General features: G+C 70.3%; 58 protein-coding genes and 1 tRNA gene (2 of these 59 running past the window's edge). 26 read left to right on the forward strand and 33 right to left on the reverse strand.

Annotated features, from left to right (window positions below; translation table 11 throughout):
* Positions 1-50, forward strand: partial view of a sulfite exporter TauE/SafE family protein gene (locus tag HBB12_RS12725; RefSeq protein ID WP_236989676.1) — the final stretch only. It extends 715 nt beyond the left edge of the window; the window shows 50 of its 765 coding nt (coding positions 716-765); the start codon falls outside the window, past its left edge; the stop codon is at positions 48-50.
* Between the two features lie 7 nt (positions 51-57).
* Here HBB12_RS12725 and HBB12_RS12730 read toward each other — a convergent pair whose 3' ends face one another.
* Entirely contained in the window at positions 58-642 is a 585-nt protein-coding gene (locus HBB12_RS12730; protein WP_236989677.1) for a hypothetical protein, read from the reverse strand.
* 338 nt (positions 643-980) lie between these two features.
* Between HBB12_RS12730 and HBB12_RS12735 the strand changes: the two genes are divergently transcribed.
* From HBB12_RS12735 to HBB12_RS12750, 4 genes are all read left to right on the forward strand, one after another.
* Positions 981-1,190, forward strand: a complete 210-nt coding sequence (locus tag HBB12_RS12735; protein WP_236989678.1) for a hypothetical protein — start codon at positions 981-983, stop codon at positions 1,188-1,190.
* Positions 1,191-1,299: 109 nt separating this feature from the next.
* Entirely contained in the window at positions 1,300-2,061 is a 762-nt protein-coding gene (locus HBB12_RS12740; protein WP_236989679.1) for a 5-oxoprolinase subunit PxpA, read from the forward strand.
* A gap of 4 nt (positions 2,062-2,065) precedes the next feature.
* Positions 2,066-2,788, forward strand: coding sequence for a 5-oxoprolinase subunit B family protein (locus HBB12_RS12745; RefSeq protein WP_236989680.1), 723 nt, complete (start codon positions 2,066-2,068; stop codon positions 2,786-2,788).
* Entirely contained in the window at positions 2,785-3,813 is a 1,029-nt protein-coding gene (locus HBB12_RS12750) for a 5-oxoprolinase subunit C family protein (RefSeq protein ID WP_236989681.1), read from the forward strand. Before HBB12_RS12745 ends, HBB12_RS12750 begins: the two co-directional genes overlap by 4 nt.
* Here HBB12_RS12750 and glyA read toward each other — a convergent pair.
* Positions 3,798-5,066, reverse strand: a complete 1,269-nt coding sequence (gene glyA, locus HBB12_RS12755; protein ID WP_236989682.1) for a serine hydroxymethyltransferase — start codon at positions 5,064-5,066, stop codon at positions 3,798-3,800. The two genes, HBB12_RS12750 and glyA, sit on opposite strands and share 16 nt — an antisense overlap.
* A 117-nt stretch (positions 5,067-5,183) precedes the next feature.
* Here glyA and HBB12_RS12760 point away from each other — a divergent pair, with 117 nt between their 5' ends.
* The gene (locus HBB12_RS12760; protein ID WP_236989683.1) at positions 5,184-6,104 is read left to right on the forward strand and encodes a LysR substrate-binding domain-containing protein; all 921 of its coding nucleotides are present in this window, start codon (positions 5,184-5,186) and stop codon (positions 6,102-6,104) included.
* Between the two features lie 215 nt (positions 6,105-6,319).
* On the forward strand, positions 6,320-7,360 hold the full coding sequence (locus HBB12_RS12765; RefSeq protein WP_236989684.1) for a hypothetical protein: 1,041 nt from the start codon (positions 6,320-6,322) through the stop codon (positions 7,358-7,360).
* A 208-nt stretch (positions 7,361-7,568) separates the two neighbouring features.
* On the opposite strand, the gene HBB12_RS12770 is transcribed toward HBB12_RS12765, so the two are convergent.
* The 7 genes from HBB12_RS12770 to HBB12_RS12800 all read right to left on the reverse strand — a co-directional run bounded on the left by HBB12_RS12770 (position 7,569) and on the right by HBB12_RS12800 (position 13,137).
* Positions 7,569-9,059 carry an HWE histidine kinase domain-containing protein gene (locus tag HBB12_RS12770; RefSeq protein WP_236989685.1) on the reverse strand — a complete coding sequence of 497 codons (1,491 nt, stop codon included), beginning with the start codon at positions 9,057-9,059 and terminating at the stop codon, positions 7,569-7,571.
* 195 nt (positions 9,060-9,254) lie between these two features.
* A complete protein-coding gene (locus tag HBB12_RS12775) occupies positions 9,255-9,602 on the reverse strand; it encodes a DUF3088 domain-containing protein (protein ID WP_236992761.1) in 348 nt (115 codons plus the stop codon).
* Between the two features lie 29 nt (positions 9,603-9,631).
* Positions 9,632-10,210, reverse strand: coding sequence for a cytochrome b (locus HBB12_RS12780; protein ID WP_236989686.1), 579 nt, complete (start codon positions 10,208-10,210; stop codon positions 9,632-9,634).
* Positions 10,211-10,329: 119 nt separating this feature from the next.
* On the reverse strand, positions 10,330-11,091 hold the full coding sequence (locus HBB12_RS12785; protein WP_236989687.1) for a TetR/AcrR family transcriptional regulator: 762 nt from the start codon (positions 11,089-11,091) through the stop codon (positions 10,330-10,332).
* Between the two features lie 165 nt (positions 11,092-11,256).
* Positions 11,257-12,078, reverse strand: coding sequence for a pyrroline-5-carboxylate reductase (gene proC / locus HBB12_RS12790; protein WP_272913265.1), 822 nt, complete (start codon positions 12,076-12,078; stop codon positions 11,257-11,259).
* A complete protein-coding gene (locus HBB12_RS12795) occupies positions 12,075-12,578 on the reverse strand; it encodes a type III secretion system chaperone family protein (protein WP_203154757.1) in 504 nt (167 codons plus the stop codon). Before HBB12_RS12795 ends, proC begins: the two co-directional genes overlap by 4 nt.
* A 280-nt stretch (positions 12,579-12,858) precedes the next feature.
* Positions 12,859-13,137 (reverse strand): accessory factor UbiK family protein, encoded by a 279-nt coding sequence (locus HBB12_RS12800; RefSeq protein ID WP_236989688.1) that lies wholly within the window; start codon positions 13,135-13,137, stop codon positions 12,859-12,861.
* Positions 13,138-13,360: 223 nt separating this feature from the next.
* Between HBB12_RS12800 and HBB12_RS12805 the strand changes: the two genes are divergently transcribed.
* The 3 genes from HBB12_RS12805 to HBB12_RS12815 all read left to right on the forward strand — a co-directional run bounded on the left by HBB12_RS12805 (position 13,361) and on the right by HBB12_RS12815 (position 16,316).
* A complete protein-coding gene (locus HBB12_RS12805) occupies positions 13,361-14,077 on the forward strand; it encodes a response regulator (protein WP_236989689.1) in 717 nt (238 codons plus the stop codon).
* A complete protein-coding gene (locus HBB12_RS12810) occupies positions 14,074-15,456 on the forward strand; it encodes a sensor histidine kinase (RefSeq protein WP_236989690.1) in 1,383 nt (460 codons plus the stop codon). Before HBB12_RS12805 ends, HBB12_RS12810 begins: the two co-directional genes overlap by 4 nt.
* A gap of 182 nt (positions 15,457-15,638) precedes the next feature.
* On the forward strand, positions 15,639-16,316 hold the full coding sequence (locus HBB12_RS12815; RefSeq protein WP_236989691.1) for a hypothetical protein: 678 nt from the start codon (positions 15,639-15,641) through the stop codon (positions 16,314-16,316).
* A gap of 151 nt (positions 16,317-16,467) precedes the next feature.
* On the opposite strand, the gene ruvA is transcribed toward HBB12_RS12815, so the two are convergent.
* Both ruvA and HBB12_RS12825 read right to left on the reverse strand, forming a co-directional pair.
* The gene (gene ruvA, locus HBB12_RS12820) at positions 16,468-17,094 is read right to left on the reverse strand and encodes a Holliday junction branch migration protein RuvA (protein ID WP_236989692.1); all 627 of its coding nucleotides are present in this window, start codon (positions 17,092-17,094) and stop codon (positions 16,468-16,470) included.
* A gap of 122 nt (positions 17,095-17,216) precedes the next feature.
* Positions 17,217-17,822 (reverse strand): PAS domain-containing protein, encoded by a 606-nt coding sequence (locus HBB12_RS12825; RefSeq protein WP_236989693.1) that lies wholly within the window; start codon positions 17,820-17,822, stop codon positions 17,217-17,219.
* A 259-nt stretch (positions 17,823-18,081) separates the two neighbouring features.
* Between HBB12_RS12825 and HBB12_RS12830 the strand changes: the two genes are divergently transcribed.
* On the forward strand, positions 18,082-18,933 hold the full coding sequence (locus tag HBB12_RS12830; protein WP_236989694.1) for an MT-A70 family methyltransferase: 852 nt from the start codon (positions 18,082-18,084) through the stop codon (positions 18,931-18,933).
* On the opposite strand, the gene HBB12_RS12835 is transcribed toward HBB12_RS12830, so the two are convergent.
* Positions 18,923-19,726, reverse strand: a complete 804-nt coding sequence (locus tag HBB12_RS12835) for a BglII/BstYI family type II restriction endonuclease (protein WP_236989695.1) — start codon at positions 19,724-19,726, stop codon at positions 18,923-18,925. The two genes, HBB12_RS12830 and HBB12_RS12835, sit on opposite strands and share 11 nt — an antisense overlap.
* A gap of 175 nt (positions 19,727-19,901) precedes the next feature.
* Between HBB12_RS12835 and HBB12_RS34280 the strand changes: the two genes are divergently transcribed.
* Positions 19,902-20,030, forward strand: a complete 129-nt coding sequence (locus HBB12_RS34280) for a hypothetical protein (RefSeq protein ID WP_272913266.1) — start codon at positions 19,902-19,904, stop codon at positions 20,028-20,030.
* A 147-nt stretch (positions 20,031-20,177) separates the two neighbouring features.
* On the opposite strand, the gene HBB12_RS12840 is transcribed toward HBB12_RS34280, so the two are convergent.
* Positions 20,178-20,624, reverse strand: a complete 447-nt coding sequence (locus HBB12_RS12840; RefSeq protein WP_236989696.1) for a transcriptional regulator — start codon at positions 20,622-20,624, stop codon at positions 20,178-20,180.
* 67 nt (positions 20,625-20,691) lie between these two features.
* A complete protein-coding gene (locus HBB12_RS34480) occupies positions 20,692-21,021 on the reverse strand; it encodes a DUF4258 domain-containing protein (RefSeq protein WP_442919257.1) in 330 nt (109 codons plus the stop codon).
* Positions 21,022-21,580: 559 nt separating this feature from the next.
* Between HBB12_RS34480 and HBB12_RS12845 the strand changes: the two genes are divergently transcribed.
* Positions 21,581-21,657, forward strand: a tRNA-Pro gene (locus HBB12_RS12845).
* Positions 21,658-21,682: 25 nt separating this feature from the next.
* A complete protein-coding gene (locus HBB12_RS12850) occupies positions 21,683-21,991 on the forward strand; it encodes an ETC complex I subunit (protein ID WP_236989697.1) in 309 nt (102 codons plus the stop codon).
* Between the two features lie 13 nt (positions 21,992-22,004).
* Here HBB12_RS12850 and HBB12_RS12855 read toward each other — a convergent pair whose 3' ends face one another.
* Positions 22,005-23,075: a spore photoproduct lyase family protein gene (locus tag HBB12_RS12855; protein WP_442919357.1), complete on the reverse strand. Its 1,071-nt coding sequence runs from the start codon at positions 23,073-23,075 to the stop codon at positions 22,005-22,007.
* A gap of 27 nt (positions 23,076-23,102) precedes the next feature.
* Complete coding sequence (locus tag HBB12_RS12860; RefSeq protein ID WP_236989698.1) at positions 23,103-24,299, reverse strand: MFS transporter; 1,197 nt, start codon at positions 24,297-24,299, stop codon at positions 23,103-23,105.
* A 453-nt stretch (positions 24,300-24,752) separates the two neighbouring features.
* Between HBB12_RS12860 and HBB12_RS12865 the strand changes: the two genes are divergently transcribed.
* The 3 genes from HBB12_RS12865 to argE all read left to right on the forward strand — a co-directional run bounded on the left by HBB12_RS12865 (position 24,753) and on the right by argE (position 26,731).
* The gene (locus HBB12_RS12865) at positions 24,753-24,953 is read left to right on the forward strand and encodes a hypothetical protein (RefSeq protein ID WP_236992764.1); all 201 of its coding nucleotides are present in this window, start codon (positions 24,753-24,755) and stop codon (positions 24,951-24,953) included.
* 109 nt (positions 24,954-25,062) lie between these two features.
* Positions 25,063-25,404 carry a DUF1491 family protein gene (locus tag HBB12_RS12870; protein WP_236989699.1) on the forward strand — a complete coding sequence of 114 codons (342 nt, stop codon included), beginning with the start codon at positions 25,063-25,065 and terminating at the stop codon, positions 25,402-25,404.
* Between the two features lie 136 nt (positions 25,405-25,540).
* A complete protein-coding gene (gene argE / locus HBB12_RS12875) occupies positions 25,541-26,731 on the forward strand; it encodes an acetylornithine deacetylase (RefSeq protein ID WP_236989700.1) in 1,191 nt (396 codons plus the stop codon).
* A 7-nt stretch (positions 26,732-26,738) separates the two neighbouring features.
* On the opposite strand, the gene HBB12_RS12880 is transcribed toward argE, so the two are convergent.
* The 7 genes from HBB12_RS12880 to HBB12_RS12910 form a co-directional block, all read right to left on the reverse strand.
* Entirely contained in the window at positions 26,739-26,996 is a 258-nt protein-coding gene (locus tag HBB12_RS12880) for a hypothetical protein (protein ID WP_236989701.1), read from the reverse strand.
* Between the two features lie 344 nt (positions 26,997-27,340).
* On the reverse strand, positions 27,341-28,090 hold the full coding sequence (locus HBB12_RS12885) for a Crp/Fnr family transcriptional regulator (RefSeq protein ID WP_236989702.1): 750 nt from the start codon (positions 28,088-28,090) through the stop codon (positions 27,341-27,343).
* A complete protein-coding gene (locus HBB12_RS12890; protein ID WP_236989703.1) occupies positions 28,080-28,646 on the reverse strand; it encodes an HWE histidine kinase domain-containing protein in 567 nt (188 codons plus the stop codon). The genes HBB12_RS12885 and HBB12_RS12890 overlap by 11 nt, the downstream gene beginning before the upstream one ends.
* Positions 28,646-29,113 (reverse strand): chemotaxis protein CheB, encoded by a 468-nt coding sequence (locus tag HBB12_RS12895; RefSeq protein ID WP_236989704.1) that lies wholly within the window; start codon positions 29,111-29,113, stop codon positions 28,646-28,648. The genes HBB12_RS12890 and HBB12_RS12895 overlap by 1 nt, the downstream gene beginning before the upstream one ends.
* A 321-nt stretch (positions 29,114-29,434) precedes the next feature.
* Complete coding sequence (locus tag HBB12_RS12900) at positions 29,435-29,830, reverse strand: type II toxin-antitoxin system death-on-curing family toxin (protein WP_236989705.1); 396 nt, start codon at positions 29,828-29,830, stop codon at positions 29,435-29,437.
* Positions 29,820-30,503 (reverse strand): hypothetical protein, encoded by a 684-nt coding sequence (locus HBB12_RS12905; RefSeq protein ID WP_236989706.1) that lies wholly within the window; start codon positions 30,501-30,503, stop codon positions 29,820-29,822. The genes HBB12_RS12900 and HBB12_RS12905 overlap by 11 nt, the downstream gene beginning before the upstream one ends.
* 87 nt (positions 30,504-30,590) lie before the next feature.
* Positions 30,591-31,382 (reverse strand): glycosyltransferase family 2 protein, encoded by a 792-nt coding sequence (locus HBB12_RS12910; protein ID WP_236989707.1) that lies wholly within the window; start codon positions 31,380-31,382, stop codon positions 30,591-30,593.
* A gap of 292 nt (positions 31,383-31,674) precedes the next feature.
* On the opposite strand from HBB12_RS12910, the gene HBB12_RS12915 reads away from it, so the two are divergent.
* On the forward strand, positions 31,675-32,955 hold the full coding sequence (locus tag HBB12_RS12915; protein WP_442919258.1) for an alpha/beta hydrolase: 1,281 nt from the start codon (positions 31,675-31,677) through the stop codon (positions 32,953-32,955).
* 12 nt (positions 32,956-32,967) lie between these two features.
* Here the strand turns inward: HBB12_RS12915 and HBB12_RS12920 are convergent, their stop codons facing one another.
* On the reverse strand, positions 32,968-33,909 hold the full coding sequence (locus HBB12_RS12920; protein ID WP_272913267.1) for a LysR family transcriptional regulator: 942 nt from the start codon (positions 33,907-33,909) through the stop codon (positions 32,968-32,970).
* Between the two features lie 122 nt (positions 33,910-34,031).
* On the opposite strand from HBB12_RS12920, the gene HBB12_RS12925 reads away from it, so the two are divergent.
* The 4 genes from HBB12_RS12925 (at position 34,032) to HBB12_RS12940 (ending at position 37,049) form a co-directional block, all read left to right on the forward strand.
* Complete coding sequence (locus HBB12_RS12925; protein WP_236989709.1) at positions 34,032-34,643, forward strand: YceI family protein; 612 nt, start codon at positions 34,032-34,034, stop codon at positions 34,641-34,643.
* Between the two features lie 25 nt (positions 34,644-34,668).
* A complete protein-coding gene (locus HBB12_RS12930) occupies positions 34,669-35,274 on the forward strand; it encodes a cytochrome b (RefSeq protein WP_236989710.1) in 606 nt (201 codons plus the stop codon).
* Positions 35,271-35,843, forward strand: a complete 573-nt coding sequence (locus tag HBB12_RS12935; RefSeq protein WP_236989711.1) for a YceI family protein — start codon at positions 35,271-35,273, stop codon at positions 35,841-35,843. Before HBB12_RS12930 ends, HBB12_RS12935 begins: the two co-directional genes overlap by 4 nt.
* A gap of 279 nt (positions 35,844-36,122) precedes the next feature.
* A complete protein-coding gene (locus HBB12_RS12940) occupies positions 36,123-37,049 on the forward strand; it encodes a bestrophin family protein (protein WP_236989712.1) in 927 nt (308 codons plus the stop codon).
* A 62-nt stretch (positions 37,050-37,111) separates the two neighbouring features.
* On the opposite strand, the gene map is transcribed toward HBB12_RS12940, so the two are convergent.
* The 9 genes from map to HBB12_RS12985 all read right to left on the reverse strand — a co-directional run bounded on the left by map (position 37,112) and on the right by HBB12_RS12985 (position 47,327).
* Complete coding sequence (gene map, locus HBB12_RS12945; protein WP_236989713.1) at positions 37,112-37,867, reverse strand: type I methionyl aminopeptidase; 756 nt, start codon at positions 37,865-37,867, stop codon at positions 37,112-37,114.
* Positions 37,868-38,398: 531 nt separating this feature from the next.
* Positions 38,399-39,961 carry a cytochrome c gene (locus HBB12_RS12950; RefSeq protein WP_236989714.1) on the reverse strand — a complete coding sequence of 521 codons (1,563 nt, stop codon included), beginning with the start codon at positions 39,959-39,961 and terminating at the stop codon, positions 38,399-38,401.
* A 20-nt stretch (positions 39,962-39,981) separates the two neighbouring features.
* The gene (locus tag HBB12_RS12955) at positions 39,982-40,251 is read right to left on the reverse strand and encodes a hypothetical protein (protein WP_236989715.1); all 270 of its coding nucleotides are present in this window, start codon (positions 40,249-40,251) and stop codon (positions 39,982-39,984) included.
* 247 nt (positions 40,252-40,498) lie between these two features.
* Positions 40,499-40,987, reverse strand: a complete 489-nt coding sequence (locus tag HBB12_RS12960; RefSeq protein ID WP_236989716.1) for a TspO/MBR family protein — start codon at positions 40,985-40,987, stop codon at positions 40,499-40,501.
* Complete coding sequence (locus HBB12_RS12965) at positions 40,984-42,162, reverse strand: geranylgeranyl diphosphate reductase (protein WP_236989717.1); 1,179 nt, start codon at positions 42,160-42,162, stop codon at positions 40,984-40,986. Before HBB12_RS12965 ends, HBB12_RS12960 begins: the two co-directional genes overlap by 4 nt.
* 358 nt (positions 42,163-42,520) lie before the next feature.
* Entirely contained in the window at positions 42,521-43,855 is a 1,335-nt protein-coding gene (locus tag HBB12_RS12970) for a BCD family MFS transporter (protein WP_236989718.1), read from the reverse strand.
* Positions 43,852-44,766, reverse strand: coding sequence for a chlorophyll synthase ChlG (gene chlG, locus HBB12_RS12975; protein ID WP_236989719.1), 915 nt, complete (start codon positions 44,764-44,766; stop codon positions 43,852-43,854). Before chlG ends, HBB12_RS12970 begins: the two co-directional genes overlap by 4 nt.
* Before the next feature lie 342 nt (positions 44,767-45,108).
* On the reverse strand, positions 45,109-46,521 hold the full coding sequence (ppsR, locus tag HBB12_RS12980) for a transcriptional regulator PpsR (RefSeq protein ID WP_236989720.1): 1,413 nt from the start codon (positions 46,519-46,521) through the stop codon (positions 45,109-45,111).
* Between the two features lie 80 nt (positions 46,522-46,601).
* The gene (locus HBB12_RS12985) at positions 46,602-47,327 is read right to left on the reverse strand and encodes a cobalamin B12-binding domain-containing protein (protein WP_236989721.1); all 726 of its coding nucleotides are present in this window, start codon (positions 47,325-47,327) and stop codon (positions 46,602-46,604) included.
* Positions 47,328-47,768: 441 nt separating this feature from the next.
* On the opposite strand from HBB12_RS12985, the gene bchF reads away from it, so the two are divergent.
* The 4 genes in view from bchF to HBB12_RS13005 are tightly spaced (at most 4 nt apart) and all read left to right on the forward strand, a layout consistent with a single transcriptional unit that may run on beyond the window.
* Complete coding sequence (bchF, locus tag HBB12_RS12990) at positions 47,769-48,260, forward strand: 2-vinyl bacteriochlorophyllide hydratase (protein WP_236989722.1); 492 nt, start codon at positions 47,769-47,771, stop codon at positions 48,258-48,260.
* Positions 48,257-49,531: a ferredoxin:protochlorophyllide reductase (ATP-dependent) subunit N gene (locus tag HBB12_RS12995; protein WP_236989723.1), complete on the forward strand. Its 1,275-nt coding sequence runs from the start codon at positions 48,257-48,259 to the stop codon at positions 49,529-49,531. The genes bchF and HBB12_RS12995 overlap by 4 nt, the downstream gene beginning before the upstream one ends.
* A 4-nt stretch (positions 49,532-49,535) precedes the next feature.
* Positions 49,536-51,071, forward strand: coding sequence for a ferredoxin:protochlorophyllide reductase (ATP-dependent) subunit B (gene bchB, locus HBB12_RS13000; RefSeq protein WP_236989724.1), 1,536 nt, complete (start codon positions 49,536-49,538; stop codon positions 51,069-51,071).
* A protein-coding gene (locus tag HBB12_RS13005; protein WP_236989725.1) for a magnesium chelatase subunit H crosses the window boundary here: on the forward strand, positions 51,046-54,240 show its 5' portion. The gene runs 507 nt beyond the window's last position; only the first 3,195 of its 3,702 coding nucleotides appear in the window; it begins with the start codon at positions 51,046-51,048; its stop codon lies off the right edge, out of view. Before bchB ends, HBB12_RS13005 begins: the two co-directional genes overlap by 26 nt.

Below are 54,240 nucleotides of genomic sequence, written 5' to 3' on the forward strand. Positions count from 1 at the left end.
TCGGTCTCCTGCTGCTCGGCGCGCACCTGGCCTCGCGACCGTGGCTGTGACCGACGCTTACTCGTCCTCGTCGTCGAGGGGGCGCAGGATCTGCATCCGGCGGCCCATCGGGTCCTCGATGGTGCTGCGGCGCATGACCAGGAAGCCGCCATCCTGCGCCCGGCGAATCCGGTCGGCCCGGGAATCGACCCAGAGGTCGACATCGCGATAGCCGGACAGGTCCGGTGGCAGCGGGCGGGCGCGCCGCGCAGCCTGCATATCCGACGGTGGCCGGGCGGCAACGACCCGGCGGGCAGGGGCCGGCCGGAGTGCCGCGTCTGCGACAATCCGGCGGCTCGGGCGCACCGCGACTTGGTCCCGCCGCTCGGCCTTGCGCCGTGCGAGCGCCGCGCGCTCCGCGTTCCGCGGCCGGGATGCGGTCCTGATGGGGTGTCCGGCAGGTTTCTTCGAAGCCGTGCGGGTCGGCGTCGCGGCGGTGGGTTCCGGGGAGGAAACGGGCTTCGCCGCCTCCGTCGCGGCGGGCTTGGCCGGCGGGTCGCTCCACGGGCGGGGAGCGGCCGGGTCCTGCGCCCACGCCGGCGGCGCGCACAGGATGCCGAGCAACAGGGCGAGGCCGACCGAGCGGCGCATCCCGTCACGCATGATCGCACCTCCGGATCGGCAGGCGCGGCCTGCCCGGCTCCTCGGTTCGCGCGGCTCGACGCTTGAGCCGCGCGACGGTCGTCGCAACCTGACCGTGTCGGTGAAGGTAGCGGGGCCCAGGGGTGGCGTCCATGCGCGAAGGTTAGGAATCCACCACACCGTCGCGAAGGCGGCATCCCGCTTCGGCACGCATCGCATCGCCGGTTGCGTCGTCACATCCTGCGAGCGCGAGGGAACTCTGTTAACCATTCCGCGTTCCCGCGCCGGCATGCCGATCCGCATTCGCCGGGCCCGCCGCTTGCCACCACGGCGGCATGATCTCTCCGGGACCCGCACCCATGATCCAGTTCGACACGAAGGCGCCCGCGATGGGACGGGCCGCGACCGTCGCTGCGTCGTATGAGGCCAAGTTGCGCCAGGTCGCGATGGTGCTGACCCTGGCGGTCGGCGTGCCGCTGGTGCTCGCGTGGTTCGGCCTCATCGGCTGGGGGGTCTTGTGGCTCGCCCGCAGCGCGCTCGACCTGTCGGTGAGCGCCCTGTCGCTCTGACCGCAGGGGCGGCGCGCGGGACAACCCGGTCCGGCGCGGCCCGCGGGTTGCAGGGGCGCCGGGGCGATGCCAGGACATGGCATCCGCCCGCCTGCCCGGAGTGCCCGCCATGCCGTCCATCGACCTCAATTCGGACCTCGGCGAGGGTTTCGGCGATTACCGCTGCGGCGACGACGCGGCGATGCTGGAGGTCGTGACCTCGGCCAACGTCGCCTGCGGCCTGCATGCGGGCGATCCCGAGATCATGGCCCGCACCTTCGCCATCGCGCGCGCGCGCGGCGTCGCGGTCGGCGCCCATCCGGGCTACCCGGATCGGTGGGGCTTCGGCCGCCGGATCCTGCCCTTCACCCCCGGCGAGGTCGAGCGCCTCGTCGCCTACCAGGTCGGCGCCGCGGGCGGGCTCGCGGCCTATGCCGGCCACCGCCTCACCTACGTCAAGGCGCATGGGGCGCTCGCCAATCTCGCGGCGGTGGAGCGGGAGGTGGCGGATGCGATCGCCAGGGCGGTCAAGGCCGTCGACCCGTCCCTGTCGCTGCTCGCCATCGCCCTCACCGAGCAGGTCGCGGCCGGCGAGGCGCAGGGCCTCGACGTGCACCAGGAGATCTTCGCCGATCGCGGCTACACCGAGGCCGGGTTCCTGATTCCCCGCGGCCAGCCAGGCGCCCTGATCACCGACGAGGCACAAGCCGCCGAGCGGGTGCTCGCCATGGTGCAGGAGGGGGCGATCATCGCGGCGAGCGGCCGGCGCCTGCCGACGCCGATCCGCTCGGTCTGCGTCCACGGCGATTCCGCCCATGCGGTGGCCACCGCCCGGGCGGTGCGTGCCCGCCTCGAAGGCGCCGGCGTGCGCCTCGCCCCGTTCCGGGCCTGATCCGATGGAGAGCCCCCGCCTCCTCGATGCCGGCGAGGCCGCCCTGGTGGCGGAGTTCGGCACCACCGTCGATCCCGCCGTCCACGATCGCGTGCTCGCCCTCGACGACGCCTTGCGCGCCGCGCCGCCCGAGGGACTGCGCGAGACGGTGCCGACCTACCGCTCGCTGATGATCCACTACGATCCCCTGGTCCTCGACCGTGACGACCTCGCCGCGCGGGTACGGGCGCTGGCGGAAAAGCCCGCCTCGGCCCGGGCGGGCGCCGCGCTCTGGACGCTGCCCTGCTGCTACGATCCGGCCTGCGCCGAGGATATCGGCGCCGTGGCGCAGGCGACGGGCCTGAGCGTCGAGCGCGTCGCCGCCCTCCATGCAGGGGCCGAGTACCGGGTCTACATGTACGGCTTCGCTCCGGGCTTTGCCTATCTCGGCGGCCTGCCGGCGGAGCTGGCCGTCTCGCGCCGCGCCACGCCGCGCCCACCGCACCCGGCCAATGCCCTGCTGATCGGCGGCGGGCTCGCCGCCGTCGGCACCTTCCCGATGCCGACCGGCTGGTACGTGATCGGCCGCACGCCGGAACGGCTCTACGCGCCGCACCGCCCCGATCCGTTCCCGGTCGCGGTCGGCGATACCCTGCGCTTCGAGCCCATCGACGCCGCCACCTTCGCGGATCTCGAACGCCGCGCCGCGTCCGGCGAGATCGTCGCCCAGCGCCGGGAGGCCGCATGACCTTACGTCTCAGTATCCTCTCGGCCGGTCCCGGCGTGACGCTCCAGGATGGCGGCCGCCACGGCTACCTGCGCTACGGCATCACCGCCGCCGGGCCGATGGACCCGCTCGCCCACGCCACCGCCAACCGGGCGCTCGGCAACCCGCTCGCGACCACCGCCCTCGAAGTGTCGCTGGGCGGCGTCGAGGTGACGGCGGAGGGTGGACCGCTCGGGATCGCGCTCGCCGGGGGCGAGTTCCGGATCAGCCTCGACGGCGCCCCCCTGCCGCCGGCCTGCGCGCTGACGCTCCATCCCGGCAGCCATCTCGTCGTGCGGGCGGGCCGGGCCGGGGCCTGGGTGTATCTCGCCGCCGCGGGCCGGTTCGATCTGGCGCCGACCCTCGGCTCGACCGCGACCCATACCCGCTCGGGCTTCGGCGGCCTCGACGGGCGGGCGCTCCGGGCCGGCGACCGGCTGACGATCGCGGAAGGCCGCCCCGGGCCTGCCGATCCCCACGCCCTGGTGGCGCCCTGGCTCGTCCGCCCGCCCGAGGAGATCCGGGTGGTGCTCGGGCCCCAGGACGATTTCTTCTCGGAGGACCAGATCGCCGCCTTCCTGGCCGGGCCCTGGACGGTGACCACCAAGGGCGACCGGATGGCCTGCTTCCTCGACGGCACGCCGCTCACCCACGCCAAGGGCTACAACATCGTCTCGGACGGCATCGCCATGGGGGCGATCCAGGTTCCGGGGGAGGGCTGGCCGATCGTCCTGATGGCCGACCGCCAATCCACCGGCGGCTACCCGAAGATCGCGACCGTGATCGGCCCGGATCTCGGACGCCTCGCTCAAGGTCAGGGCGGCACGCGGATCCGCTTCCGGGCGGTCGACCGCGCCGAGGCCCTGGCGGCGCGGCGGTCCGAGGCGCAGGCGCTCGCCGGGCCGGTGGCGATGGAGCCCCTGATCCGCACCGATTTCAGCGCCGAGTTCCTGCTCGGCCGCAACCTGATCGGTGGGGTGGTGGATGGGGCTCACGCCCCGCCGTAGATCGGGAAGCGCCGGCAGAGCGCCAGCACCTCCTCCCGGATCGCCGCCAGCTCGGCCGCGTCGTGAGGCGCCGCCACCACCCGGGCGATCCAGCGGCCGACCTGTCGGAACTCCTCGGTGCCGAAACCCCTTGCCGTGCCGGCATTCGAGGACAGGCGCAGGCCCGAAGGCGCCTCGGGCGGGCGGGTGTCGAAGGGGATCTGGTTCTTGTTGACCGCGAGCCCCGCCGCTTCCAGCGCCTTTGCGGCCACGTCGCCTGTCACGCCCTGGGGCGAGAGGTCGACCAGCATCAGCCCGCAATCGGTGCCGCCGGCGACGAGGCGTATCCCGGCCTCGGCGACGCTTGCCGCCAGGGCCCGGGCATTGTCGAGGACCGCCTGGTTGTAGGCTTGGAACTCGGGCCGCAAGGCCTCGCCGAAGCAGGCCGCCTTGGCGGCGACGCTGTGCATCATCACCGAGCCCTGCACGCCCGGGAAGATCCCGTAATTGATCCTGTCCGACAGAGCGGGGTCGTTCCACAGCACCAGGCCGCCCCGGGCGCCGCGCAGGGACTTGTAGGTGGTCGAGGTCACCACGTGGGCGTGCGGGAAGGGGTGGGGATGGAGCCCGGTGGCGACGAGGCCGGCGAAATGCGCCATGTCGACCATCAGCAGCGCCCCGACCTCGTCGGCGACGGCGCGCAAGCCCTCGAAATCGAGGGCGCGGGCATAGGCCGAGCCGCCGGCGACGATCATCGTCGGCCGGTGCTCGCGGGCGAGGCGGGCGACGGAGCCGAGCTCCACCCGCTCGCTGTCGCGCTCCACACCGTAGCGCACGATCCTGTAGTCGCGCCCGGTCAGGGTCGCCGGATGTCCGTGGCTGATATGGCCGCCGGCCTCGACGCCCATCGACAGGATCGTGTCGCCGAGCTTCAGGAGCCCGAGGAACACGCCCGCATTGGCGTTCGAGCCCGAATGGGGCTGCACGTTGGCGAAGCGGCAGCCGAACAGCCGCGTCGCCCGGGTGACCGCCAGGGCCTCGATCGCGTCGGCATGCTCGGCGCCGCCGTAATAGCGGGCGTAAGCCGGGCCCTCGACGGTCTTGTTGGTGAGGACCGAGCCTTGCGCCTCCAGCACCAGCCGCGAGACGATGTTCTCCGAGGCGATCAGCTCGATCCCGTCCCGCTGCCGGGCGAGCTCGCCGCGGATCGAGGCGGCGAGTTCCGGGTCGGCGTCGAGGCCCTGGTCGAAATAGCCGTCGTGGAGGAGGCGCATGAGAGGGGTTCCGTCGCTGGCAGGGCCCGACTGTCGGGCTTGCCGGGGCCGTCCGCAAACGGGATAAGCTGAGGCTCAGGCCAAGCTTTTCTTGGCCTTGCGGATGAGGGCCTCGCGATGGATCCGGCCGGCCGGGCGGCCCCGCCCTCCCTCAACGCCCTGCGGGCCTTCGAGGCGGCGGCGCGCCATGGCGGCTACGTGGCGGCGGCCCAGGAACTCCACGTCACCCCGGCGGCGATCGGCGCCCAGGTGAAGGGGCTCGAGGCCTGGCTCGGCCGGCCGCTCTTCCACCGCCGGCCGAACGGCCTGTGCCTGACCGCGGAGGGGAGGGCGGTGCTGCCCACCCTCACCACGGCCTTCGATGCGGTGAACCAGGCCGTGCGGGTGATGCGGGCGGTCGGCCGGCCGCGCAGCCTGACGCTCGCGGCCCTGCCCTGCATCGCCCAGCTCTGGCTCGCACCCCGGTTGCCTGCCCTGCAAGCCGCCTTCGACCTCGACGTCGCGATCCTGACCCGGGACGACCCGCCGGACTATCTTCGCGAGATGGTCGATCTCGGCCTGTATTTCGGCGCAGCCGCGCCGGCCGGCTGCACCTCCCGGGTGCTGGCCCGGGACGACCTGTTTCCGGTCTGCGCCCCGGCCCTCGCGGCGGCTTTGCGCCACCCGCGGGACCTCGCCTGGGCGACACTCCTGCACGATTCGGTCTGGTGCGAGGACTGGCCGCGCTGGCTGAGCGCCCACGGTGCCGGGGCCGTGCGCCCGGCCCGGGAGGCGGCCTTCTCGCTCTACGGCATCGCGCTGGATGCCGCACTCGCCGGCCACGGCGTGCTCGTCGGGCACAGCGCGCTGGTTGGCGAGGCGCTGGCCGCCGGGCGCCTCGTCGCGCCGTTCGGGGATCGGGTCGTGGCGGGGGCGCCGTTGCGGCTGATCGTGCCGGAGGGTGGGGAGGGCGGACGGCTAGCGTCCATGATCGACTGGTTGAGCGGGGCGCCACGAAACAAGAAATTTTGCAATAAATGCGATGGTCGAGATCGGTAATTGCTATCAATGTCTCTCAGGCGCTGGCGTTCCGTACATGCGTCAGTTCTACGAGTTTATTGGAAATGGTAATCTTGCTCGAAAATCTTGCATTCAGGTGTAAAAACCTCCATTCTTTGATCAGAGATCACGAGCACGGTCGACGCCGTCAGCCGAGAGGCGCTGATTTGAAAATAATAAATCCGATCAGGCCAGATTAGGGGATAACGTATCGAATGACTCTCGTCGCTGGAATAAGTCTAGGCGGGCTACCTGCTTTTATTGGAGATTTGCTGACTTCTTGGCGGGTTCCTGTCGCTGTCGATCTTCCTACCCAGCCTGAGCAGGCCATCCATCCAAGTGAAGATGGTTATTACGCGGCTTCCCTGGCTCAGAAACTCATTATTGTTCGTCACTACTTTTTATTGGCCTGGGCAGGGTCTCAATCGAATGCGCAACGCATCGTGCTCGGGCTTGAAGCTCTGCTTCCTGAAGAGTTTGACCAGATTTCCGATTTTTCGCTGATTTTTGAATTGCTACAGACTTGTGCGGAAGACAGTGAGATGATCGCGCTTGTAATCGGCAATGGTATAGTCCAGCCATTTGGTATCCGCACGCGCGGTTTCGAGATGGACGGTAGGCGCATCTACTTGATGGGTTCCGGCGGCTCAGAATTCTTCGAATATCTGATCTCACATCCAGAGACATTGCCGCATGAAGACGAAGATAGTATATTGTCTCGCGCATTGGCGCTTAGATTTGCTGCGAGATCGCTTGCAATTCAGTGGATAACTGGCGAAGGTCTAGACGCTTCGTGGGGTGGAGGCTTCGAGGTTGTTTATCCTGGACCTAGTGGTTTTCAGAAGATCGATCGTATTCTATTCCGGGCGTGGAAGATTGACGATGCTGGCGATTATGTCAATTCCGGCAGGTCGTTTTTTGTTCGATACTACGGTAAGGATCTTTATTTAAGTGTATTTAATCCTGACGAGCGGACTTATTTGGTGTCATCGCCAATTGGAGCGCATGTGGCGCCGCCGCCTTTCGAAGTCGTGCCGGCGGCATATATTGTTGATATGTTCTTGCACGAACCAACAGGGTATTTAGTCGAATTTGTGCGCTTCCAGCCCGACGAGCAGCCAGCAAATGAATTTGTAGAATTGTCTAATGGAATCCTAACTGGTTGGTCAATGGATAAATCCTACGTCGAACGCTGCGTCTGCTCTGCTATAAAGGAGGCGGGAAACGGAAATATTTTTCGAGAATTTAAATACTAAAAAAGTCGATTTACGACGATTATGCATGGAAAAATTTTATTAAAACATATTATATAACCATCTTGTTGATAGTTGTATAATTAATTTAATTATTTTTATTTGCTATCAATGACATAAAATTACGAAATAACCCACCGTATCGGATAATAAACTAGGCATACACATGCCAAAGGTTCTCCTCCGTCTTGATTTTATTAGGAGGCGTTGCTTACATAGGCGAAGCCGTTGGTCCAATCGTGAACCTTTCCACCACCTCCGGCAACGGCGCCTCCACGCTCGCCACCACACCTCCCGGCCGATAATCGACCGCCGCCGTACCGCCGATCTCGGCGGCCAGCACCCGCTCGATCATCCGCGAGCCGAAGCCGCGCCGGGCCGGGGCCGAGACCGGCGGGCCGCCCGTCTCCTCCCAGCGCAGCCGCAGGACGCCATCGCCGGTCACGCTCCAATCGAGCAGAACCCGGCCCAGCTCGTTCGACAGCGCGCCGTATTTGACCGCGTTGGTCGCCAGTTCGTGCAGGGCCATCACGAAGGCCAAGGCCAGCCGGGGCGGCAGGCGGACGGGCGGTCCGGCGATCCGGAAGCGCAGGCCCGCGCCGGTGCGGAACGGGTGCAAGGCCTCTTCGACAATCTCCGCCAAGGTGGCGCCCTCCCAACTCTCGCGGGTCAGGACGTCGTGGGCGGCGGAGAGCGATTGCAGGCGGGCATTGAAGGCGGTGCGGGCCTCGGAGAGCGAGGTCGCGTGGGTCAGGGTCTGGTTGGCGATCGACTGGATCGTCGCCATCGAGTTCTTCACCCGGTGGTTCAGCTCCTCGGCGAGCAGAGCCCGGTGCTCCTCGCCGCGCTTGCGCTCGGTCACGTCGAGGGTCACGCCGGCCATGCTCGAGGGAGCCCCGTCCGCGTCGTAGAAGGGCTGGCCGCGGGCCTGGAGCCAGCGCACCTCGCCGGCCGGCGTGCGGACCCGGTACTCGATGTCGTAGTCGCTCCGGGTCTCGATCGACTCGCGGACCGCGACCTGCATCCGCTCGCGGTCTTCCGGCAGGATCGCGGCGATCAGGTCGTCGTAGGTGAACGGCGCGTCCGGCTCGAGGCCGACATTGCACTTGCAGTTCGCCGACGCCCTCAGCCGCATCTCGGCGAGGTCGAGGGTCCAGGAGCCGAGGCGGGAGGCCTTGAGGATGAAGTGCAGGCGCTCCTCGCTCTGCCGCAGGGCCTGCGTGCGCTGCGCGATCTCCCGCTCCAGGGCGTCGCGGTCGCGCTGCAGGCGCACCAGCCGGTCGCGCTCCAGCGTCACGTCGAATTGCGAGGCGAAGAAATAGGTGAGTTGCCCGGCCTCGTCGAAGACCGGCGAGACGAGCAGGCGGTTCCAGAACGCCTCGCCGGTCTTCTTGTGGTTGAGAAGGTCGATCTCGATCGGCTCACGGCGCGCGATCGCGTCGCGGATCCGCGCGACATCGGCCGCGTCGGTCTCGGGCCCCTGGAGGAAGCGGCAATTGCGGCCGACGATCTCCTCGCGAGCATAGCCGGTCAGCCGGGTGAAGGCGTCGTTGACGAAGACGATCGGGTTGTCGGGCCGGTGCGGATCGGTGATCACCATCGGCATGCGCGTCGCCCGCACGGCGGCGGCGAACGGGTCGGGACTGGCGCCTGTCCGAGTCAGCTCGGCCGCGATGCGGCTGTCGTCGCGGGGATCGGTCACGCTCGGGTCGCCTCCTCCGCGATACCGGACGAGTGGTCGCGATGTACCACATCCCGCGTCATCGCCAACGGCCCGGCTTCGCGCAACGCCCGTGGTTGCTGCAAAAGCGCGCATCCTGTGACCGCAGTCTTCTTGTGGACGATCCATTCGCCCGATCGGCTATGTCGTGAGCCGAGGTGGTGGAAACAACCCCCCTTACGGATGCGGTTCCGGAAAACCGTGGCGCTGGTGCAGCGCGCGCAGGATCGCGTCCTTGTCGTCGACGAAGCGCAGGGCGCCATGGCGGCCGGTGGCGAGGGTATCCGGCGCGTCGGGGGCCAGCACCAGGAGCGGCAGCGACTGATGCGCCTCGCCGAGGCGGTCGATCAGGGCCTGCCGCGGCCGCGGCCAGGGCAGGCGCGTCACGTCGAGGCGCCCGGCCGGGGCGGGAAAGCCCGCGAGCACGCCCTCGATCAGGGCGCAGTGCCAGCAATAGAAGCGCCGGCCCGGAAAGGCCGGGTCGGCGAAATCCGGGACCAGCAGATAGAGGTGATCGCGCAAGATCCTCGATCCCCGATCCTCACACGTCATTGTCACACGTCCTGGCGCGGCAGCATCCGGTCGAGCAGGGCGTCGCGGCGGGCGATCAGATGCCAGGCGGTGGCGAGCACATGGAGGGCCACCAGGGCGTAGACCGCGTATTGCCCCACCACATGGATCTGGTCGGCGAGATCGGACACCGCCTTGTTCTTCTCCATGAAGGGCGGGATCGGGAACAGGAAGAAGTATTGCGTGGTGTTGCCGGCGGCGGCCGACATCACGAAGCCGCTTGCCGGCATCAGCAGGAAGACGGCGTAGAGCAGCCAGTGGTTGATGCGGCCGAGCAAAGCCAGGCCGCGGGGCACGTAGACCTCCGGCGGGGCCGGATGCCAGGCCCGCCACAGGATGCGCAGCGCCACGATGGCGAAGATCGTGAGGCCGACCGACTTGTGGAGCTGGAAGTAGACGCCCTTGGCCGGGCTCGCCGGCAGGCTCGTGGCGATCCAGGCCAGCGGCAGCACCGCCAGCACCAGGGCGGCGGTGAGCCAGTGCAGGCCTTGCGCCAGGGCGTTGTAGCGCGGCTGCTCGACGCGGGCGATCGTCACCGGCGCACGGGTGGACAGGTCGAGCATCCGGAAGGGTCCTCTGGAGTGCCGCCGTCGTGGCGAGGGCGGATCACCCCGGGAGGCTAGACAATGCGCGACGTACGGTCACCCTGGAATCGCTCGAATCGTCGGGGATGGAAGCGGCGTCAGATCGCCGCCGCCGGATCGCCCCCGAGCGGATTGCCCTCGTCCTCGTTGCGGTCGTCGTGACGGTCGTCCCGCCGGCGCCAGCGGCGTCCGCCCTCGGCCAGCGACTGGGCCAGCGCCCGGAACGGCGCGGTCAGCCGGCGCACGTCCTCGGCGCGTTCCATGAAGCGCTCGCCGTTGCGAATCTCGCGGTCGAGGGCCGCCATGGTGCGGGCGAGCGCCGGGTCGTCGTCGTCGAGCCACACCTCCATCACGCGGGCGAAGGCGATCGCCACGCCCTGGAGCTTGACCCGGCCGAGCGGCCCCTCGGTGCCGATGCCGGCCGAAGCCAGCATGAAGCGCTGCGAGTTGAGCGCCACCTGGTTGAGGGCGGCCAGCGACAGCAGGTCGCCGCGCAGCGCGAAGGCGATGCGGCGCAGCGCCGGCTTGTAGGGATCCATCGCGTCGAGGCGGCGCATCAGCACGTCGAACAGCCGCTCGCGGGTCGGCTCGTCGTCGAGGTCGTCGCTGGCGCCTTCCAGCACCTGCTTGTCGATCATGCGGGCGAAGCCCCCGAGCACCGCCCCCTTCGAGGGATAGGCGTCGCGGAACTCGGCCAGGGTCACCCCGGCCTCGCGGGCGATGTCGGCGATCTCGATGTCGTTCCAGGGCTGCTCGGCGGCAAGCCGCATCAGCGCTTCGACGATCGCCTCCCGCGGCGGCAGGCGGGCGGTCTCCTCGCCGGACGTCGTGACGTCGGACGCCTTGGGAGTGCGGGCCATGGATGGACGCTCCGATACCGTTGGGGCGAAGGGGAGGGTGCGTGCGCCTCTCCCCGAGGCGGGTCGCCGCCTCGACCGCCTATCTAGGGATCGCCCCGCCCGCCGGGCAGGGGGCCGCGGCGACGCGCCCGCGTGAGGGGCGGGTGATACGGTATGGCGGACCCGTCAGCCCGCCAGCTCGCCGGCCCGGCGTTTGGCCGCCGCCACCGCCTCGCGCATCAACGGGCTCAAGCCCGCCTCGGCCATCAGCACGTCGAGCGCCGCCGCGGTGGTACCGCCGGGCGAGGTCACGTTCCGGCGCAGGGTTCCCGGTTCCTCGGGGCTCCGCCCCAGGAGCTCGCCCGCCCCCGCCACGGTCTGGCGGGCGAGGCGCGCCGCCACATCGTCCGGCAGCCCGGCGGCGATGCCGGCCGCCGCGAGCGCCTCGGCCATCAGGAAGACGTAGGCCGGGCCGGAGCCCGAGACGGCCGTCACGGCATCGATCAGGTCCTCGCTGTCGAGCCACTCGACGAGGCCGATGCCGGAGAGGAGCGCGTGCGCCGTGCGGCGCTGGTCTTCGCCGGTCTCGGGCGAGGCCGCCGCCCCGGTGGCGCCCCGGCGGATGCTCGCCGGCAGGTTCGGCATCGCCCGCACCACCGCGCGGGCGCGGGGCAGGCGGTCCTTCAGGTTGGCGATGGTCTTGCCGGCCAGCACCGAGACCACCAGCGTGCCGGGCCCGGCGAGCGGCGCCAGGGCAGGGCCTGCGGCCTCGAGGCCCTGCGGCTTGATCGCCAGGACCAGGGCCTCGGGCTCGGCCGGGTCCGCCGGGTTGAGGGCGATGCCGTGCGCGGCACACAGCTCGACCATGGCGGGGGCGGGATGGGGATCGACGACGGTGACGCTGCCGCCCGGCAGCCCGTCGGCGAGCCACCCCTCCAGCATCGCGCCGCCCATCTTGCCGGCGCCGACCAGGATCAGCGAGGCCGGCAGGTGGCCGCCCCCGCTCACGCCTCGCCCTCGGTCTCGAACAGGACCGCGTCCAGGGCCTCACGGGCGGTCTTGCCGGCCCAGATCACGAACTGGAACGCCTGGAAGTAGCGCTCGCAGGCCTCGACCGCGGTCTTCAGCATGGTCTCGCACTGGCCGTGGGTCGGCTCGGCGCCGCCGGTGAGCAGCAGCGCGTGGCGGAACATCACCACGTGCTCGCTGTTCCAGAGGTCGAAATGCCCGACCCAGAGCTGCTCGTTGACCAGCGAGACGAGCCGCAGCACCTCGTTGCGGCGCCGGTCCGGCACCTTCAGGTCGAAGGCGGAGGCGACGTGCAGGGCCTCCACGTCCTCGATCCACGTGAAGGCGACGTGGTACTCGGCCCAGCGTCCGGCCACCGCCACCGACATCTCGTCGGTCTCGGCACGATCGAAGATCCAGTCCCGGAGGGAGGCGAGGCGTTCGACGACATCGAGCGGGTGCTCGGCGCGGTTCAGGTCGTCGATGTTGAGCTGGGTCATGGCGATCCAAGTTTGGCTCGTCCGAGCGGGAAACAGCTGCGTCAGCGGACGCGGCGAGTGTCGTCTTCAAGGCAGATCGCGACCCGGGCACGGTCAGGCCGTGCAGGCGAAAAGCTTAAGTTCCGACTTGTCTCCCCTGAGCGGCTGCGAATCAGTGCGTGACCCACTATAGCCCGGGCGAGTCGAGGGACTCAAAGCGGAAAGCCGCGGCGGCGGCGGCGCACCGCCGGCTATCCACCGAAGCTTCCTGTGCACAAGCGAGACGGATCGGGACGCGGCGTCAGGCCGTCGCCGTGCCGCCCGGAGCCGCGCCGGACACCGTCGCCTTGGCCTCGAGCGCTGCGACCCGGGCCGTCAGGGCGTCGTTCTGGGCGCGTAAGGAAGCGACGAGGTCGCGCAGTACCTCCACCTCCTCGCGGGTGGCGACGTCCATGTCGCGCAGCAGGCGCTCGGCCTGCGTCTTGACCATCGTCTCGGCCTCGCGGCGCACGCCTTGCGCCGCGCCGGCGGCGTCGGTCATCAGGCGGGCGAAGTCGTCGAACAGGCGGTTCTGCTGCATGGAAAACTCTCCGGGGCTGGTCCGTGATGCACAGCCCTAATGCATTTTGTGGCGGAATGGGCCCCGGTCCGGGCTCCCCATCGCGCGAAAATGCGGCACCATCGCGAAAAGCCCGTCCGGGACGGCATCGGTTGCGCGACGGTGTCGCGCGGTGGTGCCAGCAACAGACGGATGCACAATGATGGCTTCAAGCAAAACCCGGTCTCGGGCATAAGGCGAACCCGTGAGCACGACACCGCACATCCTGATCGTCGAGGACGATCGCGAGATCAGCACGCTGGTCGCCCGCTATCTTCGCGGCAACGATTGCCGGGTCTCGATCGCCGGCGACGGCCGCGAGATGGACCGGCTGATGGCCGATTCCCGCGTCGACCTGGTCGTCCTCGACCTGATGCTGCCGGGCGAGGACGGGCTGTCGATCTGCCGGCGCCTGCGCGCCGGCTCCGGCATCCCGATCCTGATGCTGACGGCCAAGAGCGAGGAGATCGACCGGATCGTCGGGCTCGAGATCGGGGCCGACGACTACCTCGCCAAGCCCTTCAACCCGCGCGAATTGCTCGCCCGCATCCGGGCGATCCTGCGCCGCGGCTCGGCCACGCAGGGACGCGAGGACGAGGGCGTACGGCGCCACGCCTTCGCGGGCTTCGTGCTCGATGCGGGTCTGCGCCAGCTCCTCAACCCGGAGGGCGCCCAGGTGGCGCTCACGGGCGCCGAGTTCGACCTCCTGCACGCGATGTGCCTGCGTCCGGGCCGGGTGCTCTCCCGCGACCAGCTCCTCGATCTCACGCAGGGCCGCGCGCCCGGGCCGTTCGAGCGCAGCATCGACGTGCTGGTGAGCCGCATCCGCCAGAAGATCGAGCGCGATCCGCGCAACCCGGAGATGATCAAGACCATCCGCTCCGGCGGCTACCTGTTCACGCCGGAGGTGGTCTCGACATGACCGGGCGCGGGCCGCTCACCGGCCGCATCGCCGGGCAGCTCGCCCTGCTGGTGGTCGCCGCGATCGTCGTGACCCACGTGGTCGTGACGGTGGCCTTCCTCCTCCTGCGCCCGGAGCTGCGCCGCTCCGAGGAGCGGCCGAGCGCGCTCGCCAACCGCCTCGTCACCGTCGTCCACATGGTGGCGGCGGCCCCGCCCGAGGACCGGGGCGACGTGGTGGCGGCGGCCCGCCACAGTGCCTCGGCACTTCATCTCACCCTGCTGCCCGCGAACGAGCCGAATGCCCCGGCTCCGTCGAACGCCGACGTGCCGGAGATTACCGGCCTGCGGGCGGCCCTGGGACCCGGCTACGGCATCGCGGCGGATCACCTGCCCGCCGGCGCCCTGCACCTGCGGATCGCCGGGCCCGGCGGCCTCCAGCTCAGCGCCGACCTGCCGCCCCTGCCGCTGCCGCACCCGCCGCTGACCAGCGCGGTGCTGATCACCCTGGTCTTCCTCGCGCTCTCGCTCACCCTCCTGTCGATCTGGGCGACGCGCGCCCTCACCGCGCCGCTGGCGCGGCTCGCGGAAGCCGCGGAGGCCTTCGGCACCGCCACCGAGGCGCGGCCGCTGCCGGAGCGCGGCCCCGAGGAGGTGCTAGCGGTGTCCCGGGCCCTGGGCCGGATGCGCGACCGGGTCCTGCGCCTGATCGACGACCGCACCCACATGCTGGCGGCGATCAGCCACGACCTGCGCACCCCGATCACCCGCCTGCGCCTCAGGGCGGAATTCCTGGAGGACGAGGCCCTGCGCCGGCAGTTCCTGCGCGACCTCGACCAGATGAATTCCCTCGTCGAGGCGGCCCTGTCCTTCGTGCGCGACGGCCAGTCGCGCGAGGGCCAGTCCCGCGAAGGCCTGAGCCTCGTCGACCTCGCCTCGGTGGTGCAGACGGTCTGCGACGGCTTTGCCGATATCGGCGAGGCGGTGCGGGCCGAGGAGGTGCGGGACGAGGCCCTGCGGCCGGCCCTGGTGCGCGGCTCGTCCGCCGAATTGCAGCGCGCGCTCACCAACCTGATCGACAACGCGGTGAAATATGCCGGCGGCGCCACGGTGCGCCTCGTCGAGGCGGAGCCGGGCCGCGTCGCGGTCGAGATCCTGGACGAGGGCCCGGGCATCCCGGAGGAGGAGCGCACCCTGATGCTCCAGCCCTTCGTGCGCGGCGACCGCGCCCGCACCCTCAACGAGGCCGGCGGCTTCGGCCTCGGCCTGTCGATCGCGACCGCCATCGCGCAGTCGCATGGCGGCGCCTTCACCCTGGAGAACCGGGAGCCGCGCGGCCTGTGCGTGCGCCTCGAACTGCCGCGGGCCGTCGGTACGGTGCCGCGCCAGCAGGCGGCGTGAACCGCCTGTCCGGATACGGTCGGCGACGATGTAACCCCCCGTTGCGGCGCACCGCCGTGCAACGGGCGGAAACCATTCTCCCGAGACGACGAAGGATCTCTTAAACGGCGGCGGCTGCAGCCTGATCCGCGTCGGGGATGACCGATCGTCCCCGCTCGCCACACGCGAGGTCCCGGCCCACCATGACGACCGTCTCATCCTCCAGCGCGGCCGCCCCGCCGATCAGTCAGCCCAGGTCCGAGAAGGCGGGCGCGCACAAGCAGCGGCTCCTCGACCGGATCTCGGCGCAACAGCAAGCCGGCAGCCTCAGCGCCACCGACGCGAGCGCGCTGACGAGCGCGGTCCAGGACATCGACCAGGCGATGTCCTGCGCCTCGGGCACGTCCGGTACCGGTGCCGGCGGCACCCGCCTCGATCCGGCCCTGGCCAGGAGCCGGATGGACGACCTCATCGGCGCCGAGGTCACGAAGGGCACCCTGACGAGCGACCAGGCGACGACGCTGAAGAACCTGCTGTCGTCGCACAAGGGGAGCGACCGCGACGGGGATCGTGGTGGGGATCTTGGCGGGGATCTTGGCGGGGAACTTGGCGGGGATCTTGGCGGCGTCGGCGGCGCGGGCGGTGCTCCCCCCGGCCTGCCGTCCCCCGGAGCGGCCGATGCCACCGGCTCGACGCCGGTCACCTCTGCGGCCGCGACCGATCCGGCCTCGACGGCCACGAGCGCCAGCGACCTGCTCGCGGGCTTCCTCAAGCAGCTCCAGGACGCCCAGGCACAGACCCAGGCGAGCGGCTACGGCGCGAGCGGCACCGGCAGCACGCCGACGAGCAGTCAGGCGGCGGTGTTCGACTTCAAGGTCTGATCATCCGGTCCGCGCTCGCTCCGGCCGGTCCTGCCGGATCGCTGTCCGCGATGCGGAAGCCGGCGCCGCTCGGGCGCGCGGGGCCAGCGGCTCCACCGCGTGGCCTTGCCGCGACAGCGTGTCGGTCGGAGACCGTGCCGCCCGGGCCCGGTCACCGTGCCAGCTCGCGCAACCCGAGGCGGATCAGGGTCTTGGCCTCCATTGCCGCCGCGCCCTCGCCGGCGCCCTTCAGCGCCGCGGCCACCGCCGCCGAGGCCTGGACCTGCGCGTAGCCGAGATTGACCAGCGCCGAGATCGCATCGGCGACCGGCTGGGGCGCGGTGTTGTCCTCCACCGCTCCGCTCAGCTGGATCAGGGCCGGATCGACGGGGGAGAAGGCGGGCGCCTTGTCCTTCAGTTCGGCCACGAGGCGGGCGGCGAGGCGCGGGCCGACGCCGGGGGCGCGGGCGATGGCGCCCTTGTCGCCGGTGGCGATGGCGGTGGCGAGGTCGCCCGGCTCCATCACCGAGAGCACGCCGAGCGCCACCCGGGTGCCGACGCCCTGCACGGTCTGGAGCAGGCGGAACCACTCGCGCTCCGCATCGGCCCGGAAGCCGTAGAGGCGGATCATGTCCTCGCGCACATGGGTCTCGATCGCCAGCTCCGCCGCCTCGCCGGTGGAGGGCAGGCGCTGGAGCGTGCGGGCCGAGCAATGCACCACGTAGCCGACGCCGTGCACGTCGAGGATCACGAAATCCTCGCCGTAGGAATCCACCACGCCCTTCAGCTTGCCGATCATCGCCTGCCGGATCTCTGGCGGGCGAGAAGCGCCCGGGTCCCGGCCTTATCCAGCACGGGCCCGGCCCACAAGGCGCATCGATGCGGCGCGTCGCCCCGCCGGCGTGACCCGGACTACGGCCGTCAGCTCAGGCGGCGCAGATAGGCCCGGCGCAGGCCCTTGCCGATCTCGCGGCCGAGTTCCAGGAGCAGCATGTCGACGATCCGCAGCAGGAACGGCCGGTCCGCCGTCACGAGGGCCTCGCGGGCGGCGATGCAGGCCTCGGCGGCCTGCTCGAGCGGGCAGTCCGGCCGCGCGTCGACGCAATGGTCGTAGGCGGTCTCGCTCAGCGCGCTGCCGGTCATGTCGACCAGGATGCCGTGCGCCCGCACCGGGCGGCCGCCGCGGTCGCGCTCGTAGCGGGCGCGGGAGAGGACCCACAGGGTCCCGCCGGCGGTGTTCCGCACCCGGAACTCGGCCACGAAGGAGCCGCCCTGCGCCGCACCCTGGTGCATCCGGGCGAGGACGGCGTCGCGGTCGTCGGGATGGATGCGGGCCGCGAAGACCCGCAGGGGCACGCCATTCGCCAGGCGGTCGAGATCGGCCCCGAACAGGTCGCCGGCGACATCGTCGGCATGCATCCGGTCGTCGGCGATATCCCACGACCAGGTCCCGACCATGTCCACCGTCGCCGGCAGTATCGGCCGCCCCGCACCGGCGACGCGCATTCCCTCGGCGTCCCTGATCATGGATCTCCGCGGCCTCCGCCTCGCCCGACGCCCCCGGAGTATCGGACGCGTTTCCGGCCTTGTGCGCTCTCCCGGCGAGGCCGGTCAATGCAGGTATTTTGCGGTGGTCCTGACGGTCGCGCCGCGATGAACGCAAGGTCCGGCCGCCGGTCGCGGACCGCCGGACGGGCGCGGAGACGCGGCTGAACGGCGTCGATACCCGGGCTATGCGACCGGCGATCGGTGCCGTTGTGGCGGGGCGGTCGATCCCGGGCCCGAGGTGGATGCCTTCCACGCCGAGGTGCCGTCCTTCGTCGTCCCGATCACCGGCGATGCGAGCGGGGTGGATGGCGTCATTCTGCCCGCGACGACGGGCGCCGCATGGGCTACGGTCGGCGCAGATCTCACTGTGAACCCAGTCATCATCTCAGGTCGGGTTTTTATGAAGCAATCGCCGCCTCCGATCGATGTCGGCTCGTCCGCCGAAGATCTTCGCGCGTTTCTGGCGGCGAAGAAGACCAAGTACGGGACGGTGATGGCGGATCCGCCGTGGCAGTTCGTGAACCGCACCGGTAAGATGGCGCCGGAGCACAAGCGCCTCTCCCGCTACGCGACGATGACGCTGCCCGAAATCTGCATGTTGCCCGTCCAGGAGGCCGCCGCCCCGGTCAGTCACCTGTACCTTTGGGTCCCCAACGCCTTGCTGCCCGAGGGGCTGGAGGTCATGCGGGCCTGGGGTTTCGCCTACAAGTCCAACATCGTCTGGCACAAGATCAGGAAGGACGGTGGTTCCGACGGGCGCGGCGTCGGTTTCTACTTCCGGAACGTCACCGAGCTCCTGCTGTTCGGCATCCGGGGCAAGAACGCTCGCACGCTCGCCCCGGGACGGACGCAGGTCAACATGCTGCAGACCCGCAAGCGGGAGCATTCCCGCAAGCCGGACGAGCAGTACGACCTGATCGAGGCCTGCTCGCCCGGGCCGCGCCTCGAGCTCTTCGGGCGCGGTGTCAGGACCGGCTGGCACACCTGGGGAAACCAGGCCGACGACAGCTACGCGCCGACATGGGACACCTACGCCCATCATTCCCGGGCGCCGGGCCATCGCGACGAGGACCGAATCCTCATCGATTAGAGGTGTCGTCGATCGACTCGGCCTCGCCCTCATCAAGGAGAGCTTCCACGACCGCCTCCGGCTCGCCGAACGTCACGATGGATGCCGGCAGGCCGATCAGCAGCAGGGGGCAGGGATTGCCGACGCCGCGATGGACCCTGTCCTCGAGCTTGCGCCAATGCGTCGTCGCGGCGCCGAACTTGTCGGCGACGAACGACGCCGACCACGCCTCGGGGAACGTCATGCCCCCGCGCTGACGGCTGGCGTAGTTGTTGCGCTGCCGCTTCGTCGGACTCAGTCCTAGACCCGTCAGGTCGTCGACGGAGGCGAGGCCCCGCTCCTCCGCGAACCGACGTACCAGCGCCCGGAGCTCGTCCTGGAGGGACGCGCCGCGCGTCACGATCACCCCGATGCTGATCGCGCCGTCCGCGTGCAGGCGCTTGAAGTTCTCCAGGTCCCGATCGAAGAACGGGTCCTTGTTGTTCCACTCGATCTCCAGGGCGACGGTGCCCGCGGCGAAGTCGCGGATATGGTCGACCTCGTGCGACTGGCTCTCCCGCGCCCGGCCGTCGATCACGCGCTGGACGACGAAGTTGTGCTTGCGCCAGCCCCGATCCTTGAGGGCGCGCCGAAGCCGCTGGGTGCCTTTCGTCTCGCCGCCACCCGATCCGACGATTTCCTCGATGGGGACGGACGACGCGAGCAGGATCTGCTCGATCTCCGTGGCGACCTCGGGGAAATCGACGCCCAGGATCGCCCGCGCGTGCGAGCGGAATTCGATCTGGAAGCCGGCTTGGGCGAGAGAGTCGAGCATGCCGGCTGGCTACCAGACCGAGTGATCGGGATCCACCAGGTTGCAGCCTGTGACACGGCCCTGGTCGCGCGGTTGGGGCCGGGGTCCTTGTCTGGGTCAGGTTCCGGACGTTTCGCGAGGCGAACTCTACAAGCACAAGGTGCCACTCCATGCTCCTGGCACGGTGAGCGACGCCATGGTGCACCTGCAGGGGCCGGCCGAGGTGCTGACTCTCCTGCGGGAGATCCGGGATCTGATGCGGCAGATGGTCGAACTGCTGCGCTCCATCGACCGGGAGCAGATTCGCAACCATGGGCACGACTGATCCGGGGCGGCCCGGCATCGGCCACACTTTGGGCCCCGCGCGGTGTGTTCCGGCGGGGCATTTTTCGTTCACAATGATCGAAGGAACAAACAGGCTGGCACGACGCATCGAAGCCGCGTCACGCGAGGCATGACGCGGCCTGCTCACCTATGCGGCGAGCTTATAGTTCGTGGGATCCGATCCATCGATCCGCAGCGGCGCTGTCTCAGCGCTGGGCACGCACCAGCCCGCGATGTCTCGCACATCAGCATCCTTCGGCAGTTGCAGCGTGTCTCTTGCCACGAGTCGGATGATCGCCTCCGCGTTGCTGTCGATCTCGATCTCGTTCCTCTCCCACCGGCTCACGGCCAGCGGTTCGCGATGAACGATCGTAGCGAGTTCCGCCTGGGTGCACCCCATTTCGGTGCGGAGGAAGCGCAGCTCAGCGCCAGTGATGGCGGAGCGCTTCGTCACGATACCGTGGGCGATAGCCTGATGCAGGCCATTGATGTTCGGGATCGTCACGCACTCCTCCCCAGCGTCATCATGCAGGAGCGACACGCCCTCGATGATAACGTTGTTGAGCCCGCTCTCCGTGTAGCGATAGGCGTTCATAGTTTCCCTCATACCGATTTTAGTGGGGTATTGCCCCAAAGCCAGGGCAAGAATGCCCCATGTTTGTTTACGTCTCGTCTACGAACATCACGGTCACCAGTTTCATCCAGAGGCTTGTAACATCGGGGATAACAACCACGCATAGGGTCCGACTACCGGAATTTGGCGATCTGCTTTCCACCCGGTACTTGTATAGGCCCGCTTGAGTCGACTCCTGCGGGTGTTCGTACACGAAGCCGTGCTTGAGGACGTATCGGGCGTCACCGGTGGTGAGACCTCTTTCCTCAAGCCGATCACGAACGTGGCTCGTGTACGTGATCCGCAGACGGTCGCTCTTAGCCAGCGTCCTGACTGCATCCGTCGCATCGGATGGCTTCCATGGCTGGCTCGGCGCCATCGGTTGCCCTCCTCACGGCAACAGGACTTATCATCGTGATAAGTGCCCCGCCATACCTAATGTGTGGTTTTCGGATTACAAGTTCGTCAGATTGCACGCCCCGAGAGGGTTGCGATCGTAGCGCGCAAACCGCCATCAGCAGTGCTACCGATGTCGGTAGCGGTCCTATGCGCCCTCCTTAAAAGCGGTGTCGACAGCGTCGCTATCTAACTCGGCACATAGCTTCATGATCCCTCGCATCGCAGTTTTCCGCGTTGCGGCAACGCACGCCGCGGCCGCAGCCGCGCTCGCGCGTCGTGCATGGAACCGCGTCCGCAGTCACCTTGGGTCGATCATGGCCGAGTCCAACTCTCATGCACTACAACTGGCTCGTTGCCCACCAGCACCGCCGAGCGGGGCATTTTTCATGCCCGCTCCCGCCCGGAACAGGACAAGAACGACTAGTGGGACTTTAGCGGGACCATGCGCACCGAAGCGGCATTTTCGAGCACCTTCGCGCCCCTTCCGCCCCGCCCCGCAGCTTGCACCCTGACGGGAATTTCACTAGGACACGAGGCATCGGGGCGTAGCGCAGTCTGGTAGCGCATCTGGTTTGGGACCAGAGGGTCGCTGGTTCGAATCCGGCCGCCCCGACCATTCAGCCCACGGATCAGAGCCCGCGATGTCGACCGCCCGCATCTTCCGCCCTGCCAAGGACCCGACCCAGTCCGGCCTCGCCCGGACCAAGCAGTGGACGCTGGAGTTCGAGCAGACGAGCCCGCGGGAGACCGAGCCGCTGATGGGCTGGACCTCGTCCTCGGACATGCTGCAGCAGGTGCGGCTCGAATTCGACACCAAGGACGAGGCGATCGCCTACGCGACCCGCGAGGGGCTGGCCTACCGGGTCGAGGAGCCGCAGGAGGCCCTGCGCCGCGGCCTCTCCTATTCCGACAACTTCAAGTACAACCGCACCGCCCCCTGGACCCACTGATCCCGGCCGCGACTCAGAACGCGTAGCGCACGGCGCAATAGGGCAGCTCCTCGGCGAGGAGCGCCTTGAACCGGGCAAGCCACCGGCCCTTCCAGCGCGCACGGTAGCGCAGATTCTCCATCCCACCCTCGGAGCGCTTGGTCTCCTGGATGTCGGGGCGCCACAGCAGCGCCTCGGCCTTCGGGTGCCAGCGCAGGTTCACGTCGTGCAGAGCGGCGTTGTGGGTAAGGAAGATGATCTCGGCCTTGAGCTGCGCCCTGGCAGCCGGGCCGATTCCGGCATCGAGCGCGCGAAACAGCATCCGCCAATCCTCCTCCCAGCCCTCGTACAGGATCACCGGCGAGAAATTGACGTGGACCTCGTAGCCGGCGGCGACGAAATCGTCGATCGCGGCGATCCGCTCCGGCATCGGTGAGGTGCGCACGTCGACCACCCGGGCGATGCGCTCGGGCATCAGCGAGAACCGGATCCGGGTCTTGCCCTCCGGCGCGTAGGCCAGCAGGTCGCGGTTGACGAACTTGGTGGCGAACGAGGCCCTGGCGTTCGGGATCGCCCGGAACAGCCCGACGAGGTCGCGCACGCTGTCGCAGGCGAGGGCATCGACCGAGAGGTCGCCGTTCTCGCCGATGTCGTAGACCCAGAATCTCTCGTCGATCTGGTCGGGGGCGGGGAGGGGGCCTTGGGCGGCGGCGTGGCGCTGGATCGCCCGGCCGACGGCCTCCGTGTTGACGAACAGGGTGATCGGGTTGGCGTAGCCCTTGCGGCGCGGCACGTAGCAATAGGCGCAGGCCATGGCGCAGCCGTTGGAGCTCGACGGCGCGATGAAATGGGCGCTGCGCCCGTTCGGCCGCGAGGCCAAGCCCTTCTTGACCCCGAGCACCAGGGTCGAGCGCTTGATCCGCACCCAATCCTCGACCGAGCCGGCATTGCCGTGCAGCTCCGGGATGTTCCAGTGCGACGGCACTTCGATCCGCCGTGCGTCGGGGAAGCGGGCCAGGACCTCCCGGCCGCGGGCGAAGTCCTTGACCGCGGGCTCGTGGTAGATCGTGTCGATGGCGAGCAGGCGGGCGGGGGGACTGGACAGGGGGCGGGCTCTGCCGAAAGGAGACCGTCAGGATCTAGGGTGGTCGCGCGGCTCCAGCAGGGGCACCAGCAGGGACGCCGCCGCGAAGGCGCCGCCGACGGCGCAGAGCGCCGGCCAGCCACCGGCTGCGAAGGCCCGGGTGCCGGCCGAGGCGCCGAGCGCCCCCCCGGCGAAGATCGCGGTGAAGAACACCGTGTTGATCCGCCCCCGCGCCCCGGGGGCGAGGGCGTAGACCCGGGTCTGGTTGGCGATCAGCGCGGTGTTGATGCCGATGTCGATGAGCAAGACCCCGACCGCGAGCGCGACCAGCGAGTGGCCGCCGAAGAGGCCGAACACCAGGAAGGCGGCGAGCGTCAGCACGGCGCCGCCGACCAGCACCGGGCGCGGGCTGCGGGTATCGGCGAAGCGCCCGGCGACCGGAGCGCAGAGCGCGCCCGCCGCGCCGATCAGCCCGAACAGGCCGGCCCCGGCCGGATCGAGCCCGAAGGGCGGCCCCTCGACGAGGAGCGCGAGCGTGGTCCAGAACGCGTTGAAGGCGGCAAACAGCAGCGCCTGCGCCAGGGCGGCCCGGCGCAACACCGGCTGCTCGCGCACGAGATCGAGGATCGAGCCCATCAGCGCGCCGTAGCCGAGGCGCGCGGCGGGCGGCGTCCTCGGCAGGCCGAACCAGGCGAGGGCGGCGAAGGCCACGGAGAGCCCGGCCGCGCCGAGGAACACCGCCCGCCAGCCGAGCCACGCCCCGACGAAGCCGCTCAAGGTCCGGGCGAGCAGGATGCCCAGCAGCAGGCCCGTCATCACCTGGCCGACCATCCGGCCCCGCGTCGCGTCCGGCGCCAGTTCGGCGGCGAAGGGCACCGCCTGCTGCGCCGCCGTCGACAGTACCCCGATCAGGAAGCTCGCCAGAACCAGGACGCTCAAGGAGCCGCTGAAGCCCGCCAGGACCAGCACGGCGGCCAGCAGCAGGAGCTGACCGACGATCAGGCTGCGCCGCGCCACGGCGTCGCCGAGCGGCACGAGGCCGAGGATGCCGATTCCATAGCCGGCAAGCGTCGCGGTCGGCACCAGCACCGAGGCGTCGTGGCCGAAGACCTGGACCAAGAGTCCGAGCAGCGGCTGGTTGTAGTAGATGTTGGCGACAGCCCCGCCGGCGATCAGGCTGAGGCTCAGGCGGGTCGCGGCGGAGAGGGGCGGCATGGTCGCGTCCTGCATGAGTGCGTCCTGCATGCGTGTGTCTTGCGCGGGGAGCGTCTTGAAAGGGGATGCGCGCCCGACATAGCGGGTTTTCGCGCTGCGGCACCGGGGCCGCCCGCGCGGGGGGGCCGCCCTGCGGGCATGCCGCATCGCCGGCCGAGGTCGGCCGAGAAGATCGGCCAAGCTCGATCCGGCCGTGCCATCGATCACACGCCCGTGAGGCACCTTCCGTGAGCGGAGATCGTCGCCACATGATGGATCGAGCGAGCCCGAAATACCGACTTGCTCTGGTGCAGGATGCGCCGATACCTTTTTTCCGATCGTGGTCGATCGGTTCCCCGACGGGTGAGACGCGACAGACTGGGCGGAGCGCGGACGCGTGCTTCATTCCTGGTCCCGGCCGATGGCCGCGGCGCGGTCGCCTCGGGAGCCGGGAGCGGTAACCCACCCGTCATCGACGCGATCCATCGCTGGAGGAGACGGATGATGTCGCCGTACCGCGTACAGTTCGCCAAGCAGATCCTCGGGGTCCCGTTCACCGTCGGGACCGTGGAAATCGCCCGCGCGCGCGATCCGGAGCGGGCGGTCCGCGCCGCGACCTTACGCTTCGCCCGCCAGCACGGCGTCGAGGATTGGCGCGAGCGGGCCGACGTGGCGGAGGTCAATGGCGCGGCTCCGGCCTCCTGATCCCGGACCCGTCTCACATCCACGGTTCGAAGCAGCGCCCGATTGCCCCGCGATCGGGCGCTGTCCTATGAGGAGCCGGCGACACCCCCCTCCGAGGATGCCCCGCCCGATGGCTCGCCTGCGCTCCGATTTCTGGGTCGCCGCCCATCTGCGCCGCTGCGCGGTCGAGGGGGTGAGCGCGGTGCAGCGCCGCCGCGGCGCGCCGGAGGCCGGCGCGATCTTCGTCAAGGTCGACCGCCTCGACGGCCGCGCCGATCTCTACGGCCCGGCGCCCCAGGCCCTGTTCGAGGGCGACGAGACCGCCGGCCGCCGCTTCGAGACCCTGATGCGCGAGGCCCTGCCGCCCGACGTCGAGGCCCGGCTCGCCCGTGAGATCCGGTTCGATTCCGACCTCTGGATCGTCGAGATCGACGACCGGGAGGGGCGGCATTTCCTGGATCTCGCCGAGTAGGGCCGGACGGCCCGCTGTCCGTCGGCGCCGGAACGCGGCATAAGGGGGCGGCTGCCCGCCACGCGGTGGCATCGGCCCTGCAAGCCTCGCGGGGTCGCGTTTTTTCGTCATCCCCCGTCAGGCCTGCACTCTTCTCATGACGCCCTCCGACCCAGCGGTCCCCGATTCCACGCTCTCCGCCATCACGGACCTCCTCGCCACCCTGGTGGGTTTCGAGACGGTCAGCTCGGCGAGCAACCTGCCCCTCGTCGATCACGTCGAGGCCTATTGCCGCCGCCACGGCGCCGCGGTCGAGCGGGTGATGGACGAGACCGGGCGCAAGGCGGCCCTGTGGGTCACGGTCGGACCCACCGACCGGGCGGGCTACGTGCTGTCGGGCCACAGCGACGTGGTGCCGGTCGAGGGCCAGGACTGGACGCACGACCCGTTCCGGCTGACCGAGATCGACGGGCGCCTCTACGGCCGCGGCACCTCGGACATGAAGGGCTTCCTCGCCGTCTGCCTGGCGCTCCTGCCCGAGATGGCGGCGGCCCCGCTCGCCCGGCCGCTGCACCTCGCGATCTCCTACGACGAGGAGGTCGGCTGCCTCGGCGTCCGGCCGCTCATCGCCCGTATCCGCGAGCAGGGCATCGCGCCGCTGGGCTGCTTCGTCGGCGAGCCGACCGGCATGGCGGTGGTGACCGGCCACAAGGGCAAGTACGGTGCGAAGGCGACGTTCCGCGGCCGCGCCTGCCACTCGGCGCTGGCGCCGACGGGGGTCAACGCCATCGAATACGCCGCGCGCTTCATCGACAGGGTGCGGCTCACCGCCGAGGGCCTGGCCCGGGACGGCGCCCGCGACGACCTCTACGACGTGCCCCACACGACCGGACTCACCGCCCTCGTCCAGGGCGGCACGGCGTCCAACATCGTGCCGGACCGCTGCACCGTCGCGTTCGAGTTCCGGGCCATCGCCGCCGACGATCCCCGTGCCCTCGCCGAGACGGCGCTGGCCTACGCCCGCGACGTGCTGGTGCCGGAGATGCAGGCCCGGGATCCGGCCAGCGGCCTCACCGTCGAGCCGACGATCGATTATCCGGGCCTCGACATCGCCCCCGACGCGCCCCTCGTCACCCTGGCCAAGCGCCTTGCCGGCCGCAATGCCCACGCCAAGGTGTCGTACGGCACCGAGGCCGGCCTGTTCCAGAGCCTCGGCGACATCCCCTCGGTGGTGATCGGCCCCGGCGACATCGCCCGCGCCCACAAGGCCGACGAATACGTCGAGACCGCGGAGCTCGCCGAGTGCGCGGGGTTCGTGCGCCGGCTGATCGTGGAGAGCCGCGCCTGAGACAGGCTCAGCGCCGCGGCTCCAGCTCGCCCATCCGGGCGGCGCGGCCCTGCTCGACGTGCCAGCGCGCATCGGCCACCTGCCGGCGCAGGCTGTTGCGGCGCCAGAGATGATAGAGGCGGAGCGGGTAGCGGGCGGTGCCGGCCCGGGCCTCGTGGTGGGTGAGGCGCCGCAGCAGGCCCGGCAGGCAGGCGCCCGCCGCCTCGCCGGTGGCGATGTCGCCGAGGCGGACCTGGCGCCGCAATTCGGCCCGGTAATCCTCCACGCCCGTTTCCCCCCTCGCCCATCCGCCTGAAGGAGATGCCGTGCTCGGTGCGGCCCCGACAGGATGGGAAGGTTCGCCGACGGTGGCAACGCGGCATCGTCGCCCGTCTGCAAAAGGCGTAAGCGGCCGCCCAAAAAGAAGCCCTGCCGGCGGGAGCGAGCAGGGCGGTGAAGTCGACTTGGGGGCCTCAGCAACATCCCTGATGGTCGTCCACCCGGTCGAGACCGGGCCAGCAGGGACGGTCGGGCAAGAATTGCCGCAACACTCGCGATGTTGCTGGTCTTTTTCAGGCCATTCCATCACCTATGTGAAGATTCGGCGGGCCTGTGCAGTATCCTCGGCGTTCAGGGGCCGTGTGCACCTGCATAATCCGCGATCGAGACGAGGGCCGGCACGTCGCGCAGGGTGATGGCGGTGGCGCGCTGCTCGATCAGGCCGTCCCGGCGCAGCTGCTGCATCGTGCGGTTCATGTGCACCACGCTCAAGCCGAGCGCATCGGCCAGCACTTCCTGGGTGATCGGGAACGAGAACCGGTTCTCCTGCACCCTGTCCACCGCGGCCAGCCGCTCGCACAGCTCCAGGAGGAAATGGGCGACGCGCTCGTAGGCGGTCTGGCGACCGAGGCGCACCACCTGGTTGACGAGCCAGAACTCCTCCATCTCCCGCGCCTGCCGCAGGGCCGCCGCCAGGCCGGTCCCGCGGTCCGGCGGGGCGTCCTGCGATGCGGCGCGCTCGCGCAGGGCGCCCGCCTCGCAGACGAGGGCCGGCGTCAGGGTCGTGACCGAGCCGAAGGGCAGCGGGCGCCGGCGCAGGTCGAAGCCGATCAGGTCGCCGGGCAAGAGGACGACGACGATCTGGCGCCGCCCGTCGGCGAGGAGCCGCTGGCGGCAGGCCCAGCCCTCCATCAGCACCTGCGCCCGCGGCGCGGCCTCGCCGTCGCGCACCAGCTCGGCGCGGGCCGGCACCGGCACCGGACGGGCGGTGACCTGGCGCAGCAGCCCCTCCTCGTCGGACGTCAGCGGGGCGTAGCCGGATAGCTGGCGCAGGACCGCGTCCGGGGCGGCGAGGCCGCGGGCGAGGGGCTCAGCCGGCACCGTCGGTCTCCCCCGACGACGCACCGGGCGCCTGCGGCACGCCGGCTCCTGCCTGCGGCGCTCGGTTCACGGCCCGCGGCGTTTGGACCGGCAGCTCGACGATGCAGCGCACGCCGCCGGGACGGTATGCCGGGGCCGTCGTGGCACAGCACTCGTAGACCGGCCCCTGCGCGATCAGCTCGCGCCCGAAGCCGCGCCGGGTCGGCGCCGTCGCCAGCAGGGCGGCGCCGCTCTCCTGCCATTCGAGGCGCAGGCGCTTGTCCGCCCCCCCGCCGGAGACGCGCCAGGCGATGACGATCCGCCCCTCCGGCGGGGCGAGCGCCCCGTACTCGATCGCGTCGGTGGCGAACTCGTGCAGCACCAGGCCCAGGGTCTCGGCGGTCTTCTGCGGCAGGCGCACCTCCGGGCCGGTGAGGGTCGCCTGGCCGCCGTCCCGCACCGCGTGCGACAGTACCTCCTCGCCGACCGGCTCGGCGAGATCGGTGGCGGCGTCGGCGCTGCGGGTCAGGATGGTCTGGGTGCGGGCGAGCGCCCCGAGCCGGCCGTCGAGATGCATCACGAAGTCGTCGAGTGCGGCTCGGCCAGGGTCAGGCCGCCCGCCGCCTCGATGGCGGTGATGCCCAGCGTCCCGTCGCCGACGGCGAGCACCGCCGCTCCGGCGCTGGCGGCCTGGTCCTCGCCGAGGGAGACCAGGACGGTGTCGAGGCTGCCCCGCCCGCCCGGGTTGTCCGTCGCCGCGAGGCGGAACCGCCCCTGGACCAGGGCGACGGTGCCGTCCTCGGGCAGGAGGTCGAGGTGCCCGGTCTCGACCGGGGCCGGCGCCAGTCCCGTGCGCCGGCGCACCGCGTCGATCGCATCGCGTTGCTGGAGCGCCACCATGACGGCGACGCCCGGCATCTCCGACGCGTCGGCGAGGAAGCGTCCCAGGGACTCGATCGCGGCTCCCGAGGTGCCGACGCCGACCACCCCCGGCCGCTCGTCCGCGCCATCGGTGCCCGGTTCCGCGCGGGTCTTCCTCGCCAAGGGTCGTCGCCTCCGGTGCACGTCGTATCTGAGGTTGCTGCTGACAGTCCCCGACCATACGCGCCCGGCGCCGCGCTGTCAGGCCAAGCGGCGGCAAACCCGCGGCTTATCGGCCGGATGATCACCTGCCCGCCGAACCTGCCTCCGGTCGCCGCGCAGGCCGTGCCGGCGATCGGGTGTTCTAGGCAGACTTGCGTTGGCAAGCCAACGCTTCGTCCGCTTAGGTTGTTGTTTTATCGCAGATTTTTTTCGCAAAGCCGGCCACCACTTTTGCGAAATCTGCTTAGGATGAGCGGGGCATCGCTGTTCGTCCCGTATGGATCAGAACCGCACTCGCCGTCGCAGCATGGCGACCAACTCCATCGGGGCGGCCTGCCGGAGAATCACGGCTTCGCAGAGGCGGCCGAGATCGTCGCTGTCATTCACCGCGTACTCGCCGCCGTTGCGTTCGATGAATTCCAAGGCGGCGAAGAACGCCGTGCGTTTGTTGCCTTGCTGGAAGCAGTGGTTCTGGCCGATGCCTTCCAGAAGGCGGACAGCCAGCACGATGCGGTCGTCCTCACCTTCGTACGCCCAGGCGTTGAGCGGCCGAGCGGCTGCGCTCTCCAGGCCGCCCCGGTTCAGGACGTGGAAGGGCTCTGAGGTCTCGCTCAGGATTTCCTGGTTGATCGCTTCGATTTCATCCGCCGTGATCCAAATCGGAGGATCAGCGGGCAAGGTAGGCAGCCGTTTTCGGGAACTGCTTCAACCGGCGGGCGGTCCGCTCCCTGACGCCCTCGATATCGGCTGGCCGGCGAAGGGCATTCTCCATGTATCCGGCCTTCTCATTCTCCTCTCGCGAAGAGGCGGCCTCCAAGGCCTGAGATGCGATGAAGCCGTCCAGCCGCTCCTTGGCCACTCTAATCCGCATCAGAATTTTATCGTATGTCGCCGCTCGCGCCTTCGCCATCTGCTCGACGCGTTTGATCTCTTTGCGCATGAAGCGCCCGGTCTCGGCTGAGATCTGGCTGGATTGTTCTAAGAACGGCAAGACATTGCGTATGGTCTCATCGTCCATATCGGCATGGGCCTTGCGGTCGTCTCCCACTTTATCCAGTAGTTCGGCAAGATTGGCTGAAATAAATCGGATTTGATCAAGAGATTGCGAGCGACATGCGCTTTCGATCAACGTCGGAAGCTCGGCGATGCCTTGCAGGGCACCAGCACGCCAAGATGCGTAGACCCCGATCAGGGCGTTCGTTAAGGTGCGAACGTGTTCTTTCGCCTCATCAATTGAGGTATTGGAATTGAGCCTCGGCGCAAGGAAAACGGTCGTTGTGGCTCCCGGCTTGCTCCGCACTGCGCGCTGCGCAGCCTCAAAGGCCGACATGTCAAAGGCGGGCATGCCCATCGGAATCTCCTGATGGACGGAATGTAGTGCGCCGGTCGCTCATGGCGCAATCCGGCGCCTCGCCTCACCGAAGCTGGCCGCTATGAGTTAGCGCCCCCGCATCCCGCTCCGCCCGCCGATCCGGCGCTCGTAATGCTTGGCGACCCGCAGGTGGCGCGAGATCGCGTAGTTCATCGCCGTGAGGAAGCCGTAGGCGCCGCGCACGCAGTGGCGCCGGCCGATATAGGCCTTGAGGAAGTTGCCCGGCAGCTCGACGAACAGGCGCCAGGTCGGGATGACGACGCCGCGGGCTTCGAGGTCGTCGGCCTGCTGGTCGGAATAGCGGTTGAGCTTGTCGAGCTGGTCGCCGAGGGAGCGGACCGAGAAGTGGTGGATCACGCCCTTGAGCCGCCCGATTGTGGCGCTCGCGTCGAGGTCGACCCGGTCGTGGACCGGCGAGGGCGAGTAGCGGCCGCGGTCGCGCCGGTAGAGCCGCACCGGCCACAAGGTGTAGGCGAGGCGGTGCGGCCGCGTCTCGCCGGGAAACACCTCGGCGATGCCCAGCTCGTAGGCCGGATGCGGCGGCTCGCCGGCCGAGAACAGCCGCCGGATCTCGGCGGACAGCTCCGGCGGCACCACCTCGTCGGCATCGAGGTTCAGCATCCAGACGTGCCGGCACTGCTCCTCGGCGAAGCGCTTCTGCGGCCCGTAGCCGGGCCAGCCCCGTTCGATCACCCGCGCGCCCAAGGAGGCGGCGAGGGCCTGCGTGCCGTCGGTGGAGCCGGAATCGACCACGATCAGGTCGTCGGTCAGGTCGCGGACCGCCGCCAGCGTGGCGCCGATCCGGTCGGCCTCGTTGTGGGCGATGAGGAAGATCGAGAGGGGGAGGGGGGCGACCATGGACGACAGGCGAAAAGGAGGTCCGGCTCGACCGGGCGCCGGACCGTCATCCTTGAGCCTCTAGAGCATTGTTCGGGGTCCTGGAAACCGGCCCCGTCCGGGACGCAAGCGGGCGGGCGGGAGCGTGCCCTCGCGGCAACGGCCGCCGGAAGAAACGTGGTCCGGCCCCGCCGCCCCATTGGCGCCGCACCGATTTGGCTGATCCTTAAGGAGTGCCCGGGAGAATCGGGCACGACGAATCGCCGGCTGCCGCAAGGTTTGCCGGTCGGGCGCGGGTGGGGAGCGGGTCTTGGTGCAGGGGGCTCTCGTGCGGAAAAGGTGCCTGGGGCTCCTCCTCGCCGCGACCATGCTCGGCGCCTGCGCGGGCGCGCCGAAGGGCGTGCTGGCGCCGGTGGCCGCCACGGTGCCGGGGGCCTCGCGCGTCGACATGCTGGTGGCGACCACCCGCAAGACCGCCGCCAATCCGGGCGAGATGTATTCGGGCGATCGCGGGCCGGCCCTGTCCTACGCCGACATCACGGTGTCGATCCCGCCGGATTCCGTGCGCCAGCCCGGCACGGTGCAGTGGCCCAAGGAGCTGCCCGGCAACCCCGCGACCGACTTCGTGACCCTGAAAGCCGAGACCCTGGACCGGCCGGAGGCGGCGGCCCGCCTGCGCCATACCGCGCGTGCCGGCAAGCGCCACGTGCTGGTCTTCGTCCACGGCTTCAACAACCGCTTCGAGGACGCGGTCTACCGCTTCGCCCAGATCGTCCACGACACGAGGGCCGAGGTGGTGCCGGTGCTGTTCACCTGGCCGTCGCGCGGCAGCGTGCTCGCCTACGGCTACGACCGCGAGAGCACCAACTACTCGCGCAACGCGCTGGAAGGCGTGCTGCGCCGCCTCGCGCAGAATCCGGAGGTGGCCGAGATCACGGTGCTCGCCCATTCGATGGGCAACTGGCTGGTGCTCGAATCCTTGCGCCAGATGGCGATCCGCGACGGGCGCGTGGCGCCGAAGATCCGCGACGTGGTGCTGGCCGCTCCCGACGTCGACGTCGATCTGGCCCGCGAGGCGTTTCGCGACATGGGCCCGGGCCGGCCTCGATTGAGCCTGTTCGTGTCGCAGGACGACAACGCGCTCGCGGTCTCGCGCCTGGTCTGGGGCAGTTCCGGCGCGCGGCTCGGGGCCATCGACCCCTCGACCGAGCCCTACCGGACCGAACTCGCCCGCGAGAACATCGCGGTCCTCAACCTGACCGCCATGAAGGGGAGCGACGCCCTCAACCACGGCAAGTTCGCCGGCAGCCCGCAGCTCGTGGCGCTGCTCGGCAACCGCCTGGCACAGGGCCAGACCATCACCGATTCCCGCGTGGGCTTGAGCGACCGCATCGTCCAGATGACCGCGGGCGCCGCCGCCACGGTCGGCACCGCCGCCGGCCTCGCGGTCTCGGCCCCGGTCGCGGTCCTCGATCCTCAGAGCCGCGAGACCTATGGCGAGCACCTGCGCAACCTCGGCCAGGGCATCGGCGACACCGCCGAGGGCGCGGTCGATCTCGCCACCGCGCCGGCCCGGGCGCTCGGCGGGCGCTGACGGCCCGGGGCCTCACCCCGGCGCCGTCTCCTCCCGCCTCGCCGCGAGGCCGAGGCGGACATGGTCGCGAAACAGCCGCACCCGGGCCGGCAATTCGCGGCCGGCGAGGCTGACGGCGCGCAGCACGCCGCCACGGCTCGCCCAGTCCGGCAGTACCGGCACCAGCGCCCCGTCCTGGAGGGCCCGGGCCGCCACCAGGCTCGGGATGTGGCCGATGCCGGCGCCGGTCCGGGTCAGGCGCAGCACCGTGGCGTAGTCGGTGGCGCGGATCGCCGGCCGGGCGGTGATGTGGCCCTCGCGGCCCTGGGCGTCGGAGAGCCGCACCGGGGCCGAGCCTAAGCGCTCGCGCGACAGGATCAGGTCGTGATGGGCGAGGTCGTCGAGGTTGTCCGGGGCGCCGCGGGCGGCGAGGTAGGACGGCGCGGCGTAGAGGCCGATCATCAGGCTCGCCAGGACCGGTGCGCGGTAGCCGCCGTCCTGGCCCTCGCCGCTGCCCAGCCGCAACGCCAGGTCGATGCGGTTGGCGGCCAGGTCGAGCCGCGTATCGGTGATGAGCAGGTCGATCGTGACCTGCGGGTAGAGCACCCGGAAGCTCGCCACGAGGTCGGGCATCACCTCGATGCCGAAATCGATCGAGGTGGTGACCCGCAGGTGGCCGCGGGGCAGGGTGCGGGCGTCCCGCGCCGTCTCCCGCGCCTCGTCGAGGAGGGCGAGGCTCTCCTGCGCCTTGGCGTGGAAGGCCAGGCCCTCCACCGTCGGCGAGACCGCCCGCGGCGTGCGGGCGAGCAGGGTGACGCCGAGTTCCTGCTCCAGCCGCGAGATGCGGCGGCTGATGCTGCCCTTGGTCTCGCCGAGAATTTCCGCCGCCTGGGTCACGGTTCCGTGATCGACGACGGCACAAAAGGCCCTCACGTCGGAGAGGGAGCCCCGGAAGGTTTCCGAACCAGCAACCATGCGTCCCGGTTTAGCTGTCTTACGCCCGCGACGGAACCGGCTTAAGCCGGGCGCCGCAAAGACGGGTGCAGTGCGGGAGACCTGATCGCAGGCCCGCCGCCCCCGACACACGGAGTGTTCTCGTGAAGCTGTCCGTCCTCGCCCTCGGCCTCGCCGCCGGTCTCGCCCTCGCCGTGCCGGCCAGCGCCCAGGCGACCCGCGACCCCGCCCAGATCCAGGCGGGCTCCTACGTGGTCGACCCGAACCACACCCAGGCGCTGTTCACGGTCAACCATTTCGGCTTCTCGCCCTATACCGGCATCTTCTCGGACGTGTCGGGCACCCTCGACCTGCAGCCGGCCAAGCCCGCCGAGAGCAAGCTGAAGGTCTCCATCCCGGTGAAGTCGCTCTACGCGCCGAGCCAGCACCTCGTCGATTCGCTGAAGAGCGACAAGTGGCTCGATGCCGCCCAGTTCCCGGAGATGACCTTCACCTCGACCAAGGTGACCCCGGAGGGCAAGGACAAGGCCAAGGTCGTCGGCGACCTGACCCTGCACGGCGTGACCAAGCCCGTGACCCTCGAGGTGACGCTGGTCGGCGCCGGCGCCAACCCGATGAACAAGAAGCAGACCGTCGGCTTCGAGGCCAAGGGCACGCTCAAGCGCTCGGATTTCGGCGTGAAGACCTTCGTGCCGGCGGTCAGCGACGAGGTCCAGCTCACCCTCCACGGCGCCTTCGAGCGCAAGGACCAGTAAATCGAGAGCCGGAGGTCATCGGGTCATGCACATGGTCGCGACGCCCCGTCGCTACACCCTCGTGGCGATCGTGCTGCACTGGCTGATCGCCCTCGGCATCCTGGCCCTTCTGGGCCTGGGCCTCGCGATGACGCGGGGCTCGCTGCCGCCGATGGACCGCTTCGCGTTCTACCAGTGGCACAAATCCATCGGCCTCACCGTGCTGGTGCTGATGGCGTTGCGCGTCGTCTGGCGCCTGTTCCACGCGCCGCCGCCGCTGCCCGCGGCGATGCCGAAGGCCGAGCGGCGGGCGGCGGGTGCGGCGCATCTCGCGCTCTACGGCCTGCTGCTGGCCATGCCGCTCGTCGGCTGGGCGATGGTCTCGGCCTCGCCCTACAACATCCCGACGGTGCTCTACGGGGTGATCCCGTGGCCGCACCTGCCTGTCCTGCCCGAATTGCCGAACAAGGCGGCGGTCGAGGGCGTGCTGAAGCTCGTCCACAGCTACGGCGCCTGGCTGCTGATCGCCCTCCTCCTCCTGCATGTCGGCGCGGCCCTGCGCCATCACCTCGCGCTGCGCGACGACACCCTGTGGCGGATGCTGCCCCTGGTGCCGCGTCGGAGCGCGAAACCCGAGGTTTCCTCGCGATGAAACCCTTCCGCCTCGCCCTCGGCCTGACCGCCGCTCTCTTCGCCGCGCCTCTCGCCGCGCAAGCCGCCGACTGGACCGTCGACCAATCCAAGAGCCGCATCGGCTTCTCGGGCACCCAGGTCGGTGCGCCGTTCAAGGGCCGCTTCACCCGCTACGACGCCCAGATCAGCTTCGATCCGCAGAAGCCCGAGGCCGGCAAGGCGGTGGTGCTCATCGATCTCACCAGCGCCGAGACCGGCGACAAGCAGCGCGACGAGGCCCTGCCGCAGGCCGACTGGTTCAACGCCAGCAAGGACAAGCAGGCCCGCTTCGAGGCGACCCGCTTCGTCGCCAAGGGGGGCGACGCCTACGACGCGATCGGCACGCTGACGATCCGCGGCCTGCGCAAGGACGTGACCCTCCCGTTCACCCTCACGGTCTCGGGCGGCAGCGCCCACGCGGTCGGCCATCTCGACCTCGTGCGCACCGATTACGGCGTCGGCCAGGGCCCCTGGGCCAACGACTCGATGGTCGCCCTGCAGGTGGGGGTGGACATCGACGTGACGGCGAGCGCGAAGTCGGGCGGGTGAGCGACGGTTCGAGCCTCCGAACGTCTATCCCATTCGCGACCTCATCCTGAGGTGTGAGCGAAGCGAGCCTCGAAGGAGGGCTCCAGACATCTCAGGTCTATCTGGAGCCCTCCTTCGAGGCTCGCTTCGTGGGCACCTCAGGATGAGGTCACGGATTGGGATAGCGTCCAAAGTCTTCAGTGGCCGCAGGGATCGGATTGATCACTCGTCGATCCGCTTGACCCTGGCCGCCCGCGAGCGGATGACCGCGCACCCGTTCCCGCCCGGATTGCGCCCCCGATGATCGTCCGTCCCCGCCCCGGCGCCCTCGCGATCCTGTTCGCGCTGCGCGGGTCGATCCTGCCGCAGATCGCCCCGCGGGTGGTCGCCATCACGGCGGTCGCCTGCCTGGTGGTGGCGACCGAGCAGGGCTGGGCGCGGACGCTCCCGCTCCATGCCGGGATCGGGCCGTTCACCCTGATCGGGCTTGCCCTGTCGATCTTCCTCAGCTTCCGCAACAACGCCTGCTACGACCGCTGGTGGGAGGCCCGGAAGGTCTGGGGCAGCCTGATCGTCGAGGCGCGCGGCCTCGCCCGCCTCCTCGGGGCCCTGCTGCCGGACGACGAGGCCGAGAACGCGGCCATGCGCCGGCGCTGTCTCATGCGGCTGGCCGGCTTCACCCACGCGCTCCACGCCCGCCTGCGCGGGCAGGACGCCGCGGCGGCGGCCGCTCCCCACCTGCCGGAGGCCGAGCGCGCACGCCTCCCGGCCTGCGCCAGCCCGGCCGACGCGGCCTTGGCCAACCTCGCCGCCGATCTCGGCGCGGCCCTCCGTCAGGGTCGTTTGAGCGACGTGTCATTCGGGCTGATCGAGCAGAAGCTCGCCGGCCTGTCAGGGGTGCAGGCGGCCTGCGAGCGCATCCAGGGCACGCCCCTGCCGTTCGCCTACACGCTGCTCCTCTACCGCACCGCCTGGCTCTATTGCCTGCTCCTGCCCTTCGGGCTGGCCGAGTCCCTCGGCTGGGGCACGCCGGTGGCCACGGCGCTCGTCGCCTACACGTTCTTCGGCCTCGACACGCTCGGCGACGAGCTGGAGGAGCCGTTCGGCACGGCGGCCAACGACCTGCCCCTCGACGCGCTGCTGCGGGTCGTCGACGGGGTGGTGCAGGATGCGCTGGGCGAGCCGGTGCCGCCGCCGCTGAAGCCCGATCGCTACTGGCTCCGCTGAGTGCTGGCGCTTTTTTTCGCAGATTTTTTCGCAAAACCGGCGACCACTTTCGCGAAATCTGCTTACTGGCTCGGCATGGTGAGGACGAGCGGCCCGTTGCGGGTCGCCACCACGGTGTGCTCGTACTGGACCGTGAGCGCCTTCGGGCGGCTATAGAGGGTCCAGGGATCGTCGTCCCGGTTCTCGGCGAAATCGGCGCCGAGCGACAGGAACGGCTCGACGGTGAAGACCAGCCCGTCCGTCATGATCCGCCGCTCGGAGGCGTCGGGCCAGGTCGCGATCTCGGTCGGCTCCTCGTGCAGCGAGGCGCCGACGCCGTGGCTCGCGAGGTTGCGCACCAGGGTGTAGCCGTTCTTCTTGGCGAAGGCGCCGACCGCCCGGCCGATGCCGGCGAGCGGCTTGCCGGCCCCGACCTGGCGCAGGCCGGTCCACATCGCCCGGCGCCCGTCCCGGCACAGGCGCTCGACCGCCCGGGTCACCGGCGGCACCGCGAAGGAGGCGCCGGTATCGGAGAACCAGCCGTCCTTCTCGGCCGAGACGTCGATATTGACGAGGTCGCCCGCCGCGATGCGGCGCTCGCCCGGGATGCCGTGGGCGATCTCCTCGTTGACGCTGATGCAGGTCGCGCCGGGAAAGCCGTAGACGGTCTCCGGCGCCGAGCGGGCGCCTTCCCGCTCCAGGAAATCCCGCCCGATTCCATCGAGTTCGCGGGTGGTGATGCCGGGCTCGATCGCCCGGCCCATGATCTCCAGCGCGTCGGCGACGATGCGGCCGATTCGCCGCAAGCTCTCCAGTTCGTCGTCGCTCGACACCGTCATGCGTCATTCCCCGCGCGGCCGGACAACGGACCCGGACGGGCCCGCTTGTAGCCGTCGCGGCGGGAGGCGGCAAAGCCCTGCTCCTGTAGGGCGGACGGGGTCCGCCCGATTGACGCAGGCGGGGCGCTTTCCTGTCACGCCGACGGAGCGGGGGTCCGTTCTACGTGTGATACCAACGGCCCGAGATGCTGACGCATCGATTCGATCTCGGGCAGGCCCGAGATCGACGGGGCCGTTGACCCATCTCGAATTTTCGACACCAAGCCAGAGGTTTGGCGAAAACTCGAGAACGGAACCAGAGGTCGTTTTCAACGACCGTCGGTATGAGATATGTACCGCAGTGAACTCTTTCGTCCCACGCGCGACCTCATCCTGAGGTGCGACCAAAGGGAGCCTCGAAGGAGGGCTCCAGAAATCACTGAGCTTCCTGGAGCCCTCCTTCGAGGTCGGTCGATCGAAGATCGACCAACACCTCAGGATGAGATTGCGGGTGGGATTGCGTATCTGGACCGATCGACCGGAGTCTCCGATCTACTTCTCCGCCCGGTTCGGTGTCTTCAACTGCCCGTAGACCACGCCCGCGAAGGCGCCCAGCGTCGTCGGCCAGTCGAGCCCGGTGGCGTTGCGGTCGGCCACCTGGCAATAGGTGGCGGTCAGCCCGTTGACGAGATCGGCCGTGCTCATCTGCGGGGCGGCCTGGCGAACGGCCGGCAGCAGGGTGGCGATCCGGGGCAGCATCTGCTCGGCCTTCACGTCCTTGAGCTGGCCCGCCGCATCCGCGGTCTTCAGCGCCTCGGCCAGGGTCGGGTTCGAGACGGTCTCGCAGGGGGCGTTGCCGGCGAGCATCGTCTTGGTGTCGGCGCGCAACGTCGCCACCTGGCCGGGCTCGGCGGTCGGAGGGGCCTGGTTGCCGAAGGTCTGGCGGACGTAGTTCGTGACGTTGGCGATCTCCGCATCGGTCATCCCGACGCCCACCGCCGGCATTGCCGCGTATTCGCCCTTGGCGTCGAGGCCGCCGAGGATCACCCGGATCATCGTCTCGGGCCCCTTGGCCAGCACGGCGCCGTTGCCGGCCAGCGCCGGAATCGCCCCCGGCATGCCCTGGCCGTCCGGCCGGTGGCAGGCGACGCAGCGGTTGAGGTAGGTGTCGGCGCCCGGGGCCGCGGAGGCCTGCTTGAAGTCGGACTTCACGTCGGGCGTGTAGGTGGGCTTCGGCGCCAGCGTCTTGAGATAGGCGGCGATGGCGCGCACGTCGCCGTCGCTCATCTTGCTCAGGCTCTCCTCGATCACCTGCCGCATCGGCCCGGCGACCACGCCGGCGCGGCCCGGCGCGGCGCCGGTCTTGAGGTAGGTGAAGAGCTGGTCCTGGCTCCAGAGCCCTAAGCCCTCCTTGTCGTCGCCCGACAGGTTCGGGGCGTACCAGCCGTCGATCGTGCCGCCCTCGAGGTAGCCGCTCCATTGCGAGGCGCCGACGAGCTTGCTGCCGTTGTGGCAGGCGCCGCAATGGCCCGGTCCCTCGACCAGGTAGGCGCCGCGATTGACCTCGTCGCTCGCCTTCGGGTCGGGCTTGAAGCGCCCCTCGGTGAAGAAGGCCAGGCGCCAGGCGAGGAGCCCGTCGCGGATGCTGAACGGGAAGGCGATGTCGGCGGGTTTGCGCGGGGCGTGCACCGGCTCGAGGGAGAACAGGTAGGCCTTGATCGCCGCCACGTCCTCGTCGGTGATGCGGGTGTACCAGGGGAAGGGGAAGGCGGGGTAAAGGTAGCTGCCGTTCTTGGTGATGCCCTGGTGCATGGCGCGCTTGAAGTCGTCGTCGCTCCAGCTGCCGATGCCGGTTTCCTTGTCGGGGGTGATGTTCGGCGTCGCGAGCTTGCCGATGCCGCCCGGGAAGGTGATGTAGAGCCCGCCCGCATAGGGCTTGCCGCCCGGCGCGGTGTGGCAGGCGACGCAATCGCCGGCTGTCGCGAGGTAGCGGCCCTTCTCGACGAGGTCGGAGGAGGCTGCTTGCGCTTGCGCTGCGCTCGCCCCGAGGGCGAGCGCGCTGGCGCCGAGAACCAAGGTCGAAAGCGTGCGGCGGGTGACGGACGGGCGTCGCATAAGAGGCTTCCTCCGGAGGGTTATGGGGCGGCGGAGCGCAGCCGCAGCCAGAGATCGGCGACATGGGCCGCGCCCGCCCCGGCGAGGGACGCGGCGAGCCAGTATCCGGGCGCCCCGGCGAGCACGGCGCGCAGGGCCAGCATCAGGCAGGCGCCCGAGGCGAGGTTGATGAGAAGCGCTCCCCGCCCGGGCCCGCCCCGGCGGCGCCACAGGACGAGCAAGAGAGCCTCTGCCGCGACGATCAGCAGCGCGGCATCGACGATGTGGCTGCCGGCGAGGAGGTCAAGCACGCATCAATCCTCCTGACTGCCTCCGGGAGGTACAGTCGATCGGGGGAATCACCTTGGGAAACGTCGCGGTCGAAGACTTCAAATCTGGGACATAGGGCGGGGTTCGCCGAAATCGCCCCGCGGTTCACGATGTCGCATCCGCGTCGAACCGGTCTCGGGCAATCCGATTTTTCGCGATGCGAGAACTCGGTGCGATGACTGGCGCGGACGGACCTTCACCCGTGCGGCCGATGCTTTGCCGGATCGTTCAGAACGGCCCGTTGAGCCGCACGATCGACCAGTTGAGCGTCGCGGCGGTGCCGACCCAGACCAGATACGGCGCCAGAAGCAAGGCCCCGAGGCCGGAATGCCGCCCGACCACCACGATCAGCAACGCCACCGAGAGCCAGAGCGCCGCCACCTCGATCAGCGCCCAGTCCGGTCGCTGCAGGCGGAAGAACACGCCGCTCCAGGCGATGTTGAGGATCCCGTTCACCGCGAAGGCGGCAAGGAGCCAGGTCCGCTCGGGCCCCTCCGGCGCCGCGTTCCAGGCCAGCACGCCGGCAATGGCGGTCAGCGTGAAGATCGTGGTCCAGACCGGGCCGAACGCCCAGTCGGGCGGCTTCCAGGACGGGACCTGCAGGCTCCGGTACCAGGGCCCGAGCGTGGTCAGCCACGCGCCCGCTCCCGCCACCACGATGGCCGAGACGGCCGCCACCAGGATCGGGCCCCAGCGTCCCCCGAGCGCGTCGATCACGGCGAGACCCAGCGGAAGAGGTGGGCGAGATCCTTGAAGAAGATCCGTGCGTGCGCCGCGGGTTTGGCCCGCACCAGTTCCTTGTTCATGTAGGCGTCCCAGGTGAGCGACTGCACGTCGGGGTCGCGGCAGATGCTGACGAAGCGCTCGCGCAGTGAATCGTTGCGGTACCAGACGCCCTGCATCAGCCGCAGGATCCAGAACACCCGTCCATGCGCCTTGAGGAAGCGGCGGCGCGCCGCGCCCAAGGCGCGGGGGTTGCCGGTCGCCAGGAAGTCGTGGGCCGCCTCGGCCGCGAGCCGCCCGCCGAACATGGCGTAGTAGATGCCCTCGCCCGAGGCCGGGGCGACGAGGCCGGCGGCGTCGCCGGTGAGCAGCACGTCGCGGCCGTTGTCGAAGCGCGAGAGGGGTTTCAGCGGCAGCGGCGCGCCCTCGCGCCGGATCGTCTCGCCGCGGTCGAGCCCGGTCGCGGCGCGAAGCCGCCCCACCGCGCCGCGCAGCGAGAACCCTTTTCGGGCGCTGCCGGTGCCGATGCTCAGCGTGTCGCCGTGCGGGAAGATCCAGGCGTAGAAGTCCGGCGAGAGCACGCCCTGGTAATAGACGTCGCAGCGCGTCGCCTCGACTGCATCGGAGGGCGGCGTGCGCACGATCTCGTGGTAGGCGAAGACCTGCCGCATCCGGGCATGCGCCGGGATCTCCTGGCGCCCGACCGCCGAATTGGCGCCGTCGGCCCCGATGACGAGGCGGGTGCGGATCGTCGCCTCGTCGCCTTTCGCATCCCGGTAATGCAGCGTCACCGGGCCGTCCCCGGCGCGGCTGAGGCGCAGGTACGTGCCTGTCATCCGCTCGGCACCGGCGAGCGCGGCGCGCACGCGCAGCCACTCGTCGAAGGGCCCGCGATCGACCATGCCGACGAAGCCCTCGCCGACCGGCATGTCCACCGCCCGGTCCCGCGGCGAGACCATCCGGGCGGAACGGATCTTGGCCACTAGCAGCTCGTCGGGGATGGCGAAGTCGCGGATCAGGCGGGGCGGGATCGCGCCGCCGCAGGGCTTGATGCGCCCGGCCCGGTCGAGCAGCACGACCCGGCGCCCGAGTCGCGCCAGATCGGTCGCCGCCGTCGCCCCGGCCGGTCCCCCTCCCACCACCACCGCGTCGACGATTGGCTCGTCCATGGCCGTGCCTCCGGGTCGTCCGGGCCGGGTTCGGCGACCGGATTCCTCTAAGCAGACTTCGCCGAAGCGGTGACCGGTTCGGCGCGAAAAATCTGCGACGAAACAAGAACCTGAGCGGGCGAAGCGTTGGTCGGCCAACGCAAGTCTGCTTAGGATGCGTTCGCGTCCGTCGTGAGTTCATCCCACCCACGACCTCATCCTGAGGTGTGAGCGAAGCGAGCCTCGAAGGAGGGCTCCAGAAGTCTCCGAGCCAACTGGAGCCCTCCTTCGAAGCTCCTTTCAGTCGCACCTCAGGATGAGGTCGTGGGTGGGAGATTCGAGCCCATCATGACATCGTGCTTCCAAGTCATGCCGACCCTCACATCGCGTGCCGCACCGACAGGCTCTCGATCGCCCGCCGGCTGACGCTCGGCCGCCCGATCCGCACGGCCAGCCCGGCCGCGACGAGAAACAGCGCGGCTTCCGTGACGAACACCGCCGCATAGGCCGGCACCACGGTGCCGAAGGCGAGCCGGGCGAGATCGACCCCCGCCGCGCCGAGGAATCCCCCGAGCCCGAAGGCGATCCCTTGCGCCGCCCCCCACACACCCATCCGGGTACCGTGCCGGCTCTCGCCGTCGGGGGCGTTGCCGGTGCCGGCGAGCGCCATCATCTGGCCGATCGCCGCGACGGCGAAGATGCCGTTGAACAGGCCGAGCCCGACGACGCACGCCCGCAACGGCGCTCCGGGCCCGGCGAACCCGCAGGCCGCGATCGCCGCGAGCGCGGCGGCCGAGCCGAGGCAGCCGGTGACGGTCCAGAGGCGTAAGGAGGCGAAGGCCCCGCGCCCGTTGGCGGTGATGAGGGCAACGAATACCATGCCGGCGAGCACCCCGCCGTTCTGGAGGCCGGAGAGCTTGGTGGTGGCGCCCGGCGACAGGGCGAAGACGAGGCCGGCGAAGGGCTCGAGGATCAGTTCCTGCGCGCTGTAGGCCAGCATCGCCAGGAACACGAAGACCGTGAAGCGCCGCGCCTCCGGCTCGGCCCAGACCTCGACGAGAACCTTCGCGAAGGGCCGCGCCTGCCGGGCCTGAACGGGCGCGGGGGCCCGCGCCGGCTCGACGCCCCAGAGCGCGAGCACCGCGACCAGGAAGGCGATCACCGACACCCCGCTCGACACCGCGACGAGGCGGGAAGGCGAGAACGGATCGATAAGGTGCCCGGCGGTCGGCGCGGTGACGACGAAGCCGGCGATCATCATGATCCAGACGATCGTCGCGGCCGCGCCCCGGCGGTGGGGTGCCACGCCGGTCGAGAGCAGCACGAGGAGCGAGGTGCCGGCCGCCCCGACCCCGATGCCGACTCCGAGGAAGGACAGGACGAGGAGCCCGTACCCCGCCGCCGGATGGTTCGCGACGATCGCCGTGCCAAGCGCGGCGCCGGCCCCGCCGAGCGCCAGCAGCGCCATGCCGCCGACGATCCAGGGCGTGCGGCGTTTGCCCACGTCGGAGCCGTAGCCCCAGCGCGGCCGCAGCACCTGCACGGCGTAGTGCAGTCCCACCAGCGCGCCGGGGAGTGCGGCCGGCAGCGCCAGTTCCACCACCATCACGCGGTTGAGCGTCGAGGTGATCAGCACCACGATGGCGCCGAGCGCGGTCTGAACGAGGCCGAGGCGCAGGATCGTGCCCCAGCCGAAGGAGGCCGGCCCGGTCATGCGAGGCCCCCGTGCAGGGCGAGCGCCGCGGTCAGCATGCCGAGCACGTAGAGAAGCGTGCCGGTGCCGTTGTACCAGGCCGCTCGACCGTGCGGATCGGCGAGGAAGCGGCGCATCAGCACGCCCTGGCCGGCGAGAAGCGCGGCGACGAGGGCGGCGTGCCAGGGCGTATTCCAGGCGATGAGCAGGGCAACCACCACCGCTTGCGGCACCGCCATGACCCAGCAGGCGAGACGGGCGGCGGGGGCTGCGCCGAGCCGGACCGGCAGCGAGCGGATGCCGGTGCGCCGGTCGCCCTCCATCGACTTGAAGTCGTTGAGGGTCATGATGCCGTGGGCGCCCAGGCTGTAGAGGGCGGCGACCAGGAGGATCCGCCCGTCCGGCAGGGCGCTTCCCATCACGGCGGCGCCCGTGAACCAGGGCAGGCCCTCGTAAGCGAGGCCGCAGGCAGCGTTGCCCCACCAGCCGTCGCGCTTCAGCCGGACCGGCGGCGCGCTGTAGAGCCAGGCCAGCGCCAGCCCGAAGAAGGCCGCTCCCAGAACCCACGGCCCGAGCAGGGAGGCGACCGCGAGCGACAGGAGCGTCCAGGCGATCGCCACGTAGAGGCCCCAGCGGCCCGGGATGCGGCCGGACGGGATCGGCCGCCGCGGCTCGTTGATGGCGTCGACGTGCCGGTCGAACCAGTCGTTCGCCGCCTGGCTCGTGGCACAGACGAGGGGCCCGGCGAGCAGGATGCCGGCGATCGCCACGGGCCAGCGCCCTTGGAGCGCGACGCCGGAGGAGATCACCCCGCAGGCGAAGGCCCACATCGGCGCGAACCACGTGATCGGCTTCAGCAGTTCCAGGAGCGCCCGGGGCGCCGGAACCGCAGGCGGCGTGATCAGGGGCTTGATCAGAGGCTCGGTCGTCATGCCGCGAGGGTGGGACGGCCCCCGAGAAGTGTCAAGTAAACTTTACATTCGGGCGGCGGCATCGTGAGCGCAGGGGGAGTGTGCGTCGCCACGCGCGCGGGAGCGGGTGGATCGATGTCGTATAGTCTATCTCACCAACGGCCTCGCGCCGAGGTGCCGCGTCATCGAAGATCGCGCAGTCTCGCAGGAGAGTTCCGGCTGAATCGGAGATCTCCGGAGTTCTCTGCCGGGCGAGCAGGGGCCGTGTCTGGGGACAGGGTCGCGAGCGGAAGGGGTCGACTTTAGAGAATTGATTCCTCAAGTCGGAGTGGATCCGGAGAGCGGGATCGAAGACTTGCGCCTTCAGTCCGTGCTCTCGTCCGCCTCCTCGGCCCCGTCGAGGTCGCCGAGGCCGTAGCGGCGCATCTTGGCGTAGAAGCCCTGCCGGCTGAGGCCCAGCATCTCGGCTGCCGAGGCGCGGTTGTCGTTCGTGATGCGCAGGGCCGCCTCGATGCACAGGCGCTCGATCAGGTCGGTGGTCTCGCGCACCAGCGCCTTCATCGAGACGCGGCCGACGAGCTCGGTCATGTGCTCGACCGAGCGCGGCAGCTCGCGCCCGCCCGGCGCCACCGCGGCGACGCGGCGGGGCAGGGTGCGCAGGGTGAAGCCGAAGCAGGGCCGGTCGCCCCCCGGCACCGAGACCGCCGCGACCTCGACCTCGTCGACCGCCCCGAACTCGCCCCGCACCACGGTGGCGAAGTGGCGCACCGAGCCGTGATCGGACAGCGTGGTGAACAGGGCCGCGACCTCGGTCCCCTCGCGGCCGAGCCAGCGCTCGAGCGATTCGCCCTTGGCCTGGTGCTCGGTGGCGAGCTGCGCGAGGTCGAGGAAGGCGGCATTGGCGCCGATGATGCGCCGGTCGCGGTCGGTGACGACGAAGCCCTCGGGCATCGCCTCGATCACCTCGATCGCGCCCGAGCGCGACGCCGTCGGGGTGGGAGCGGGGTTGAGGGCGGAGAGGCGCACCAGGATGTTCATCCCGGCCTCCTCGCGAAACAGGGTGGCGGAGACCCGCGCCTCGCCGCGCCGTTGCGCGAGGCGGGCGGTGAGGTCCTCCGCCTGGCCGGTGAGGCGCAGGCCCACGAGGAGCGCCTGGACGGCGCGGGCGCCCTCGGGCTCGAACAGGTCGACGAGGTCGCGCCCGACGATGCGCTTGACCGCCCGGCCGAGCAGCCTCGCGGCGGCCGGGTTGATCTCGGTGACGCGGCGCGTGGCGGCGTCGACGATCAGGATCGGCTCGCCGGCGAGCTGGAACAGCACCCGGTAGCGCGTCTCGGCGCTGCGCAGGCGGGCGTAATCACGCTCCAGCGCCTGCTGCGACTCGGCCAGGCGCTGCTGCAGGGCCGAGAGCGCCCGGAGGTCCCGGCCAATCACGATGATGCGGTCGTCGTCGGGGACGCGAAGCGCCGCGTAGCGGATCGGCACGTCGACGCCGCCTTGCGCGGAGGGGTGGTTGACCTGGCGCCAGCGGGTGACGGTGCCGGGCGCCGCATCCTCGATCAGGCTCAGGATCTTCGGCCGGCTCTCGACCGTGACGGTGTCGACCCAGCGCCGCCCCAGCCACCGGTCGCCGGCCTCCTCCGACAGCCCGTCGGCCGCGAAGGCGGCGTCGCGGATGATCCCCTCACCGTCGACGACGAGCGACACGTCGCTGGCGGCAGCAACGAGGCTGCCCGTCATCCGGGGATCGAGGCGGGAGACGGCGTCTCGCAGCACCGCGAACGATTCCTTCGCAGCAGGGCTCACGGGTCTGTTCAAGGGCCACCAACACACGCCGACCGCATCGAACAGGTCTTTCAGCAGGCTCTAATCCGCAGATCAAGCAAGCTTTGCACGATTTCCGGCGCATCGCGCGCATCGTCGACAGCCGCATCGGCGCCGACGAGCCGGATCCGGTCGGGCCGGCCCTGGAAAGCGGGACCGCCGACCATCACCCGCAAGTCGCGGTTGCGCGAGGCGCGTCGCAGCACCGGGACCACCGCGACCAGCCGGTCGACGCAGACGTCGCAGGAGAGCGACAGGCCGACCACGTCGAACCACTCGGCCCGCAGGCGCTCCAGCGCCTCGGCGGGGTGGGGGTCGAAGCTCGTCGTCACCTCCCAGCCGGCCTGGGCGAGGAAATGCGCCGTCAGCGTCAGCCCGAAGGTGTGGGTCTCGGCCGGAGCGGGCATCAGCAGGACGCGCCGGCTCGCCGGATCGACCGGCTGCGGGTCGAGGCAGAGGGTTTCGAGGTCGTGGACGAGGCGGCGCAGCCGCGCCATCGCGGTCGTCACCTGGACGAAGTCGCAGACGTCCTCCTCCCACAGCCGGCCGATATGCCGGGCCGTGGGCGCCAGCAGGCCGGTCAGCACCTCCTCGAGGCTCATGCCGTCGCCGATCAGGCCGCGGATCTCGGCGAGCACGTCGCGGTCCTCGGGCAGCAGCAGCAGGGCGCCGAGGCGCTCGATATCGCCGGTCCCGCTCGTGCGGGTGGCGCGAGGGGGAAGAGCGCGCGGCTGCCGGTCGCTGCGATGGGCGAGCATCAGCCGCGGGATGATCTCGGATTCGACGACCTGTGCGAGGTCGTCCCGCCAGCGCAGGCGCCTTTGTACTCCCCCTGAGTTTGTATCGAGGGAAGACCGGTCGTGAAAAGCCCGGTCACGGGCGCTTGATCTGTCGCCGGGCAAGGTACCGGCCTGTGCTTGATCTCCCACCGGCACCTCCCCGATGCTCCGGAAAATCGAGTTGTCTCGACCTTGTTTCGGGTTTTCTACCTTGGGAGCGCCGTTGTGGAGCGGCGTCATCCGGATTCATTCCAGGATACAGCCTCGGCGTTTCCCCGCAAGGCGCTTTCGCGAGAGCCTCGCCGGAAAGTCATCACGATCGAGTGTCAACTTAGGTTGACACTTCGCCGCCGCCGGCCCTAGGCTTCGTCCATCGGCATCCGCGGCCAACGCGGGTCGGATCAGGTGAGGGCAGGCGCGATGGCGACGTCCATGGACCGGCCGTTTCTCTACAGCGAGGCCGAGCGTCGCCGCCGCGATGCGTCGCCCTGGACCCTGGTCCAGGGGGTGCTGGCCCCGCTCCAGTTCGCGGTCTTCCTGGTGAGCCTCGCCCTGGTCTCGCGCACCCTGGCGACCGGGGAGGGCGCGGCCCTCGCCAACGCCTCGGTGGTCGCCAAGACCCTGGCCCTCTACGCGATCATGGTCACCGGCTCCCTGTGGGAGAAGGCGGTGTTCGGGCGCTACCTGTTCGCCCCGGCCTTCTTCTGGGAGGACGCGGTCAGCATGCTGGTGCTGGCGCTCCACACCGCCTACCTGGTGGCGCTCGCCACCGGCGCGCTCGGCACCGCCGGGCTGATGTGGCTCGCGCTTGGCGCTTACGCCACCTACCTCGTCAATGCCGGCCAGTTCCTGCTCAAGCTGCGCGCCGCCCGGATGCAGGCGCCCACTTACGCGATGGGGGCGGCGCGATGACGGCTTTGGCCTCGCCCCTCCCGTCGGCGGTTCCTTGCGGCCCCGAGATCCGCCACGAGCGCGGCCAGCGGGCGGTGTTCTGCGGGCTCACCGGCATCGTCTGGCTGCACCGCAAGATCCAGGACGCGTTCTTCCTGGTGGTCGGCTCGCGCACCTGCGCCCACCTGATCCAGTCGGCCGCCGGCGTGATGATCTTCGCCGAGCCGCGTTTTGCCACCGCGATCATCGAGGAGCGCGACCTCGCCGGCCTCGCCGACGCGCACGAGGAACTCGACCGGGTGGTGCGCCGCCTGCTGGAGCGCCGGCCCGACATCAAGCTCCTGTTCCTCGTCGGCTCCTGCCCGTCGGAGGTGATCAAGCTCGATCTCGGCCGCGCCGCGTCGCGCCTCTCAGGCACCTTCGCGCCCGATGTGCGGGTCTTGAGCTATTCCGGCAGCGGCATCGAGACGACGTTCACGCAGGGCGAGGATGCCTGCCTTGCCGCCCTGGTGCCTGACCTGCCCCGGAGCAACGAGGAATCCCTCGTCGTCGTCGGCGCGCTCGCCGACGTGGTCGAGGACCAGTTCGCGCGGCTGTTTGCCGATCTCGGCATCGGCAACGTCCGCTTCCTGCCCGGGCGCCGGGCGGCGGACCGGGCGCCCATCGGGTCGAACACCCGCTACCTCCTCGCGCAACCCTTTCTCACCGACACCGCCCGGGCGCTGGAGGATCGCGGCGCGACCCGCATCCCGGCCCCGTTCCCGCTCGGCGCCGAGGGCACGACCCTGTGGCTGGCCGCCGCCGCCCGCGCCTTCGGGATCTCGCCCGCCCGTGTCGTCGCGGTGACGGAGGCCGGAAGAGCCCGGGCCGCGCGGGCGCTCCAGGCCCATCGCGCCGCCTTGTCCGGCCGGCGGGTGTTCTTCTTTCCCGATTCGCAGCTCGAAGTGCCGCTCGCCCGCTTCCTGTCGCGGGAGATGGGCGCCGCGCTGATCGAGGTCGGCACGCCCTACCTGCACCGCGGCCACCTCGCCGAGGACCTGGCGCTGCTCCCCGACGGGACGGCGGTGACGGAAGGGCAGAGCCTGGACGACCAGCTCGACCGCTGCCGGGCGGCCCGGCCCGACCTGACGGTCTGCGGCCTTGGCCTCGCCAATCCGCTGGAGGCCGAGGATCTCGCCACCAAGTGGTCGATCGAGCTGCTGTTCACCCCGATCCAGGGTTACGAGCAGGCCGGCGACCTCGCCGGGCTGTTCACCCGACCGCTCGCGCGCCGCGCGCGGCTGGAGGGCTAGCGCCATGCAGCTCACGCTCTGGACCTACGAGGGCCCTCCCCATATCGGCGCGATGCGGGTCGCCACCGCGATGCGCGGCCTGCATTACGTGCTGCACGCGCCGCAGGGCGACACCTACGCCGATCTGCTCTTTACCATGATCGAGCGGCACGGCGCCCGCCCGCCGGTGACCTACACGACGTTCCAGGCCCGCGACCTCGGCGCCGACACCGCCGAGATCTTCAAGCAGGCGGTCGCCGCCGCCTATGGCCGCTTCCGGCCCCAGGCGATGATCGTCGGCGCCTCCTGCACCGCCGAGTTGTTGCAGGACGATCCGGGCGGGCTGTCGAAGGCGCTCGGCCTGCCGATCCCGGTGATCCCGCTCGAACTCCCCGCCTACCAGAAGAAGGAGAACTGGGGCGCGTCGGAGACCTTCTATCGGTTGGTCCGCACGCTCGCCCCCGCCGCGCCCGCCCCGGAGCGGCTGAGAGGCAGCTGCAACATCCTCGGGCCGACCTCGCTGGGATTCCGCCACCGCGACGACCTGCGCGAGGTGCGCGGGCTCCTCGGCGACCTCGGCATCGCCGTCAACGTGGTGGCGCCGCTCGGCGCGACGCCGGCCGATCTCGGGCGGCTGGGCCAGGCGGCCTTCAACGTCGTGCTCTATCCGGAAGTGGCCCGCAGTGCCGCGCAATGGCTCGAAAAGGCCCACGGCCAGCCCTTCGTCGAGATCGCGCCGATCGGCGTGAAGGGCACCACCGCCTTCATCGAGGCGGTGGCTGCGCTCGCCGGCATCGATCCCGCGCCGGTCCTCGGGGCGCAAGGCTCGCGCCTGCCCTGGTACGCGCGCTCGGTCGACTCGACCTATCTGACCGGCAAGCGGGTCTTCGTGTTCGGCGATGCCACCCATGCGGTCGCGGCGGCCCGGGTGGCGACGCACGAGATCGGCTTCAACCTCGTCGGGCTCGGCACCTATTCGCGCGAATTCGCCCGCGAGGTGCGGGCGGAGGCCGCAAGCCACGGCATCGAGGCATTGATCACCGACGATTACCTGGCGGTCGAGGCGGCGATCGCCGCCGCGCAGCCGGAACTGGTGCTCGGCACCCAGATGGAGCGCCACGTCGCCAAGAAGCTCGGCATTCCCTGCGCGGTGATCTCGGCGCCGATGCACGTCCAGGACGTGCCGGCCCGCCACGCGCCGCAGATGGGCTTCGAGGGTGCGAATGTGCTCTTCGACACCTTCGTCCACCCGCTGATGATGGGGTTGGAGGAGCACCTGCTGGCGATGTTCCGGGACGACCCGGAATTCCACGATCGCGTCGCCCCCTCGCATCTCGGCGGCCGGCCGCGCGAGGAGGCCGAGACGGTCGTCGTTGCGGCCGCCTCCACCACCGCGACGCCGGTGGTCTGGTCGATCGAGGCCGAGCGCGAACTGAAGAAGGTCCCGTTCTTCGTCCGGGGCAAGGCCCGGCACAACACCGAACGCTTCGCCCGCGAGCGGGCGCTCCCGCTCATCACCGTCGAGACCCTGTACGATGCCAAAGCGCATTTCAGCCGGTGACGGACCGGGCGCGCTGCCGGAGCTGCGCGTCGTCATCGTCACCCTCGACAACCACCTCGCCGGGGCGGTGGAGCGGGCGCGCCGGGTGCTGGCCGAGACCGCGCCGGGCCTCGTCCTCGGCTTCCACGCCGCCGCCGAGTGGGAGACCGACCCGGCGGCCGTCGAAGCCTGCCGGGCCGACATCGCGCGGGCCGACATCGTGCTCTCGGCGATGCTGTTCATGGACGAGCACGTCCGGGCGGTGCTCCCCGCTTTGCTCGCCCGCCGCCCGCATTGCGACGCGATGGTGGGCTGCCTCTCGGCGGCGGAAGTGGTCCGCACCACGCGGATGAACCGCTTCGCCATGGACGGTTCGCAGCGCGGCGCACTCGACTTCCTCAAGCGGCTGCGCGGCAAGTCGGGGCCGGGAGGAACGCAAGGGAACGGCGCGCGCCAGATGGCGCTGATCCGCCAGATCCCCCGCATCCTGCGCTTCATCCCGGGCTCGGCCCAGGACGTGCGGGCCTATTTCCTGACCCTGCAATACTGGCTCGCCGGTTCGGACGAGAACGTCGTCAACCTCGTGCGCTTCCTCGCCGGCCGCTACGCCGCGGGCGAGCGCGCCGCCTGGCGCCGCCACCTCTCGGCGGCCGAGCCGCTCAGCTACCCCGAGACCGGCCTCTACCACCCGCGCATCCCCGAGCGGGTGACCGAGCGCCTCGACAAGCTGCCGGCCGCCGGCACGGGAGGCCGCGTCGGGCTCCTGCTGATGCGCTCCTACGTGCTCGCCGGCAACACGGCCCATTACGACGGCGTGATCGCGGCGTTGGAGGCGCGCGGGCTCACCGTCGTGCCGGCCTTCGCCAGCGGTCTCGACAACCGGCCGGCGGTCGAAAAATTCTTCCTGCGCGACGGCCGGCCGGCGATCGACGCGCTGGTTTCGCTCACCGGCTTCTCCCTCGTCGGTGGTCCCGCTTACAACGACGCCGCGGCCGCGAGCGCCATGCTGGCGCGGCTCGACGTGCCCTACCTCGCGGCGCAAGCGGTCGAGTTCCAGACCCTGGAGCAGTGGGAGGCCTCGGCCCGCGGCCTGTCGCCGGTCGAGGCGACCATGATGGTGGCGATTCCCGAACTGGATGGCGCCACCGCTCCGATGGTGTTCGGCGGCCGCGCGGCCGGCATGGGCGATTCCCGCGACATGGCGGAGCATCCCGAGCGGACCGCGCGCCTCGCCGACCGGGTCGCGCGCCTCGTCTCCCTGCGGTCCCGCGCGCGCTCGGAGCGCAAGGTCGCCGTCGTCCTGTTCAACTTCCCGCCCAACGCCGGCGCCACCGGCACCGCCGCCTTCCTGTCGGTGTGGGACTCACTCCACCGCGTGCTCCAGGGCCTGAAGGCCGACGGCTATTCCGTCGAGGTGCCGGAGACCGTCGATGCCCTGCGCGCCCGGGTGCTGGAGGGGAATGCCGCCCGCTACGGCGCGCCCGCCAACGTCGCTCACCGCATCTCGGCCGACGACCATGTGCGGCGCGAGGCCCATCTCGCCGAGATCGAGGCGCAATGGGGCCCGGCGCCGGGCCGGCACCAGAGCGACGGATCGTCGATCCTGGTGCTCGGCGCGCATTTCGACAACGTCTTCGTCGGGGTGCAGCCGGCCTTCGGCTACGAGGGCGACCCGATGCGCCTGCTGTTCGAGCAGGGCTTTGCCCCGACCCACGCCTTCTCGGCCTTCTACCGCTACCTGCGCGAGGACTTCTGTGCCGACGCGGTCCTGCATTTCGGCACTCACGGGGCGCTCGAATTCATGCCCGGCAAGCAGACCGGGCTGTCTTCCGCCTGCTGGCCCGAGCGGCTGATCGGCGCGTTGCCGAACGTCTACCTCTACGCCGCCAACAATCCCTCGGAAGGCACGCTCGCCAAGCGCCGGGTAGCCGCGACGCTGGTGAGCTACCTGACGCCGAGCCTCGCCCAGGCCGGGCTCTATCGCGGGCTCATCGACCTCAAGGCCTCGCTCGAGCGCCGCCGCGCCCTGCCGCCGGAGGATGCCGCCGAGCGGGCAAAGCTCGCGGTGCTGATCCACGGCCAGGCCTGCGGCCTCGACCTCGCCGAGGGCGACGGCTGGGGCGAGGACGCGGAACACCGCATCGCCGACCTCGCAATCCGGCTGATCGAGCTCGAACACACCCTGATCCCGCACGGGCTGCACGTGGTCGGGCAGGGCACCCCGCAGGAGGAGCGCATCGACCTGCTGCTCGCGCTCGCCGAATCCGTCCACGGCCTCGCGCCGGACCGTACCGGGATCATGCGGCTGGTGGCCGGCGCCTCGCCCGAAGAGATGGCCGGCGCCGACGACGCGGCGCTCGCCGCCTTCCGGGCGCTCGCCGAGACCGACCGGCTGCTCGCCGAGGATCACGAGATCCCGGCCCTGCTCCGCGCCCTCGACGGCCGGTTCATCGCGCCGGTCGCCGGCGGCGACGTGCTGCGCTCGCCCGCGATCCTGCCGACCGGCCGCAACCTGCACGGCTTCGACCCCTACCGGATCCCGAGCGCCTTCGCGCTCGCCGACGGCCGGGCCCAGGTCGAGAAGCTGCTCGCCCGTCACGCCTCTGACGGCGGCGCGTACCCCGAGAGCATCGCGCTGGTGCTGTGGGGCAGCGACAACCTGAAGAGCGAGGGCGCGCCGGTGGCGCAGGCCCTGGCGCTGATGGGCGCAGCCCCCCGCTTCGACGGCTATGGCCGGCTCTGCGGCGCGGTGCTGATCCCGCTCGAAGACCTTGGCCGCCCGCGCATCGACGTGGTGGCGACCCTGTCGGGCATCTTCCGCGATCTCTTGCCGCTCCAGACGAAGCTGCTCGCCGAAGCGGCCTGGCTCGCCGCCAGCGCCGACGAACCGGAGGCGATGAACTTCGTGCGCAAGCACGCCCTCGCCCACCAGGCGGCGCAGGGCATCGACCTCGAAACCGCGGCTCTGCGGGTCTTCAGCAACGCGGAAGGGGCCTACGGCGCCAACCTCAACCACCTTGTGGAGTCCGGGCGCTGGGAGGACGAGACCGAGCTGTGCGAGACCTTCTCGCGGCGCAAGAGCTTCGCCTACGGCCGTACGGGCAAGCCGGAACCGCGCCGCGCCCTGATGCAGGCGGTGCTGGCGGGCGTCGATCTCGCCTACCAGAACCTCGATTCGGTCGAGGTCGGG

Origin of the sequence: Methylobacterium sp. SyP6R (assembly GCF_019216885.1) — a bacterium.
Lineage (GTDB): Bacteria > Pseudomonadota > Alphaproteobacteria > Rhizobiales > Beijerinckiaceae > Methylobacterium.

Excerpts from the sequence above, each read along its gene's own strand:
- ruvA (WP_236989692.1), bottom strand. The coding sequence starts at position 17,094 with ATGATCGGCAAGCTGAAGGGCGTGGTGGATTCCTACGGCGAGGATTTC.
- HBB12_RS12905 (WP_236989706.1), bottom strand. The coding sequence starts at position 30,503 with ATGGGCATGCCCGCCTTTGACATGTCGGCCTTTGAGGCTGCGCAGCGC.
- HBB12_RS12825 (WP_236989693.1), bottom strand. The coding sequence starts at position 17,822 with ATGATCAGGGACGCCGAGGGAATGCGCGTCGCCGGTGCGGGGCGGCCG.
- HBB12_RS12870 (WP_236989699.1), top strand. The coding sequence starts at position 25,063 with ATGGCTCGCCTGCGCTCCGATTTCTGGGTCGCCGCCCATCTGCGCCGC.
- bchF (WP_236989722.1), top strand. The coding sequence starts at position 47,769 with ATGGCGACGTCCATGGACCGGCCGTTTCTCTACAGCGAGGCCGAGCGT.
- HBB12_RS12795 (WP_203154757.1), bottom strand. The coding sequence starts at position 12,578 with ATGACCCAGCTCAACATCGACGACCTGAACCGCGCCGAGCACCCGCTC.
- HBB12_RS12890 (WP_236989703.1), bottom strand. The coding sequence starts at position 28,646 with ATGCATCTCGACGGCCGGCTCGGGGCGCTCGCCCGCACCCAGACCATC.
- HBB12_RS34480 (WP_442919257.1), bottom strand. The coding sequence starts at position 21,021 with ATGGCGCCGAGCCAGCCATGGAAGCCATCCGATGCGACGGATGCAGTC.
- HBB12_RS12735 (WP_236989678.1), top strand. The coding sequence starts at position 981 with ATGATCCAGTTCGACACGAAGGCGCCCGCGATGGGACGGGCCGCGACC.
- HBB12_RS12800 (WP_236989688.1), bottom strand. The coding sequence starts at position 13,137 with ATGCAGCAGAACCGCCTGTTCGACGACTTCGCCCGCCTGATGACCGAC.
- HBB12_RS12815 (WP_236989691.1), top strand. The coding sequence starts at position 15,639 with ATGACGACCGTCTCATCCTCCAGCGCGGCCGCCCCGCCGATCAGTCAG.
- HBB12_RS12730 (WP_236989677.1), bottom strand. The coding sequence starts at position 642 with ATGCGTGACGGGATGCGCCGCTCGGTCGGCCTCGCCCTGTTGCTCGGC.
- HBB12_RS12965 (WP_236989717.1), bottom strand. The coding sequence starts at position 42,162 with ATGGACGAGCCAATCGTCGACGCGGTGGTGGTGGGAGGGGGACCGGCC.
- HBB12_RS12750 (WP_236989681.1), top strand. The coding sequence starts at position 2,785 with ATGACCTTACGTCTCAGTATCCTCTCGGCCGGTCCCGGCGTGACGCTC.
- HBB12_RS12765 (WP_236989684.1), top strand. The coding sequence starts at position 6,320 with ATGACTCTCGTCGCTGGAATAAGTCTAGGCGGGCTACCTGCTTTTATT.
- HBB12_RS12740 (WP_236989679.1), top strand. The coding sequence starts at position 1,300 with ATGCCGTCCATCGACCTCAATTCGGACCTCGGCGAGGGTTTCGGCGAT.
- HBB12_RS12780 (WP_236989686.1), bottom strand. The coding sequence starts at position 10,210 with ATGCTCGACCTGTCCACCCGTGCGCCGGTGACGATCGCCCGCGTCGAG.
- HBB12_RS12865 (WP_236992764.1), top strand. The coding sequence starts at position 24,753 with ATGTCGCCGTACCGCGTACAGTTCGCCAAGCAGATCCTCGGGGTCCCG.
- HBB12_RS12920 (WP_272913267.1), bottom strand. The coding sequence starts at position 33,909 with ATGGTTGCTGGTTCGGAAACCTTCCGGGGCTCCCTCTCCGACGTGAGG.
- HBB12_RS12910 (WP_236989707.1), bottom strand. The coding sequence starts at position 31,382 with ATGGTCGCCCCCCTCCCCCTCTCGATCTTCCTCATCGCCCACAACGAG.
- argE (WP_236989700.1), top strand. The coding sequence starts at position 25,541 with ATGACGCCCTCCGACCCAGCGGTCCCCGATTCCACGCTCTCCGCCATC.
- HBB12_RS34280 (WP_272913266.1), top strand. The coding sequence starts at position 19,902 with ATGGTGCACCTGCAGGGGCCGGCCGAGGTGCTGACTCTCCTGCGGGAG.
- HBB12_RS12930 (WP_236989710.1), top strand. The coding sequence starts at position 34,669 with ATGCACATGGTCGCGACGCCCCGTCGCTACACCCTCGTGGCGATCGTG.
- bchB (WP_236989724.1), top strand. The coding sequence starts at position 49,536 with ATGCAGCTCACGCTCTGGACCTACGAGGGCCCTCCCCATATCGGCGCG.
- HBB12_RS12970 (WP_236989718.1), bottom strand. The coding sequence starts at position 43,855 with ATGACCGGGCCGGCCTCCTTCGGCTGGGGCACGATCCTGCGCCTCGGC.
- map (WP_236989713.1), bottom strand. The coding sequence starts at position 37,867 with ATGACGGTGTCGAGCGACGACGAACTGGAGAGCTTGCGGCGAATCGGC.
- HBB12_RS12745 (WP_236989680.1), top strand. The coding sequence starts at position 2,066 with ATGGAGAGCCCCCGCCTCCTCGATGCCGGCGAGGCCGCCCTGGTGGCG.
- chlG (WP_236989719.1), bottom strand. The coding sequence starts at position 44,766 with ATGACGACCGAGCCTCTGATCAAGCCCCTGATCACGCCGCCTGCGGTT.
- HBB12_RS12935 (WP_236989711.1), top strand. The coding sequence starts at position 35,271 with ATGAAACCCTTCCGCCTCGCCCTCGGCCTGACCGCCGCTCTCTTCGCC.
- HBB12_RS12760 (WP_236989683.1), top strand. The coding sequence starts at position 5,184 with ATGGATCCGGCCGGCCGGGCGGCCCCGCCCTCCCTCAACGCCCTGCGG.
- glyA (WP_236989682.1), bottom strand. The coding sequence starts at position 5,066 with ATGCGCCTCCTCCACGACGGCTATTTCGACCAGGGCCTCGACGCCGAC.
- HBB12_RS12995 (WP_236989723.1), top strand. The coding sequence starts at position 48,257 with ATGACGGCTTTGGCCTCGCCCCTCCCGTCGGCGGTTCCTTGCGGCCCC.
- HBB12_RS12835 (WP_236989695.1), bottom strand. The coding sequence starts at position 19,726 with ATGCTCGACTCTCTCGCCCAAGCCGGCTTCCAGATCGAATTCCGCTCG.
- HBB12_RS12850 (WP_236989697.1), top strand. The coding sequence starts at position 21,683 with ATGTCGACCGCCCGCATCTTCCGCCCTGCCAAGGACCCGACCCAGTCC.
- HBB12_RS12860 (WP_236989698.1), bottom strand. The coding sequence starts at position 24,299 with ATGCAGGACGCACTCATGCAGGACGCGACCATGCCGCCCCTCTCCGCC.
- HBB12_RS12840 (WP_236989696.1), bottom strand. The coding sequence starts at position 20,624 with ATGAACGCCTATCGCTACACGGAGAGCGGGCTCAACAACGTTATCATC.
- HBB12_RS12985 (WP_236989721.1), bottom strand. The coding sequence starts at position 47,327 with ATGCTCGCCCATCGCAGCGACCGGCAGCCGCGCGCTCTTCCCCCTCGC.
- HBB12_RS12950 (WP_236989714.1), bottom strand. The coding sequence starts at position 39,961 with ATGCGACGCCCGTCCGTCACCCGCCGCACGCTTTCGACCTTGGTTCTC.
- HBB12_RS12940 (WP_236989712.1), top strand. The coding sequence starts at position 36,123 with ATGATCGTCCGTCCCCGCCCCGGCGCCCTCGCGATCCTGTTCGCGCTG.
- HBB12_RS12785 (WP_236989687.1), bottom strand. The coding sequence starts at position 11,091 with ATGGCCCGCACTCCCAAGGCGTCCGACGTCACGACGTCCGGCGAGGAG.
- HBB12_RS12810 (WP_236989690.1), top strand. The coding sequence starts at position 14,074 with ATGACCGGGCGCGGGCCGCTCACCGGCCGCATCGCCGGGCAGCTCGCC.